The organism is Streptomyces sp. NPDC002513 (assembly GCF_053595355.1).
In genome coordinates, this window is record NZ_JBSFXK010000013.1 from 112,765 (window position 1) to 154,527 (window position 41,763).

Sequence of the window (41,763 nt, forward strand, 5' to 3'; positions counted from 1 at the left end):
CGGCTCGCTCGCCGACCTGCCGTTCGAGAACGCGGCCGAGGCACCCGACCACCGGGTCCTCAGCCGCCGCGACGCGGACGGCGGCTGGACGGACGTGACGGCGGCTCAGTTCGCCGACCAGGTCCAGGCCGTGGCCAAGGGCCTGATCTCCGAGGGCCTGATGCCGGGCGACCGGATCGCCGTCATGGCACGTACGACGTACGAGTGGACGCTCCTCGACTTCGCGGCCTGGGCGGCGGGCCTGGTGACGGTCCCCGTCTATCCCACCTCCTCCGTCTTCCAGACCCGCTGGATCCTCCAGGACGCGGGCGTGGCGGCCCTGGTGACGGAGACGGTCGCCCAGGCGGCGGCCCTCGGCCCGGAACGCCCCCACATACCCGACCTGCGCCATGTGTGGGTGATGGAGAAGGGACACGTCGACAGCCTGGCGGAAGTGGGCCGGCCGCTGCCCGACCAGGAGATCTCCGTACGCCGGGGCGTCCTGGGCCCGGACACCCTGGCCACCCTCGTCTACACCTCCGGCACGACGGGCCGCCCCAAGGGCTGCGCGCTGACGCACGGCAACTTCCTCGCCGAGGTCGACAACGCGACCGAACTCCTCTACCCGATCTTCAGCGCGAAGAGCAGCGACGAGCCGTCCACCCTGCTGTTCCTGCCCCTGTCGCACGTCTTCGGCCGGATGGTGGCGGTCGCCTGCATCCGCGCCCGGGTACGGCTCGGCCACGCGCCGAGCCTGCAGGCGCAGGACCTGCTGGCCGACCTGGCGAGCTTCCGGCCGACCTTCCTGCTGGCCATCCCGTACATGCTGGAGAAGGTCTACAACAACGCGCGGGCCGCCGCCGAGCGCGGCGGCCGGGCGGCGCTGTTCGACCGCGCGGCGGACGTGGCCCGCCGCTACGGCGAGGCGACGGAGGCCCGCCAGCACGGCACCGGCTCCGGCCCGAGCCGCGCCCTGAAGACGGCCCGCGCCTTCTACGACCCCCTCCTCTACCGCCGCATCCGCGCCGCCCTGGGCGGCAGGGTCCGGCACGTCATCTGCGGCGGCTCCCCGCTGGGCCGCCGCCTCGCCGCCTTCTACGCGGGCGCCGGCATAGGGATCTACGAGGGCTACGGCCTGACGGAGACGACCGGCGCCGCCACCGTGACCCCCCCGCTCAAACCCCGGCTGGGCACGGTCGGCTGGCCGCTGCCCGGCACGAGGGTGCGTATCGCGGCCGACGGCGAGGTGCTGCTGTCCGGCGGCCAGGTCTTCCGCGGCTACTGGGACCCCCACGCGGGCGGGGTGGTCCCGGCCGGCCCCGACGGCTGGTTCCCGACGGGTGACATCGGCCGCCTGGACGACGAGGGCTATCTCACGATCACCGGCAGGAAGAAGGAGATCCTGATCACCGCGGGCGGCAAGAACGTGGCCCCGGCCCCGCTGGAGGACTGGCTCCGGTCCCACCCCCTGATCTCCCAGTGCCTGGTCCTCGGCGACGGCCGCCCCTACGTCAGCGCGCTGATCACCCTCGACCCGGAGGGGCTCACCCACTGGCGCCAGATGATCGGCAAGCACCCGGTACCGCCGGAACTCCTGCTCGACGACGAGGAGTTGCACGCGGTCCTGCAACGCGCGGTGGACGAGGCCAACCAACTGGTCTCCCGCCCCGAGTCGATCCGCCGCTTCGCGGTCCTGCCCGTGGACTTCACGGAGGAGGCCGGCCATCTGACCCCGTCGAGGAAACTCCGCCGCGAGGCGATCATGCGGGACTTCGCCCGGGAGGTGGAGGGGCTGTACACGCCCTGAGGGGCCGTAGGCGCCCGGTCGGGGCGCGGCGTTGGTCAGGCGGCGATCACGGCCGCGGTCCACATCGAGGGTGATCGCGTGGACTGGGGAATCGCCCGGCTCCGCGCCGCTGCCCGGGAGTCCTGAGCCGAGGAGCCGCTCCCGGGACTCACGGCGCCCCTGCCCGGGCCGACGCGCGCCGCCCGGTGTCCCGGGGTGTCACCCGGTGTGCCGACGGGCGATTGGGCCACCTGGCCCAGGGCGGCGGCGCTGCTGGCGGGTGCGGGGGGCCCTGCGTGCTTCCATCCCGTCAGGAGGCGCACATGATGGCTGAGCACCGACCGCACGACTCCCGACCGGACACCGGCACGTCACGGCGACGGCTGCTGGCCGCGGCCGCCCTGGCGACGCTGCCGGCCGGAGTGCCCACCGCCGCCCGCGCCCAGTCCGCGACGGCGGCGAAGGAACGGGGCCGGGAGCTGATCCGTCCCGTGCCCACCGCCCTGTCGGACTGGAAGGCCGTCGCCGACACGCTCGGCCGGACCGGCGACATGAAGCGGAACGTGATGTACCACACGGGTTTCGTCCGCCGGGACCTCGCCGTCTTCTCCCGTGGCGTCCACGTCGAACCCGCACTCGCCCTGGCGTCGCACCTGGCCTTCGTCCGCTACGCCGACGGCGGCACGACGGTGATGGGCGACACGGTGGTCACCGAGACCGAACTCCAGGGGTTCTCCGACGTCCTGTACGAGCAGGGCATCGAGCAGACCGCGCTCCACAAGCACCTGCTCTCCCAGAGCCCCGACGTCTGGTGGGTGCACGTCCACGCCCACGGCCGCGACCCGGTGGCCCTCGCCCACGGCCTGCGCACGGCGCTCGACCACACCGGCACCCCGCCCCCGGGCCACCCCCCGCCGCGCCGCCTCGGCCTCGACACGGCCGGCATCGACGCCGCGCTGGGCGTCAAGGGCAGCGTCGACGACGGGATCTACCGGAGCACCTTCGTCCGCCGGGAGACCATCACCGACGGCGAGCGGGTCCTGCCGCCGGGCCTGGGGTCCACGACCGCGCTCAACTGGCAGCCGCTGGGCGGCGGCAGGGCCGCCGTCAGCGGGGACTGCTGCCTGGTCGCCGGGGAGGTCCAGGACGCCCTCGCGGCCCTGCGCCGGGCCGGGACCGAACTCGTCGAACTGCACCACCACGGCCTCAGGGACGAACCCCGCCTGTTCTTCGTCCACTTCTGGGCCGTCGGCGACGCCCTGGAGCTCGCCCGGGGCCTGCGCGCCGCGGTGGCCGCCACCGACGTCAGGCCGGTGACGGAGGACTGACGGACCCGCGGAGCACGGATGGCAGGCGCACCGATGGCAGGAGCACGGAACACGAAGGCCGCTGGAAACGGAGACCGCACGATGACCCCAGGCAACGAACCCCTCATGTGCCCGTTCGACTTCAGCGAGGGCCTGGAGTTCGACCCCTCGCTCACGAAGCTCATGGCCCGCGACTCCCTCACCCGTATCCGGCTGCCGTACGGCGACGGCGACGCCTGGCTGGTCACCGGCTTCGAGGGGGTGCGGCAGGTGACCAGCGACCAACGGTTCAGCCGGGCGGCGATCATCGGCACCGACTACCCCCGGCTGACACCGGAGCCGATCGTCTCCCCGGAGTCCATCAACGTGATGGACCCGCCGCACAGCAGCCGGCTGCGCCACCTCGCCTCCCAGGCCTTCTCCCAGCGGCAGGTGGAGCGGATGCGGCAGCGCATCACCCGGCTCGCGGACACCCTGCTCGACGAGATGGAGGCGCAGGGGCCGCCGGCGGACCTGGTCGAGCATCTGTCGAACCCGCTGCCCCGGCGCACCATCTTCGACGTCCTCGGCATCCCCGAGAACGACTGGGACCGGATGCAGGAGTACGTCCACCAACTGCTCGCCACCGGCCCGGACAGCCGCGAGACGGCCGCGGCCGCCAAGGCGGAGCTACGGGCGTACTTCGGCGAACAGGTCGAACAGCGGCGGCGCGCCCCCGGCCCCGACCTGATCAGCGCGCTGGCCGCCGCGCGGGAGGGCGAGGACGCGCTCGACGACCAGGAACTGGCGGTCATGGCGCTGACGCTGGTGCTCAGCGGGCAGGACACGGCCACCTGCCAGATCAGCGACATCGTCTATCTGCTGCTGACCCGCCCCGCGCTGATGCGGCACCTCCACGACCGGCCGGACACCCTGTCGGCCACGCTGCACGAGATCCTGCGCTACATCCCCTTCCGCAAGGGGGTCGGCATTCCCCGGGTGGCGCTGGAGGACGTGGAGATCGACGGGGTACGGATCCGGGCGGGCGACTACGTCCATGTGTCGTACCTGACCGCGAACCGCGACGCGGAGCGCTACCCGGACCCGGACGTCATCGACCCGGACCGTCCCACCTTGCCCCATATGACCTTCGGCTGGGGCGGCCACCGGTGCATCGCCGTACCGATGGCCATGGCGGAACTGGAAGTGGCCATCGGACGGCTCCTGGAACGCTTCCCGCACCTGCGGCTCGCGGTACCGCCGGAGGAGATCCGCTGGGACACGGAGACGATCCGCCGCTTCCCGCTGGAGCTTCCGGTGGAGTGGTAGCGGGTCACATGGCCGACTCCCGGGCGACGAACCGCATGCGTCCGGTGCGCAACAACTGTTCGAGTTGCTTGGCATGGATCTCGCGTCCGCCGATCGGCCTCTCCGGGACGGACTGCTCCATCACGGGTCGGGTCCGTCCGGGAGCGGGCCTGAAGGACTCGGTGAGGTCGCCGCGCGCCACGCACTGCTCGGCCTCCCGGATCGCACCACGGCGGGCCGTACAACGATCCGCTGAGTAGGGCGTCGGGCTCTGGCGCGCGGGGCCCGTCCGCCGCAGCATGTCTTCCAGCCGTCTTCCGGGCGCCTTTTGCGCATGATGCGGAAACGCGGGGTGATTCCGGGCGGGGCATCGGGGCCGGTTGGGTATATGCGGGCGGCGGCCGCGGTGGTGAACCGGTGGGAAACCGGCGGGAAAGCGCGTGCGCAAAAAAGCAGGAGCCCCTTGCGCCGGATGGCGCGGGGGGCTCCTTGGGTACTGCTGTCCGTTCCGGATCAAAGCATCGGACTCAATGGGCCGGAAGGCCGGTGAGCCGAAGGCCTGGAACCGAAGACCGAAAACTCCGGGTCAGCGACTCAGATGGCCGTGACGTTCTCCGCCTGCGGGCCCTTCGGGCCCTGGGTCACGTCAAAGCTCACCTGCTGGTTCTCCTCGAGCGAGCGGAAGCCGTTCGCATTGATCGCGGAGTAGTGGACGAAGACGTCGGGGCCGCCGCCTTCCTGGGCGATGAAACCAAAGCCCTTTTCGGCGTTGAACCACTTCACGGTTCCGGTAGCCATAAGCCCTCCTTGGGCCCAAAGGGTTGCCCTGCTCCAGAACCTGCAAGTGTGAAAACTGAAGCGCCGCACAACTGCATGTCTCTGAAAACGACGAGAGCCCGCGGTCACATGCTCCGCAGGCTCTGTACTGCAAGGAAACCAAACTGCAACTTGCGGCGAGCCTAGCACGCGGGCAGCCGAAAGCAATAGGGGGCAAGATCACTTCACCCGAATGTTTGAACGGGTATGGGCTGAACTGACGACACGGTGTCGAAGAGTGGACGAAGGGGTTGACACCGGCGAGCCGACAGGTATCCGAGGCCGCTCGCCGCCCCTGAGGCAGGCACCGTACCGCACGGGGTCTAGTCTCGCGATGTGGACAATTCTCGCACCCGGCCGCGCGTCGGCCACATTCAGTTCCTGAACTGCCTGCCCCTGTACTGGGGGCTCGCGAGAACCGGAACGCTCCTGGATCTGGAGCTGACCAAGGACACCCCGGAGAAGCTCAGCCAGCAGCTGGTGCGGGGCGATCTCGACATCGGCCCGATCACCCTGGTCGAGTTCCTCAAGAACGCCGACGACCTGGTGGCCTTCCCCGACATCGCGGTCGGCTGCGACGGCCCCGTGATGTCCTGCGTGATCGTCTCCCAAGTCCCCCTGGACCAGCTCGACGGCGCCCGCGTCGCCCTCGGTTCCACCTCGCGGACCTCGGTGCGCCTCGCCCAACTGCTGCTCGCCGAGCGCTACGGGGTGACACCGGACTACTACACCTGCCCGCCCGACCTCAGCCTCATGATGCAGGAGGCGGAGGCCGCGGTCCTCATCGGCGACGCCGCCCTGCGCGCCAACCTCCACGACGGCCCGCGCTACGGCCTCGCCGTGCACGACCTCGGCACGCTGTGGAAGGAGTGGACGGGCCTGCCGTTCGTCTTCGCGGTGTGGGCCGCCCGCCGCGACTACCTGGAGCGCGAACCGGACGTCACACGACGGGTGCACGAGGCGTTCCTGGCCTCCCGCAACCTGTCCCTGGAGGAGGTCGGCAAGGTCGCCGAACAGGCGGCCCGCTGGGAGGCCTTCGACGCGGCCGTGCTGGAGCGGTACTTCACGACGCTCGACTTCGACTTCCGGGACCCGCAGCTCGCGGCGGTCACCGAGTTCGCCCGGCGGGTCGGGCCGACCACGGGCTTCCCCGCGGACGTGAAGGTGAGGCTCCTGGAGCCCTAGCGGGCTCTCCCTGGGGCACTACCCTGCTGGGAGGCCGTACGGGGGAGGGGGGTGGTGCCATGCAGCCGCTTCAGGCCGGTGAGGTGGACCTCTGGCCGGCCGTCGGCGCCGCGGTGTGGGGTGCGGGCGTCGGCGTGCTGGTGCCCCGGGTCGCGTACCGGCTCTGCGTCGAGCCCGAGCGGCCGTGGCGCGACCGGTGTCCGCACGGGCACCCCATCGACGGGTGGCTCGGCCGGGCCCGGTGCGCCGACGGGCGGGCGTACGGCCCCCGGACCGTCCTGGTGTGCGGGGTCACCGCCCTGGTCTGCGCCGCCCTCGCCCTCGCCACCGGCACCCGGCCCGAGCTGGCCGTCTGGCTGCTGCTCGCCCCCGTCGGCGTACTGCTGACGATCGTGGACTTCCGGGTGCAGCGGCTGCCGGACGTGCTCACCCTGCCGCTCGCGGCCGCCGCCCCGGCCCTGCTCGCCGTCGCGGCGGCCCTGCCCGGACACGCGGGGCACTGGCGCACCGCGCTGCTCGGCGCCCTCGTCCTCGGCGGCGTGTACTACGCGCTCTTCCTCGTCAATCCGAACGGCATGGGCTTCGGTGACGTCAAACTCGCCCTCGGGCTCGGCGCGGTGCTCGGCTGGTACGGCTGGCCGGCCGTGGTCCTCGGCACCTTCACAGGGTTCCTCCTCGGCGGGCTGTACGGGCTCGCGCTCGTGCTCGCGCGCCGGGCCGGGCGGCGCACCGCGATCCCGTTCGGGCCGTTCCTCATCGCCGGCGCCCTGGTGGGGCTGCTGACCGGCGCGGGCGGCAGCGGCTGATCTCCTCGGAGAACGGCGCGATGGCCGCCCCCAGGACCAGGGGCGGCCATCGCAAGATCCCTGCGCCGACTCGGTGGGGGACCGGAAGCCGGTCCTCGCACCCTTCCGGCGGCAGCGGATCGATCCACCGGCGAGCTGTTACCAGTCGTGGCCGGGGGGCGCGGCCTGCGTGGTCTTGTGGCCGGGGTTGTCGGTCACCGAAACCGTGGCCACCGCGCCGAAGGCCAGTGCGGCCGCGACCAGTCCTCCGACGACGGCACCCAGCTTCATCCCGAGAATGCGTCGCTTCATGTCGTCCTCCTTCCGTATGAGATGTCTCTGTGGCAATGAAGAAGTCTGCTTCCGGTTAGGCGCGGGCGGGGGAGCGATCCCCACTTCGGTGCACGAAGAGGCAGCGAACGACGTCATAAGTGCAGCTCCGGAATGCCCCCGGGCGATCGTGGGCAGCCGGTTCCTCCGCCGGGCGGGCGCGGCCTGACGTCGGCCCGGCGAAGCCCCTGGCGTAGGCTGACTTGGTCCGTCCACAACCCTTACGAAAGGGACGCCCCGGTGACCGAGAAGGCCGACCTCACGTCTTTTGATGTCACAGCCGTCCTCGACCGGGCCGCCGCCGGTGGGCGGATCACCCCCGAAGAGGCCCTCGTCCTCTACCGCGACGCCCCGCTGCACGCGCTGGGTGCCGCCGCCGACGCCGTACGCCGCCGCGCGTACGCCGGTATCGAGCACATCGCGACGTACATCATCGAGCGCAACATCAACTACACGAACGTCTGTGTGACGGCGTGCAAGTTCTGCGCCTTCTACGCGGCTCCGAAGGACACCGCCAAGGGCTGGACCCGGGACCTCGACGACATCCTGCGCCGCTGCGCCGAGACCGTCGAACTCGGCGGCACCCAGATCATGTTCCAGGGCGGTCACCACCCGGACTACGGCGTCGAGTACTACGAGAAGCACTTCCGCGCCATCAAGGAAGCCTTCCCGCAGCTGGTCATCCACAGCCTGGGGGCGTCCGAGGTCGAGCACATGGCACGGATCTCGGGCGTCTCGGTGGAGGAGGCCATCACGCGCATCCACGCCGCCGGACTCGACTCCTTCGCCGGGGCCGGCGCCGAACTCCTGCCCGAGCGGCCCCGCAAGGCGATCGCGCCCCTGAAGGAGAGCGGCGAGCGCTGGCTGGAGATCATGGAGACCGCGCACAACCTCGGCGTGGAGTCGACGTCCACCATGCTCATGGGTACCGGCGAGACCAACGCCGAGCGCATCGAGCACCTGCGGATGATCCGTGACGTACAGGACCGCACGGGCGGCTTCCGGGCCTTCATCCCGTACACCTACCAGCCCGAGAACAACCATCTGAAGGGCCGCACCCAGGCGACCCTCTTCGAGTACCTGCGGATGATCGCGATCGCCCGCCTCTTCCTCGACAACGTCCGGCACATCCAGGGCTCGTGGCTGACCACCGGCAAGGAGGTCGGCCAGTTGTCGCTGCACTACGGCGCGGACGACCTCGGCTCGATCATGCTGGAGGAGAACGTCGTCTCCTCGGCCGGTGCCAAGCACCGCTCCAACCGCCAGGAGATCATCGACCTGATCCGGAAGGCCGACCGGGTCCCGGCGCAGCGCTCGACGACGTACGAGCACCTCGTCGTGCACGACGACCCGGCGAACGACCCCGTCGACGAGCGGGTCGTCTCCCACATCTCGTCGACGGCGATCGAGGGCGGCACGGCCCACCCCGAGCTGAAGCTGCTCGCCTCCAACTAGTGCCCCGGCAGGCAACGTTCACCCCGTCGCGACGCCCGGCACGCACTCTCGCCGCACCGCCCGAAAGCCCAAGTACATCCAGTACGAGGACTTCCGGGCGGCACGCCGAGAGCACGCACCGGACGCCGCTCCTTAACGGGCAAACGTTGCCTGCCGCGGCACTAGGACGCGCGTGCTGACGATCCATGCCGCCGATCTCCTGGTCACCGGGGACCGGCGGCCCGCCCTGCCCGGTGGCGCGGTGCTCGTCGACGGCCGGACGTGCGCGGCTGTCGGCCTGTTCGAGGAGCTGGCGGCGGCGAGCCCGACGGCCCGGGTGCGGCGCTGGCCGGGACTGCTCACGCCGGGACTGCTGAATCCGTACGGGCCCGAACTGCTGGAGCGGGCCTACCATCCCGACCCCCGCGAGGCCGGCGAACCGGGCACCGAGCCGCTCACGGGCGAGGACCTCACGGCGACGGCGATGAGTGACGCCCGCTGGGGCGCGAGCGCGCGGCGCGGAGTGCAGCGGATGCTGGCGCACGGCACGGTCGCCGTGGCCGGACGCCTGTCGCGGCCCGCCGTGGTGGACGCCCTGTACCGGGCGGGTCTGACCCAGGAGGAGCGCTTCGAGCGTCCCACGGGCCCGCCGTCCCTCGACCCGCTGGCCGGGCGGAGCCTGGCGGAGGCGATTGCGCTGCCGCTTCCGCCGGACGGTGGGGACGGCTGGGACGCGACGTTCGCCGTCTTCGACGTCCCCGACGAGGCCGCCCTCGTCGAACGCGGGGCCGGGACGTGCGTGGCGACGGTGATCGCGGGCCGTCTGCTCCACCGGCGGCGGTAGTGCTGTGGCCGGAAAGGTTTGCCGGGAAGCCCGCGGCGTCCGGTGCTGGGGGTGCCCCCACGCCTTTCAGGCAGTGGGGGAGCATCGCACGGCGGAGCTGATGCGGCGAGGACCGTACGAGAGCGATCGCATCCCGCTTGAACTCGGCCGTGTACCGCTTGCTCATGTTGTTCTTGCCGCTCACTACGTGGACTGCTTTCTCCGGGACTCAACCGTCCCGACATCAGGCTGTCCAGTTCAGCGGGGGAACCTCAGGGGAACCTCACTCCGCGTCAGGCGAAGGTGCCGTTGTCCTCGCGCGCCTCGGCCGCGGCGCCGGCGAGGTCGTCCAGGAGGTCGCGCAGGGCGGCCACGGTCGGCTCGTCCGTGACCCTGCCGTCCGCGATCTTCCGCGCGGCCTGCGGGATGCGCAGGTCCTGCGGGATCACCTGTGCCCCCATCACGGTGAGGGTCTGCGACAGCCAGGCCCGGGCGTTGTCACCGCCGGTGATCGCGGTGGACGCGCTGACCAGGGCTACCGGCTTGGCTGCGATCTCGCCACCGCCGACCAGCCACTCCAGCGCGTTCTTCAGCACGCCGGAAGTGCCGTGGGCGTACTCAGGGCTCGCGATGAGCACACCGTCGGACGTGCCGACCGCGGAGCGCAGCTCGGCCACGATGCCGGGCAGTGCGGTCTCCTCGACGTCGACGTTGAAGAAGGGGAGGCGGCCCAGGTCCGGCCAGACGACGAGTTCCCGCGGGGCGATGGTCAGGTCCACCGCTGTGCGCAGCACGGACGCGTTGAACGACCCGGATCGCAGACTTCCGCACAGACCGAGGATCTTCATGCCGATCAGCCTACGTTCCTGAACGTCACCGGCAAGGAGAAAAGTGCTCGGGAGACGGTGGAGGGACGGTGGGACGGCTCACCGTCCAGGGCCGGTTCGGGCAGTTTCGCGAACACCAGCGGTACGGCGACGCGCGCCTCCAGGCGGGCCGGCGGCGCCCCCAGGCAGTGGTGGATGCCGTGGGGACCGGTCCGGGGCGCGGTACCCCCTCGTGGGACGGGTCGAGGACCTGGCCGCCCGGCGGAAGCCGAGGCTGCTGCCGTGACGCCGTACCCCCTCCTGCCACAATGGGACGGTGACCCGCGCATCCCTGGACAAGCAGCCGCACGTAGTCGCCTCGATGTTCGACGACGTGGCGGAACGGTACGACCTGACGAACGACCTGTTGTCCCTCGGCCAGGACCGGGTGTGGCGCAAGGAGGTCACGAAGGCGGTCGACGCGCGTCCCGCGCAGAAGGTCCTGGACCTGGCGGCGGGCACGGCGACCTCGTCGCTCCCGTTCACGCGCCGGGGGGCCTATGTGGTGCCCTGCGACTTCTCGCTCGGGATGCTCCAGGTCGGCAAGAGGCGGCACCCCTGGATGCCGTTCACAGCGGGCGACGCCACGCGGCTGCCGTTCCGGGACGACGTCTTCGACGCCGTGACGATCTCCTTCGGGCTGCGCAACGTGCAGGACACCGATGCGGCGCTGCGCGAGCTGTACCGGGTGACCAAGCCGGGCGGGCGGGTCGTGATCTGCGAGTTCTCGCATCCCACGTGGGCGCCCTTCCGCACGGTCTACACCGAGTACCTGATGCGGGCGTTGCCGCCGGTGGCCCGCGCGGTGTCGTCCAACCCGGAGGCGTACGTCTACCTCGCCGAGTCCATCCGCGCCTGGCCCGCCCAGCCGGCCCTCGCCGAGCGGCTGGGCAAGGCGGGCTGGTCGAACGTGGCGTGGCGCAATCTGACGGGCGGCATCGTCGCGCTGCACCGCGGGTTCAAGCACGGCTGACGGAAGCCGCCGACGCCCGGGAGCGGCCCGGGGCCGGGAAGGCTGATGGGGGCCGGGAGCGGCCTGGGGTGGGGAAGCCTGCCGGTGGCCGGGAGCGGCCCGGGGCAGGCAAGGCTGCCGGAGGCCGGGTTCACCTGAGCACCTCGAAGGCGTCTCCGGGTGCGTCGAGTTCGCGGCGCAGCCCGCCCGGGGGCGGGATGGGCAGCCGTGGCTCGCGGACCCCGGCACCTCCGCCGCCCTCGCCCTCACTGAGGTCGAACCACACGGTGACCACGGCACCGCGCGGTACCTCGGTGCCGGGCAGGGGATATTGGCGTACGACGTAGTCGACGACGGTGCGGTGGAAGTCCGGCCGGTCGGGAGCGGCGAGGGCCACGCCCAGCTTCGCGGCGGCCTCGCATGCGTCCATCGCCATCAGACCGACCAGGCGCGGCACGCGAACGTTGGGCGTTTTGGGTGTTATGGGCATAGATGTCACCCCCAGCGGTACGGGAAGGGTAACCGGCCGAGGGTGCCACCCGGAAGAGCTGCGCTTCTTTCTGTAGCAGTTGGCTACTCCACGTCACAACGCCAGTCTGTAGCAGTGTCCTACCTGCTGCGATGCCGGCGTCGTGAAGACCTCGGCAAGGCTCATGCCCAACCGCCGGGTGACCGCGATCGACCTGGCGTTCCGGCCGTTGACCATGGCCACCACGCCGTCCACGCCCGCCGCGCGGACCCGCTCCAGGGTCATCCGCGCGGCCGCCGTGACATACCCCTTGCCCCAGTGCTCCCGCCCGAGCCGCCAGCCGATCTCGATCTCGCCCCGCGGCCCCCAGTCCTGCGGCCAGGGCTGGGCGCCGGTGAAACCGATGACCTGACCGGACTCGTCGAGCATGGTCCACAGACAGAAGCCGCGCTCGGCGTCGTGCCGCCGCTGCCGGGCGGTGAGTTCCTCGTAGACGGACAGCTCGGCCGATCTGCCGCCGTGGAACTCCATCACATCCGGGTGGTCGAAGACCCGGTGCCAGGCGACGGCGTCCTCGTCGGTGGGAACGCGCAACCGTACTACAGGGAGAGCTCGGTTCACGGGGCAGCCCTTCAGCCGGGTGATCAATTCTGCTGAATAGACTGCCCATGTCCAGTGCTCGTCAGCACGCACAATTCGAACCTTGGGGAGATCCCGCCGTGACCGAGCCCCTCTCCGACAACACCGCCGATGTGATCGTCGTGGGCGCGGGGCCAGCCGGCTCCACGACCGCGTACCACCTGGCCAGGGCCGGACTCGACGTCCTCCTGCTGGAGAAGACCGAGTTCCCCAGGGAGAAGGTCTGCGGCGACGGCCTCACCCCGCGCGCCGTCAAGCAGCTCGTGGCGATGGGCGTCGACATCTCCGAGGAGGCCGGCTGGCTGCGCAACAAGGGCCTGAGGATCATCGGCGGCGGTGTCCGCCTCCAGCTCGACTGGCCGGATCTCGCCTCCTTCCCGAACTACGGACTCGTCCGCAAGCGCGACGACTTCGACGAGCAGTTGGCCCGGCAGGCCCAGAAGGCGGGCGCGCGCCTGTACGAGCGCTGCAACGTCAGCGGCCCCGTCGTCGACGACCGCACCGGCCGTATCACCGGCGTCACCGCCAAGCTGGGTGAGGAGAAGCGCGAGGTCACCTTCCACGCGCCGCTCGTCGTCGCCGCGGACGGCAACTCCACCCGGCTCTCCCTGGCGATGGGCCTGCACCGCCGCGAGGACCGTCCGATGGGCGTCGCGGTGCGTACGTACTTCACCTCTCCGCGCCACGAGGACGACTACCTGGAGTCCTGGCTGGAACTGTGGGACCGGCGCGGCGCCCAGGACCGGCTGCTCCCGGGCTACGGCTGGATCTTCGGCATGGGCGACGGCACGAGCAACGTCGGCCTGGGCGTGCTGAACACCTCCGCGTCCTTCAAGGAACTGGACTGGCGCGAGGTGCTCAAGGCCTGGTGCGCCTCGATGCCTCAGGACTGGGGCTACACCCCCGAGAACATGACCGGCCCGATCCGCGGCGCCGCCCTGCCCATGGCCTTCAACCGCCAGCCGCACTACACCAAGGGCCTGCTGCTCGTCGGTGACGCGGGCGGCCTGGTGAACCCCTTCAACGGCGAAGGCATCGCGTATGCCATGGAGTCGGGCCAGATCGCCGCGGACGTCATCGTCCAGGCCGTGGCCCGCGCGACCCCCGCCCAGCGCGAACTGGCCCTGCGCAACTACCCGAAGATCCTCAAGGACACCTACGGCGGCTACTACACGCTGGGCCGCGCCTTCGTGAAGCTGATCGGCAACCCGAAGGTGATGAAGATCGCGGCACAGCGGGGCCTGACGCACCCGATGCTGATGAAGTTCACGCTGAAGCTCCTGGCCAACCTGACGGACCCGACGGGCGGCGACGCGATGGACCGGGTCATCAACGGCCTCTCCAAGGTAGCTCCGAAGGCGTAGCCCTGCGCACGGTTCCGTGCGCGCCCAGGCTGAGGGCGTACGTGCCCCTGCGGGCTGTGGAGGCGTGTGCGCTCTACGGGGTGCTCAGCTCGGCCGCCTTGGCCGCGCGTCGCGCGAACACCTCCTCGCGCCGCTCCGCCATCTGCCGGAGCGCGTCCTTGCGGTCGCGCTTCGAGAGGCGGTCCAGATAGACGTGACCGCTCAGGTGGTCCGTCTCGTGGAGCAGGCAGCGGGCGAAGTAGCCGGTGCCCTCGATGACGAGTGATGCGCCGTCTTTGTCCCGGCCGCGGACGACGGCCCGGTCGGGACGGGGCACCTCCCGCAGGGCGCCGGGTACCGACAGACAGCCCTCGGGCTCGTCGAGGAGGCGCCGGCCGGCGGTTCCGGGCTCGTCCACGACCGGGTTGACGAGGTGGCCGACGTGCCGGTTCCCGTCCTCGTCCGGGCAGTCGTAGACGAAGAGCCTGAGGTCCACGCCGACCTGGTTCGCCGCGAGTCCGCAGCCGTCGGCCACGTACATGGTCAGGAACATGTCGTCGATGAGCGCGGCCAGTTCCGGCGAGCCGAACTCCGCCGCGGTGACCTCGCGGCAGGGCCGGCGCAACACCTCCTCGCCCACCTCTGTGACCCGCCGCACCCTGCCGCGCCCCGCCTCCGGCGCTCGTAGGGGGTACGAGTCGACGCGCTTCCCCGACAGGAACACCCCCGGCATCCGCCGCTCCCTCGCGCACGGGCGGACCGCACCGGTCCGCCGGATCCCCTACCGTTTGCCAACTGCTTTGCAAAGTAGCACACTTTGCAAAGTGACTGAGGAAGAAGTGGCTGAGGAAGAACTCGACCGGCGGTCCGACGAACTGCCGGAACACGACGTGCGCACCGCTCTGTTGGACCTGCTCGCCGAGGTGGGCACCGTGACCGCCACGGAGGCCGCCGCCCGGCTCGGCTACAGCTCCGGCCTGTGCTCCTTCCATTTGCGGCAACTCGCCCGGTACGGACGCATCGAGGAAGTGCCGCAGAGCCGCGGGCGGGCCAGGCCGTGGCGGCTGCGGGGGCGGCCCGCCGAGCCGCGGGGCTTCGGGGAGCTGGCCCGTGGTCTGGAGGACGAGAGCTACCGGCAGTGGCTCGCGCAGAAGGACGGCGTGCCCGAGGAGTGGCAGCGGGACGAGGCGTTCAGCGCGGTCGTCCATCTCACCCCCGAGGAGATGACCGCCGTCGCCGAAGCGGTACGCCGTGAACTCGACCGGTACCGGGACCGGGAACAGCGCCCCACGCTCCGCCCCGCCGGGGCCCGTCCCGTCGCCGTCGTCACGCGGGTGTTCCCTTTGGTGTGAATTCTGCCCGGGGGCGCGCCTGGGTGGGGGCACGTCAGGGCAGCCGGAAGGGCCGCCGTGCCGTGTGGCAGCGGCGGCCCTCAGTCCGTGGAGCCGGTGACGCGCGTAGGCGCCATGGCGTCCGTACGTGGCGGGGTGCGGGTCAGAGCACCCGGACCGCGCCGGTCGGCGGGTCGTACGACAGCGGCTTCTCCACGACACCGGTGGAGGGGTTCTGCGCGCCGACGAACATGCCGTCGCCGACGTACACCGCCACGTGGTACGCGCTGCCCGCGCCGCCCCAGTAGAGGATGTCGCCCGGCTGCAGGTTGCTCAGCGAGACCTGGGTGCCGGCGGTCGACTGGCTCTGCGACACGCGCGGCAGGCTGACGCCGATCTGCTTGAACGCGGTCTGCACGAGGCCCGAGCAGTCCCATGAGTTCGGGCCGGTGCTGCCCATGACGTACGAGTCGCCGATCTGCGCCTTGACGAAGGCGATGACCGCGGCGGCGGACCCGGTGGCCGTGGACGTGCCGGCGGACGTGGGCGTGGCGGCCAGGGTGGCCCGCTCGGCGCTGCGCGAGGCGGCGGCGGCCGCCGCCTTCTTGCGCTCGGCCTCGGCCTTCCGCTGAGCCTCCGCTGCCTTCTTCTTGGCCTCCGCGAGGTCCGCCTTGGCCTGCTGCGCGGCGTGCGCGGCGGCCGAGTCGCGCTCGGCCTGAAGCTGGTAGTCGGCGGCGGCCTGCTGGGTGGCTTCCGCGGACTGGGCGACCTGCGCGGCCAGGTCGGCCGTCAGGGTGGGCAGCTCGAGGGTCTGCGTCACCGGCTCGGCGGCGTTCGCCGAGGCCGACGCACCGGCTACGGCCAGCGTGCCGAGGACGCCGCCCGTCACTCCGGCCCGCATCGCGATCGTCGACGCGCTGCGGTTGCGGGGCTTCCGGTGGCTGCGTATGTGAGCGGTGTGGGACATGAGTACAAGCGGTATCAGGGGCTCCTCCATACCTTCAAGAAACGTGTGCTGCGCCACAGTTGTTCAACCGCGACCCCAAACCCCGGGCGTGTCGCTCTTTATTGACGCCGTAACGGGCATAGCGGACACTCGTCATCAAGCCTTTGATCACGGGTTTTCATTGTTACGTCCGGATTGCGCCGCGCTTATCACTGGTCGCGACGCGTGGCCAAGCCCGCTTTATGGCGACCTCGCACGGATGTGGCACAGGTCACGGAACGGTCACCGCCCCGACGGCGTCTCGCGCACGAGCGACGCCTCTCGCCGCTCGCGGCCGCGCGCACGTTCACGGGTGACCGCATCCGCCTCATTTGTGAATGTGTGCACGCGTCCACATTTCGACCCGCCACTCCCACGCAGGTGTGAACGCGCTCCTTTATCAAGGGATCCTGTGCACCGCGAATTTGCCGTGAGGGGGTGATCTTTGATAATGAAAGACATCGCTGACCAGCGGAGACGAGCGAAAATGTCACCTCTTGGTGATCGCTCGACTGCTTCGCGTATGAAGGTCACCGCTCATCCGGCTTCATGATCCTTCGCCAGGTGGTGGAGATCACAAAGTACGTACTGACCCCCGTGTCGCAGATCACACACCGCCGGGCATAGGATGCGGGGCAGTTGGGCTTGTGACCTGCTTCACATGTCCGCGATCTTCGCCGGGGCGGGCGGGGTTCGTGGGGCTTGTGGGGCTGGCGTGAGCCCAGCACAACCTCCCCCAAGGTCCGGCTCCGCTCGGCCAGGGGGGACCCCCATGCAGTCAGTGCCGACTGAGAGGAGCGAGGAGCGGTGAACGCGTATGCGCCCATCCTCGTACTGGGAGCCCTCGGGGCAGGCTTTGCGATCTTCTCCGTGGTCATGGCCACGCTGATCGGTCCGAAGCGGTACAACCGCGCCAAGCTCGAGGCCTACGAGTGCGGCATCGAGCCGACCCCCACGCCGGTCGGCGGCGGGCGCTTCCCCATCAAGTACTACCTGACGGCGATGCTCTTCATCGTCTTCGACATCGAGATCGTCTTCCTCTACCCCTGGGCCGTCACCTTCGACGCCCTGGGGATCTTCGGGCTCGTGGAGATGCTGCTCTTCGTGCTCACCGTCTTCGTCGCGTACGCGTACGTATGGCGGCGCGGCGGCCTGGAATGGGACTGAGGGGCCTTTAGTCATGGGACTCGAAGAAAAGCTGCCGAGCGGTTTCCTTCTGACGACCGTCGAGCAGGCTGCGGGCTGGGTGCGCAAGGCGTCGGTCTTCCCCGCCACCTTCGGCCTCGCCTGCTGTGCCATCGAGATGATGACCACGGGCGCCGGCCGTTACGACCTGGCGCGCTTCGGCATGGAGGTCTTCCGCGGCTCGCCCCGGCAGGCGGACCTGATGATCGTCGCGGGGCGGGTCAGCCAGAAGATGGCGCCGGTCCTGCGGCAGGTCTACGACCAGATGCCGAACCCCAAGTGGGTGATCTCCATGGGGGTCTGCGCCTCCTCGGGCGGCATGTTCAACAACTACGCGATCGTGCAGGGCGTCGACCACATCGTCCCTGTCGACATCTATCTGCCCGGCTGTCCGCCGCGGCCGGAGATGCTGATGGACGCGATCCTCAAGCTCCACCACAAGATCCAGACCTCGAAGCTCGGCGTCAACGCCGAGGAGGCGGCCCGTGAAGCGGAGGAAGCGGCGCTCAAGGCCCTCCCGACGATCGAGATGAAGGGGCTGCTGCGATGAGCGACGCGAAGAGCAACGGCGCGAACACGCCGGGCGACGGCGCGAGCGGCGCCGCGGCGAACGGCAACGGCGTCAACCCCGAGAAGGACCTCGGTGCCGCCAACCTCCCGGGCATGCGCGGCGACCACGGCGAGGAGATCCGCGTCCAGCGCGGCATGTTCGGCGCCAACAACGGCGGCGACACCTCCGGCTACGGCGGCCTGGTCCGCTCCATCCGGCTCCCCGGCGCCGCCACCCGCCCCTACGGCGGCTGGTTCGACGAGGTCGCCGACGAACTGGAGGGCGCCCTGGAGGAACAGGGACTTGTCCCCGAGAACGCCATCGAGAAGACCGTCGTCGACCGCGGCGAGCTGACCTTCCACATCGAACGCGAGTACCTCGTCGCCGTCGCCCAGACCCTCCGCGACGACCCGGCGCTCCGCTTCGAACTGTGCACGGGCGTGAGCGGAGTGCACTACCTCGGCGACAAGGGGCGAGAGCTGCACGCCGTCTACCACCTGCGGTCGATCACCCACAACCGGTTGATCCGCCTGGAGGTCAGCGCCCCCGACGCCGACCCGCACATCCCGTCGCTCGTCCCCGTCTATCCCACGAACGACTGGCACGAGCGCGAGACGTACGACTTCTTCGGCCTGGTCTTCGACGGCCACCCGGCGCTGACACGGATCATGATGCCCGACGACTGGCAGGGCTTCCCGCAGCGCAAGGACTATCCCCTCGGCGGCATCCCCGTCGAGTACAAGGGCGCCCAGATCCCGGCTCCGGACCAGCGGAGGTCGTACTCATGAGCACGCAGACTCCGTCCTCCGCCTCCTCGCGCGAGACGACCGAGGGCACCGTCTACACGGTCACCGGCGGTGACTGGGACGAGGTCGTCCAGTCCGCGACCCGCGCCGACGACGAACGCCTCATCGTCAACATGGGTCCGCAGCATCCGTCCACGCACGGGGTGCTGAGGCTCATCCTGGAGATCGACGGCGAGACCGTCACCGAGGCCCGCTGCGGCATCGGCTACCTCCACACCGGAATCGAGAAGAACCTCGAGTACCGCACGTGGACCCAGGGCACCACGTTCGTGACGCGGATGGATTACCTGACGCCGTTCTTCAACGAGACGGCGTACTGCCTCGCGGTCGAGAAACTCCTCGGCGTCGAGGACCAGATCCCGGACCGCGCCACGGTCCTGCGCGTGCTCCTGATGGAGCTGAACCGGATCTCCTCCCACCTGGTGTGCATCGCCACCGGAGGCATGGAACTCGGCGCGACCACCATCATGATCTACGGCTTCCGCGACCGGGAGATGATCCTCGACATCTTCGAGCTGATCACCGGCCTGCGGATGAACCACGCCTACGTCCGCCCCGGCGGACTCGCCCAGGACCTGCCGCCGGGCGCGGTGGACCAGATCCGCGAGTTCGTGAAGAAGATGAAGAAGAACCTTCCGGAGTACGACAAGCTCGCCACCGGGAACCCCATCTTCAAGGCCCGTATGCAGGACATCGGCTACCTGGACCTGGCCGGCTGCATGGCCCTCGGCGCCACCGGCCCGATCCTGCGCTCCGCCGGCCTGCCGCACGACCTGCGCAAGGCGCAGCCCTACTGCGGCTACGAGACCTACGACTTCGACGTCCCGACCGCCGACACGTGTGACGCCTACGGCCGCTTCCTCATCCGCCTCGAGGAGATGAGCCAGTCGCTCCGGATCATCGAGCAGTGCCTGGACCGGCTGGAGCCCGGCCCGGTCATGGTCGCCGACAAGAAGATCGCCTGGCCCGCTCAGCTCGCCCTGGGACCGGACGGGCTCGGCAACTCCCTCGATCACATCAAGAACATCATGGGTACCTCCATGGAGGCCCTGATCCACCACTTCAAGCTGGTGACCGAGGGCTTCCGCGTCCCGCCGGGACAGGCGTACGCGGCGGTCGAGTCGCCCAAGGGCGAACTCGGAGTGCACACCGTGTCCGACGGCGGCACCCGCCCCTACCGGGTCCACTTCCGTGACCCGTCCTTCACCAACCTGCAGGCCATGGCGGCGATGTGCGAGGGCGGCCAGGTCGCCGACGTGATCGTCGCCGTCGCGTCCATCGACCCCGTGATGGGAGGCGTCGACCGGTGACCACCAGTTCTTCGGAGCGCGGCGTCAGCCTGGGCATGCCCGAGCTGCCCGCGCCCGCCTACCCGGACGACGTCCGAGCGCGCCTGGAGCAGGACGCGCGCGAGATCATCGGCCGCTACCCGGACTCGCGGTCCGCCCTCCTGCCGTTGCTGCATCTCGTGCAGTCGGAGGAGGGACACGTCACCCGCACCGGGATGCGGTTCTGCGCGGACGTGCTCAGCCTGACCACGGCGGAGGTCTCCGCGGTCGCCACCTTCTACACCATGTACCGGCGGGGTCCCTCCGGTGACTACCAGGTGGGCGTCTGCACCAACACCCTGTGCGCCGTGATGGGCGGAGACGCGATCTTCTCCGCCCTCCGCGAGCACCTCGGCGTCGGCAACGGCGAGACGACCGCCGACGGCAAGGTGACCCTGGAGCACATCGAGTGCAACGCGGCCTGCGACTTCGCGCCGGTGGTGATGGTCAACTGGGAGTTCTTCGACAACCAGACCCCCGAGAGTGCCAAGCGCCTGGTCGACGACCTGAGGGCGGGCCGGGAGGTCGATCCCACCCGCGGTGCCCCCTTGTGCACCTTCAAGGAGACCGCCCGGATGCTGGCCGGCTTCCCCGACGAGAGGGACGGAGCCGTCGAGGCGGCCGGCAGCGCGGGCCCGGCCTCCCTGGTCGGGCTGCGGCTGGCCAAGGGGGAGACCGGCGCCGCGCGCGTGGTGCACCCGCGGGACGGCGGGCCGCACGACGAGCCACGGGACGGGGCACCGCAGGACACATCGGACGCCGGCCCCGCCCACCCGTCATCCACCACCGCCCGTGACGGAGGGGATACGCCCCGCACCACTGATTCCGCCGGACCCGTCGACGAGGAGGGGCAGTGATGACGTTGGCACCCCAGATCAACGAGACCAGCCCCGAGAAGCTGCTGGCACCCGTGCTGTCGGCCTTCTGGGACGAGGAGAAGTCCTGGACGCTGGACGTCTACCAGCGGCACGAGGGGTACGAGGGGCTCCGCAAGGCGCTCGCCATGTCGCCCGACGACGTGATCGCGTACGTCAAGGACTCCGGGCTGCGCGGCCGGGGCGGCGCGGGATTCCCGACGGGAATGAAGTGGCAGTTCATTCCCCAGGGTGATGGCAAGCCTCACTATCTAGTTGTCAACGCCGACGAATCGGAGCCCGGTACCTGCAAGGACATCCCGCTCCTCTTCGCGAACCCGCACAGCCTCATCGAGGGCATCGTCATCGCGTGTTACGCCATCAGGTCGTCGCATGCCTTCATCTATCTGCGGGGCGAAGTCGTCCCCGTACTACGGCGGTTGCACTCGGCCGTACGCGAGGCGTACGCGGCGGGCTACCTCGGCGAGAACATCCTCGGCAGCGGACTCGACCTCGAACTCACCGTGCACGCGGGCGCGGGCGCGTACATCTGCGGTGAGGAGACCGCACTGCTCGACTCGCTCGAAGGCCGCCGTGGCCAACCGCGGCTCCGTCCCCCCTTCCCTGCGGTCGCGGGCTTGTATGCCTGCCCGACTGTGGTGAATAACGTCGAGTCGATCGCGTCGGTTCCCGCGATCCTGCACCGGGGCAAGGAATGGTTCCGGTCGATGGGCAGCGAGAAGTCCCCCGGCTTCACGCTCTACTCGCTCAGCGGCCATGTCGCCAGCCCCGGCCAGTACGAGGCCCCGCTCGGCATCACGCTCCGCCAGCTCCTCGACATGAGCGGCGGCATGCGGCCCGGCCACCGGCTGAAGTTCTGGACGCCCGGCGGCTCCTCGACACCGATGTTCACCGACGAGCACCTCGACGTCCCACTGGACTACGAGGGCGTGGGCGCCGCCGGTTCCATGCTCGGCACCAAGGCCCTGCAGTGCTTCGACGAGACGACGTGCGTGGTGCGGGCCGTCACCCGCTGGACCGAGTTCTACGCCCACGAGTCCTGCGGCAAGTGCACGCCCTGCCGCGAAGGCACGTACTGGCTGGTTCAGCTGCTGCGGGACATCGAGGCCGGCAAGGGCACGACGGCCGATCTCGACAAGCTCGCCGACATCGCCGACAACATCAACGGCAAGTCCTTCTGCGCCCTCGGCGACGGCGCGGCCGCGCCGATCTTCTCCTCCCTCCAGTACTTCCGCGAGGAGTACGAGGAGCACATCACGGGCCGGGGCTGCCCCTTCGACCCGGCCAAGTCCACGGCCTGGGCGGACAAGCCCGCGGAGGTGACCGCATGACTGTGACCACCAGCGCCCCCTCGGGAGGGGGCCAGGCGGCCCTCCCGCCGGAGGACCTCGTCACGCTGACGATCGACGGCATCGAGATCAGCGTGCCCAAGGGCACCCTGGTCATCCGTGCCGCCGAGCAGCTCGGCATCGAGATCCCCCGCTTCTGCGACCACCCCCTCCTGGACCCGGTCGGCGCCTGCCGCCAGTGCATCGTCGAGGTCGAGGGCCAGCGCAAGCCCATGGCGTCCTGCACGATCACGTGCACGGACGGGATGGTCGTGAAGACGCACCTCACCTCGCCCGTCGCCGAGAAGGCCCAGAAGGGTGTGATGGAGCTCCTGCTCATCAACCACCCGCTGGACTGCCCCGTCTGCGACAAGGGCGGCGAGTGCCCGCTGCAGAACCAGGCCATGTCGCACGGCAACGCCGAGTCCCGCTTCGAGGGCAGGAAGCGCACCTACGAGAAGCCCGTCGCGATCTCCACCCAGGTGCTGCTCGACCGCGAACGGTGCGTGCTGTGCGCCCGCTGCACCCGGTTCTCCCAACAGATCGCGGGCGACCCGATGATCGAGCTGCTGGAGCGGGGCGCGCTCCAGCAGGTCGGCACCGGCGAGGGCGACCCCTTCGAGTCCTACTTCTCCGGGAACACCATCCAGATCTGCCCGGTCGGCGCCCTCACGTCGGCGGCGTACCGCTTCCGCTCCCGCCCCTTCGACCTCGTCTCCTCGCCCTCCGTGTGCGAGCACTGCTCCGGTGGCTGCGCGACGCGCACGGACCACCGGCGCGGCAAGGTCATGCGCCGCCTCGCGGCCAACGACCCCGAGGTCAACGAGGAGTGGATCTGCGACAAGGGACGGTTCGCGTTCCGGTACGCGCAGCTGACGGACCGGCTCGACACCCCGCTGGTGCGAGGCGAGTCCGGCGAGCTGGAGCCCGCCTCCTGGCCCGAGGCGCTGCAGGCCGCCGCCGAGGGTCTGCTCAGCGCGCGGGGCCGGGCCGGTGTGCTGACCGGCGGACGGCTCACCGTCGAGGACGCCTACGCGTACAGCAAGTTCGCGCGCGTGGCGCTCGGCACCAACGACATCGACTTCCGCGCACGTGTGCACAGCGGCGAGGAGGCCGACTTCCTGGCCGCCAGGGTCGCCGGACGCGGCCGTGACCTCGACGGCACCGGTGTCACGTACACGGCTCTGGAGAAGGCTCCCGCCGTCCTGCTCGTGGGGGTCGAGGCCGAGGAGGAGGCGCCCGGCGTCTTCCTGCGGTTGCGCAAGGCCTGGCGGGCCCATGGCCAGCAGGTGTTCGCCCTCGCCACGTACGCCACCCGGGGCCTTGAGAAGGCCGGCGGCATCCTGCTGTCCGCCGCGCCCGGCACCGAGACCGAGTGGCTGGACGCGCTGGCCGGCCGGGTCGGCCTGGAGGAGGACGGCGTACGCGCCGCCGATGCCCTGCGCACCGAGGGCGCGGTGATCGTCGTCGGCGAGCGGCTCGCCGGTGTGGCGGGCGGACTCACCGCCGCCGTACGGACCGCGGCCGCCACCGGCGCGCAGCTGGTGTGGATCCCGCGCCGGGCCGGGGAGCGGGGCGCGGTCGAGGTGGGCGCACTGCCCACGCTGCTGCCGGGCGGACGTCCCGCCTTCGACCCGCGCGCGCGGGACGAGGTCGCCGCCGCCTGGGGCGTCGCCGAACTCCCGCAGCGCTACGGCCGGGACACGGACCAGATCGTCGAGGCCGCGGTCTCCGGCGAACTGCGGGCCCTGGTGGTCGCCGGTGTCGAGGTCGCCGACCTGCCCCGTCCGGCACGCGCGCGTGAAGCGCTCTCCACGGTGGGCTTCCTGGTGTCGCTGGAACAGCGCCCCGGTGAGGTCACCGAACACGCCGACGTGGTGCTGCCGGTCGCGGCGGTCGCCGAGAAGGCGGGCACCTTCCTCAACTGGGAGGGGCGGGCCCGCTTCTTCGAGGCGGCGCTCAAGCCCGACCAGATGACCCGGTCCCTGGCGCCCACCGACGCGCGCGTGCTCCACATGCTCGCCGACGCCATGGACGTCCATCTGGGGCTGCCCGATCTGCGGACCGTGCGCACGGAGCTGGACCGGCTCGGCCCCTGGGGCGGACTGCGGGCCGCCGACTCCGTGGAGACCGGGGGGCACCTGCCCCGTCCGGCCGCCGGGGAGGCGGTGCTGGCGGGTCACCGGCTGCTGCTCGACCGGGGACGGCTCCAGGACGGTGACGAGGCGCTCGCCGGCACGCGTCACGCGGCACGCGCGCGGGTGTCGGCCGCCACCGCCGCCGAGGCCGGTGTCAAGGACGGTGACCTGCTGGCCGTGAGCGGCCCGTCGGGGACCGTGGAACTCCCGTTGCAGATCACCGAGATGCCGGACCGGGTGGTCTGGCTCCCGCTGAACTCCACCGGCGGGGGCGTCGCCTCCGACACCGGTGCGCTGCCCGGCAATCTCGTCCGCATCGGCCCGGCGACACCCGCCGCCGCGGCCCCCGAGGAGGTGGAGGCATGAGCCCGTACCTCGCTGCTGAGGACCTCTCCATGTTCGGCCGCGACCCCTGGTGGCTGATCGTGATCAAGGCGGTCTTCTGCTTCGCCTTCCTGATGGTGACCGTGCTGTTCTCCATCGTCTGGGAGCGCAAGGTCGTCGCCTGGATGCAGCTGCGGATCGGCCCGAACCGGCACGGTCCCTGGGGCATGCTCCAGTCGCTCGCCGACGGCGTGAAGCTGATGCTGAAGGAAGACGTCATCGTCAAGCGCGCGGACAAGGTGGTCTACGTCCTCGCGCCGATCGTCGCGGCCATCCCGGCCTTCATGGCGATCGCGGTGATCCCCTTCGGGCCCGCCGGCAACGAGATCTCGATCTTCGGTCACCGGACCGCGATGCAGCTCACCGACCTGCCGATCGCGACGCTCTACATCCTCGCGGTCGCCTCGGTCGGCATCTACGGCATCGTCCTCGCCGGCTGGAGCTCCGGATCCACCTACCCGCTGCTCGGCGGCCTGCGCTCCTGCGCGCAGATGATCTCGTACGAGATCGCCATGGGCGCCGCCTTCGCCTCGGTGTTCCTCTACTCGGGGTCGATGTCGACGTCGAGGATCGTCGAGCAGCAGCACGACCGCTGGTACATCCTGCTGCTGCCGGTCTCGTTCATCATCTACATCGTCACGATGGTCGGCGAGACCAACCGCGCCCCCTTCGACATGCCGGAGTCCGAGGGCGACCTGGTCGGCGGCTTCAACACCGAGTACTCGTCGATCAAGTTCGCGATGTTCATGCTCGCCGAGTACGTGAACATGGTGACGGTCTCGGCCGTGTCGACCACGCTCTTCCTGGGCGGCTGGCGGGCGCCGTGGCCGATCAGCGGCTTGTGGGCGGGCGCGAACCACGGCTGGTGGCCGCTGCTCTGGTTCGTCATCAAGGTCCAGCTCCTGCTGTTCTTCTTCATCTGGCTGCGCGGCACGCTCCCGCGCGTCCGTTACGACCAGCTGATGAAGCTCGGCTGGAAGGTCCTCATCCCGGTCTCCGTGGTCTGGCTGATGCTCGTCGCGACCGTGCGGGCGCTTCGTAACGAACACTATGGATTCGCCGATATCGCCCTCTATGTCGCGGGCGGTGTCCTCGCGCTGCTGCTGCTGTCGTTCCTCGTCGACATGTTCCGCGAGAAGGCCAAGGAGCCCGAGCGGCCCTCGGCGGGGCCCGCCGCCTTCGACCCGATGGCGGGCGGCTTCCCCGTACCGCCGCTGCCGGGACAGACGCTGCCGCCGGTGCCCAGGCGCCGCCCGCGCCGGGAGCGGGAGCTGATTGTCAGTGGTGGATCGGACACTGTCAGTGACGGATCTACGGATGGAAAGGAGGCGTCCGATGGCTGAGGAGCCCAAGGAGGCCGGGCAGACCAAGCCCGGATTCCAGAACCCGGTGGCCGGCTTCGGCGTGACCTTCAGGGCCATGTTCAAGAAGCGGCTGACCGAGCAGTACCCGGAGCAGAAGAAGACCACGGCTCCGCGGTTCCACGGACGGCACCAGCTCAACCGCCATCCGGACGGCCTGGAGAAGTGCGTCGGCTGCGAGCTGTGCGCCTGGGCCTGCCCCGCCGACGCGATCTACGTGGAGGGCGCGGACAACACGGAAGAGGAGCGCTACTCCCCGGGCGAGCGGTACGGGCGGGTGTACCAGATCAACTACGCCCGCTGCATCCTGTGCGGCCTGTGCATCGAGGCGTGCCCCACGCGCGCGCTCACGATGACGAACGAGTTCGAGCTGGCGGACTCCAGCCGCGCCAATCTGATCTACACCAAGGAGCAGCTGCTCGCCGGACTGGAAGAGGGCATGGTCGACACCCCGCATGCCATCTACCCGGGGATGGGCGAGGAGGACTACTACCGGGGCCTGGTGACGGAGGCTGCGCCGGGCACGGTGCGCCAGGCCGCCGTTTCCAAGGGCGAACAGCGTCAATCGGCCGGCTCTTCGGGCGCGGCGGAAGAACAGGGGGCGGACGCATGAGCGCGCAACTCGCCGCCTACACCACCTCCACCGGGGAGGCCTTCCAGTTCTGGGTCCTCGGTGCCGTCGCGGTGATCGGCGCCCTGGGCACCGTCCTCATGAAGAAGGCCGTGCACAGCGCGCTCTCCCTGGCCGGCACGATGATCGTCCTGGCGGTGTTCTACCTCGCCAACGGCGCCTACTTCCTGGGCATCGTGCAGATCGTCGTCTACACCGGCGCGATCATGATGCTGTTCCTGTTCGTGGTGATGCTGGTGGGTGTCACCGCGGCGGACTCCCTCAAGGAGACCATCAAGGGCCAGCGCTGGCTGGCCCTTCTGTGCGGGGTCGGCTTCGGCGTCCTGCTGTTCGCGGGCATCGCCAACGCGTCCCTGAAGGACTTCGCCGGCCTGGGCAAGGCGAACGCGAACGGCAATGTGGAGGGCCTCGCGGCCCTCATCTTCACCAAGTACGTGTTCGCCTTCGAAATCACCGGTGCCCTGCTCATCACGGCCGCGGTCGGCGCCATGGTGCTCACCCACCGCGAGCGCACCGAGCGGGCCAGGACCCAGCGCGAACTGTCCGAGCAGCGCGTACGGGAGGGCACGCACGTTCCGCCGCTGCCGGCCCCCGGCGTCTACGCCCGGCACAACGCGGTGGACATCGCGGGCCTGCTCCCGGACGGCACCCCGTCCGAGCTGACCGTCAACAAGACGCTCCGGGCCCGGGGTCAGATCCGTGATGTGTCCGACGAGGCGATCGGCGATCTGAAGGCACTGGAACAGCGCGCCGCCGAACGCCTGGAGCGGGACGAGGACGAGCGGCCCGCGCTCAAGAGGACCGAGGAGGCGTCGAAGTGAACCCGGTCAACTACCTGTATCTCGCCGCTCTGCTGTTCGTGATCGGCGCCACCGGCGTGCTGATCCGGCGGAACGCGATCGTGGTGTTCATGTGCATCGAGCTGATGCTCAACGCCTGCAACCTCGCGTTCGTCACCTTCTCCCGGATGCACGGCAATCTCGACGGCCAGATCATCGCCTTCTTCACGATGGTCGTCGCCGCCGCGGAGGTCGTGGTCGGGCTCGCGATCATCGTGTCGCTGTTCCGTACCCGCCACTCGGCCTCGGTCGACGACGCCAGCCTGATGAAGCTGTAAGGGGTCGGAAGAATCGTGGAGAACCTGATTGCGCTGCTGATCGCGGCGCCCGTGCTCGGAGCGGCCGTCCTGCTGTGCGGCGGCAGAAGGCTGGACGCGGTCGGCCACTGGATCGGCACGGTGCTCGCCGCCGCCTCCTTCGTCCTCGGCGTCGTCCTCTTCGCCGACATGCTGGGCAAGGCGGCCGACCACCGGGCCGTGACGCAGCATCTGTACAGCTGGATCCCGGTGGCCGGCTTCCAGGCCGACGTCTCCTTCCGGCTCGACCAGCTGTCGATGACGTTCGTCCTGCTGATCACCGGGGTCGGCTCGCTCATCCATCTGTACTCGGTGGGGTACATGGAGCACGACGAGCGCCGGCGCCGCTTCTTCGGCTATCTGAACCTGTTCCTCGCGGCGATGCTGCTGCTCGTCCTCGCCGACAACTACCTGCTGCTGTACGTCGGCTGGGAGGGCGTCGGTCTCGCCTCCTACCTGCTGATCGGCTTCTGGCAGCACAAGCCCAGCGCGGCGACCGCCGCGAAGAAGGCGTTCCTCGTCAACCGCGTCGGCGACATGGGCCTGTCGATCGCGATCATGCTGATGTTCACGACGTTCGGGACCTTCGCCTTCGGGCCGGTCTTCGCGGATGTGCACCGGACGGGCGAGGGCAAGCTCACCGCCATCGGCCTGATGCTGCTGCTCGCCGCCTGCGGCAAGTCCGCCCAGGTGCCGCTGCAGTCCTGGCTCGGTGACGCGATGGAGGGCCCGACACCGGTCTCGGCCCTCATCCACGCCGCGACCATGGTGACCGCGGGCGTGTACCTGATCGTCCGCTCCGGTGCGATCTTCAACGCCGCACCGGACGCGCAACTGGCCGTCACCGTGGTCGGCGCCGTCACGCTCCTGTTCGGTGCGATCGTCGGTTGCGCGAAGGACGACATCAAGAAGGCGCTGGCCGGGTCGACCATGTCGCAGATCGGCTACATGGTGCTGGCGGCCGGCCTCGGCCCCATCGGCTATGTCTTCGCGATCATGCACCTGGTGACGCACGGCTTCTTCAAGGCCGGGCTGTTCCTCGGCGCCGGCTCGGTCATGCACGGCATGAACGACGAGGTCGACATGCGCAGGTACGGCGGCCTCAGGAAGTACATGCCGGTCACGTTCGTCACCTTCGGCCTCGGCTACCTCGCCATCATCGGCTTCCCGGGCCTGTCCGGCTTCTTCTCCAAGGACAAGATCATCGAGGCGGCGTTCGCCAAGGGCGGCACCGAGGGCTGGGTCCTGGGCGGCGCGGCCCTGCTGGGCGCGGCCATCACCGCGTACTACATGACACGCGTGATGATCATGACCTTCTTCGGTGAGAAGCGCTGGCAGCCGGACGAGCACGGCCACGAGCCGCACCCGCACGAGTCGCCCAGGGTGATGACGATCCCGATGATCGTGCTGGCGGTCGGGTCGGTGTTCGCGGGCGGGCTCTTCTCCATCGGCGACCGTTTCCTGCACTGGCTGGAGCCCATCACCGGACACGCGGAGGGCCACTCGCCCGTCAGCGCCGGGACGGTCACGGCCGCGACCCTGGTGCTGCTGCTCGTGGGCGTCGGCATCGCCTACGCCCAGTACGGCCGCCGTCCGGTCCCGGCCGTCGCCCCGCGCGGGTCGCTGCTCACTCGGGCCGCCCGGCGCGATCTGCTCCAGGACGACTTCAACCATGTCGTCCTCGTCCGCGGCGGAGCGCACCTCACCCGCTCCCTGGTGTACGTGGACCACACCCTGGTCGACGGCGTCGTCAACGGCACGGCCGCTTCGGTCGGCGGCCTGTCCGGTCGGCTCCGCCGACTGCAGAACGGCTACGCGCGGTCGTACGCGGTCTCGATGTTCGGCGGTGCGGCGGTGCTCGTCGCCCTGACCCTGCTGATGAGGGCGGTCTGATAGCGATGTCCTTTCCCCTGCTGACAGCGACGGCGGTGCTCCCGGCCGTGGGGGCGGTCGCCACGGCCGCGGTCCCCGCCGCCCGGCGGACCACCGCCAAGTGGCTGGCGCTGGTCGTCTCACTCGCCACGCTCGCGCTCGCCGCGGTGATCGGGTTCCGCTTCGATCCGGGCGGCGCCCGCTACCAGTTCACCGAATCGCACGCCTGGATCAAGGACTTCGGGGTGCGGTACGAACTGGGCGTGGACGGCATCGCGGTGGCGCTCATCGCGCTCACCGCGCTGCTGATCCCGTTCGTGATCCTGGCGGGCTGGCACGACGCCGACCCTTCCCCAAACTCTCAACTTCGTTCGAGCAGGGGAGGCCCCGAGGAGACCGGCCACCCATATCACTGGCGGCCGACGCAGGGCTTCTTCGCCCTGATCCTGGCGGTCGAGGCGATGGTGATCCTCTCCTTCGAGGCCACCGACGTCTTCCTCTTCTACATCTTCTTCGAAGCCATGCTCATCCCGATGTACTTCCTCATCGGCGGCTTCGGGGACCACGCCCACGAGCACGGCGAGCAGACGGCGTCCACGCAACGCTCGTACGCCGCCGTGAAGTTCCTCCTCTACAACCTCGTCGGCGGCCTGATCATGCTGGCCGCGGTGATCGGTCTCTATGTGCAGGCGGGCAACTTCTCGCTCCCGGAGATCGTGCAGGCGCGGGCGAACGGCTCGCTGCACATGGCGACCAGCACCGAACGCTGGCTGTTCCTCGGCTTCTTCTTCGCCTTCGCGGTGAAGGCGCCACTGTGGCCGCTGCACACCTGGCTGCCCAACGCCATGGGGGAGGCCACCGCCCCGGTGGCCGTCCTCATCACGGCGGTCGTCGACAAGGTGGGCACCTTCGCGATGCTGCGGTTCTGCCTCCAGCTGTTCCCGGAGGCGAGCAAGTGGGCCACACCCGTCATCCTCGTCCTGGCGCTCATCAGCATCATCTACGGGGCGCTGCTCGCGGTCGGCCAGCGGGACATCAAGCGGCTGGTGGCGTACGCCTCGATCTCGCACTTCGGCTTCATCATCCTGGGCATCTTCGCGATGACCAGCCAGGGCCAGTCCGGCGCGACGCTCTACATGGTGAACCACGGGATCTCGACCGCGGCCCTGATGCTGGTGGCGGGCTTCCTGATCTCGCGCCGCGGCTCGCGTCTGATCGCGGACTACGGAGGCGTCCAGAAGGTCGCGCCGGTGCTCGCCGGCACCTTCCTGATCGGCGGTCTGGCCACACTGTCCCTGCCGGGACTCGCGCCGTTCGTGAGTGAGTTCCTGGTCCTGGTCGGCACGTTCACACGCCATCCGGCGATCGGTGTCATCGCCACCTTCGGCATCGTCCTCGCCGCGCTCTACACCCTGGTCCTCTACCAGCGGACGATGACGGGCCCGGTGAAGGCGGAGGTCGCCGCGATGCCGGACCTGCGCGTGCGTGAGCTGCTCGTCGTCGCCCCGCTGATCGTCCTGCTGATCTTCCTCGGCGTCTATCCGAAGCCCGTCGCCGACATCGTGAACCCGGCGGTCAAACAGACCATGTCCGACGTACATCAGACCGATCCCAAGCCCGAGGCGGAGGCGGCCAAGTGAGCACAGCAGCCGTCCACAGCCTGTGGACAACCGCGGCCGAGCCGATCTCGAAGATCCCGGCGCCGAAGATCGAGTACGGGCAATTGTCGCCGACGTTGATCGTCATCGGCGCGGCGCTCATCGGGGTGCTGATCGAGGCGTTCGTCCCGCGCGCATCTCGCTACTACGCACAGGTGTTCGTCTCGATCGTCGCGCTCGCCGCCGCGTTCGCCGCGGTCGTGGCCCTCGCGGCCGACGGCTACGGCACCACCAGGGCACACATCGCGGCCATGGGAGCCATCGCGGTCGACGGGCCGTCCCTGTTCCTGCAGGGCACGATCCTGCTGGCCGGTCTGCTCGGCGTGTTCACCTTCGCCGAGCGGCGCCTCGACCCGGCCGCGCACGGCAACCGGGTCGACTCGTTCGCCGCGCAGGCCGCCTCCGTACCGGGCAGCGAGGGCGAGAAGGCCGCCGTGAAGGCCGGCTTCACGACCACCGAGGCCTTCCCGCTGCTGCTGTTCGCGGTCGGCGGCATGCTCGTCTTCCCCTCGGCCAACGATCTGCTGACCCTTTTCGTGGCCCTGGAGGTCTTCTCCCTGCCGCTGTACCTGCTGTGCGCCCTGGCCCGCCGCAAGCGGCTCCTGTCGCAGGAGGCCGCGGTCAAGTACTTCCTGCTCGGCGCGTTCGCCTCCGCGTTCACCCTGTTCGGCATCGCGCTGCTGTACGGGTACGCGGGCTCGGTGTCGTACGCGACGATCGCCCGGGTCGTCGACGGCACGGTCACGAACGTCGACCCGGCGCTCGCGAACACCATGGGCAATGACGCGCTGCTGCTGGTCGGTGGCGCGCTGATCGCGATGGGCCTGCTGTTCAAGGTGGCCGCGGTGCCGTTCCACATGTGGACGCCGGATGTGTACCAGGGCGCGCCGACCCCGGTGACCGGCTTCATGGCGGCGGCGACGAAGGTGGCGGCGTTCGGTGCGCTGCTGCGGCTGCTGTACGTCGTCCTGCCGGGTATGCGCTGGGACTGGCGGCCGGTGATGTGGGCGGTCGCGATCGTCACCATGCTGGGCGGCGCGATCGTCGCGATCACCCAGACCGACATCAAGCGGCTGCTGGCGTACTCGTCGATCGCGCACGCGGGCTTCATCCTCGCGGGTGTCATCGCGACGACCCCCGACGGTGTCTCCTCCGTCCTCTTCTACCTGGCCGCGTACTCGTTCGTGACGATCGGCGCCTTCGCCGTCGTGACGCTGGTCCGCGACGCGGGCGGCGAGGCGACACACCTGTCCAACTGGGCCGGGCTCGGGCGCAGGTCACCGCTGGTGGCGGCCGTGTTCGCGGTGTTTCTGCTGGCCTTCGCGGGCATCCCGCTGACCTCCGGCTTCGCCGGGAAGTTCGCGGTGTTCAAGGCGGCCGCGGAGGGCGGGGCGATCCCGCTGGTCGTGATCGGTGTGATCTCGTCGGCGGTCGCGGCGTTCTTCTACATCCGTGTGATCGTCCTGATGTTTTTCAGCGAACCGCGCCCCGAGGGCCCGACGGTCGCGGTCCCCTCACCGCTGACCATGACGGCGATCGGGGTGGGCGTGGCGGTCACGCTGGTGCTGGGGGTGGCGCCCCAGTACTTCCTGGATCTGGCGAGCCAGGCGGGCGTCTTCGTGCGCTGAGGAGCGCCCGCCGCACACGACGGCCCGGTGCCCGCTCGGGGGGTGCCGGGCCGTTCTGCGCGCAGGTCTACCGTCTCGGCGCGCGGCGCGCCTTGATCTGGGTGAGGTCGAGGTCCACGGGGAACGGGACGTCCACCTTCAGGCGCTCCCGGAAGATACCCACGCTGGTGTACGTCCCGGTCGTGGGCTCCAGTTCGAAGACGTGCACCGCGGCATGGCCCTTCTCGTTCTCGACCCGCCAGTAGTGGGGGATCCCGGCTCGGGCGTACTTCACGGGCTTGGTCTCGCGGTCTCGCGAGACGGAGTCCTCCGAGACGACCTCGATGGTCAGGACGACGGCGGTCGAGGGGAACCGGGTCTGCTCCGGGTCCTCCACCACATCCGCGCGCACGACCACCACATCCGGCTCGGGCCTGTTCTGGCGGTCGATGCCGATGGTGAACTCGCGGAAGACCTCAAGGTCCGCAGGTGCCAGAGACTGAAGCTGCCATTTGAAGAAATCGATGGCACGCTCGTGAAAGATGGTCTGCGGACTCACGAAGACAAGGCTTCCGTCGATCAGTTCCGTGTGCGGAGGCAGATTCGGAAGCCGGTCCAGGTCGTCGGCGGTCCAGCCGCCCTCCGGCGGGATCGGCCAGTCGGATGCGGACGCCTTCGGTGCGACGCTCATCAGTGCTCCCATGGGACGGAGTCTCGCCGGTCCATTCAGACTATCGGCCGGAAACGGGCAGGTCTCCCGCAAACGTGTGAACGAGTGTCGTGTCCTTGACCAGGGGCGGTGAGGGGAGCCTGTGGATAAATCCGGAGCTGTCGGCGCGGCCCCCTATCGTGGATGGCGTGGTCGAGGGACGACATACGGGGGACGGGCGATGGACGGGACGGCTGTGATGACCGAGGCGGGCGTGATGCCGGCGCCGAGTGACGGGAGCGAGGCGCGGGCCACGCTGCACCGGATCTTCGGGTACGAGCGCTTCCGTGGTGAGCAGGAAGCGATCATCGAGCATGTGGTGGCCGGCGGCGACGCCGTGGTCCTCATGCCGACCGGCGGTGGCAAGTCGCTGTGCTACCAGATCCCGGCCCTGGTCAGACCCGGCACCGGCGTGGTGGTCTCACCGCTCATCGCGCTGATGCAGGACCAGGTGGACGCGTTGCGGGCGCTCGGCGTGCGGGCCGGGTTCGTCAACTCCACGCAGGACTTCGACGAGCGGCGCATGGTGGAAGCGGAGTTCCTGGCCGGCGAGCTGGACCTGCTGTATCTGGCCCCGGAGCGGCTGCGTCTGGAGTCCACCCGCGATCTGCTCTCGCGGGGCAAGATCTCGGTGTTCGCCATCGACGAGGCGCACTGTGTGTCCCAGTGGGGCCACGACTTCCGTCCCGACTATCTGGCCCTGTCCCTGCTCGGCGAGCGCTGGCCGGAGGTCCCCCGGATCGCGCTCACGGCGACGGCGACGCACGCCACGCACCAGGAGATCATCCAGCGGCTGGACATGCCGACGGCCCGCCACTTCGTCGCGAGCTTCGACCGGCCCAACATCCAGTACCGGATCGTCTCGAAGGCCGACCCCAAGAAGCAGCTGCTGTCGTTCCTGCGTGAGGAGCATCCGGGCGAGGCGGGCATCGTCTACTGCCTCTCACGCAATTCGGTGGAGAAGACGGCGGAGTTCCTGTCCCGCAACGGCGTCGACGCGGTGCCCTACCACGCGGGCCTGGACGCGGGCACGCGAGCGGCGCACCAGTCCCGGTTCCTGCGCGAGGACGGCCTGGTCGTGGTCGCGACCATCGCGTTCGGGATGGGTATCGACAAGCCGGATGTGCGGTTCGTCGCACACCTGGACCTGCCGAAGTCGGTCGAGGGCTACTACCAGGAGACCGGCCGGGCGGGCCGCGACGGCCTGCCGTCCACGGCCTGGATGGCGTACGGGCTCAATGACGTCATACAGCAGCGCAAGCTCATCCAGTCCGGAGAGGGCGACGAGGGGTTCCGCCGCCGGGCCCAGGCGCATCTGGACGCGATGCTGGCGCTGTGCGAGACCGCCCGGTGCCGCCGTGGCCAGTTGCTCGCCTACTTCGGGCAGGACCCGGAATCGGGCGGCTGCGGCAACTGCGACACGTGTCTGGTGCCGCCGGAGACCTGGGACGGGACGATCGCGGCGCAGAAGGTGCTGTCCACGGTCTGGCGGCTGGACCGGGAGCGGCGGCAGAAGTTCGGCGCGGTGCAGATCGTGGACATCCTGCTGGGGCGGCGCACGGCCAAGGTCATCCAGTTCGACCACGACCAGCTGTCCGTCTTCGGCATCGGCGAGGAGCTGACCGAGGCCGAATGGCGGGGTGTCGTCCGGCAGTTGCTGGCCCAGGGCCTGCTCGCGGTCGAGGGCGAGTACGGGACGCTGGTGCTGACCGAGCCGAGCGGGGCGGTGCTGCGGCGTGAGCGCGAGGTGCCGCTGCGCAAGGAGCCGTCGAAGCCCGCGGCTGCCCGTACCTCGTCGCCGAAGGGCGAACGCAGACCGAAGGCCGCCGCCGAGCTGCCGCCGGAACTGCTGCCCGTCTTCGAGACGTTGCGCTCCTGGCGTGCGGCCCAGGCGAAGGAACAGGGCGTCCCGGCATACGTGATCTTCCACGACGCGACGCTCCGGGAGATCGCCACCGTCCGTCCCACGACGGTGGCGGAGCTGGGCATCATCGGCGGGGTCGGCGAGAAGAAGCTGGCCACCTATGGCGAGGGAGTGCTCGAAGTGCTCGCATCGCTGGACGGACCGTCCGTGGACGGCGCGGCCTCGGTGGCCCCGGCGGCCGGGGAGGTCCGGGCCGGCGGCGGGACGGGGGCCGACGACTGGCCGGAGACGGAGACGGAGACGGACCTGGAGCCGGAGACGGACCTGGAGCCGGAGCCCGACGACTGGATATGAGTGACGGGACGGGCCGCGGGAGGGGAAGGCCACGGCGCCATTGAGCTGAGGTTCCGTCGGGTGCGGGCAGGATCCGCTCCTGTCGGCCGTGGCGGGGGTGCCCGGTGCCGGGGACGTCGGCGCGGGGGGTCGTCCGTCCGCGCCGACGGCCCGCGAGCCCCCGGCCGGGACACCTGGGGCCGGGGGTACGGCACCAGGCGCCGTGGGGCCTGGGGCGGGGTGCGGCTCAGGTGCTGTGGGGCCTTGGGGCCGGCTCAGGTGCCGGGCACCACCCGGCCCGTCACCTCTCCGAGACCCACGCGTGTGCCGTGCGGCCCCGGGGCCCAGGCGGTCAGGGTCACCACGTCCCCGTCCTCCAGGAACGTCCGCTTGCCGTCCGGGAGTTCGAGCGGGTCCCGCCCGTTCCAGGTCAGTTCGAGCAGCGAGCCGCGCTCGCGCTCGGTCGGGCCGCTCACGGTGCCCGAGCCGTAGAGGTCGCCCGTCCGCAGCGACGCCCCGTTCACCGTCATGTGCGCCAGCTGCTGGGCCGCCGTCCAGTACATGGTCGAGAACGGCGGTTCGGAGACCACATGGCCGTTGATCGCGACGGAGATGCGCAGGTCGTAGCCCCCGGGTTCCTCGTGTGCGTCGTCCAGGTACGGCAGCAGCGGGTGCGTGCGGCCGGGGGGTGCCACCCGCGCCTCCTCCAGGGCGTCCAGCGGGGTGATCCAGGCCGAGACGGAGGTGGCGAACGACTTGCCGAGGAACGGACCGAGCGGCACGTACTCCCAGGCCTGGATGTCCCGCGCCGACCAGTCGTTGAGAAGACAGAGCCCGAACACATGGTCGCGGAAGGCCGGCAGCGGCACCGGCCGCCCCAGCTGTGACGGCACGCCCACCACGAATCCCACCTCCGCCTCGATGTCCAGGCGGACCGAGGGCCCGAAGACCGGCTCCGGGTCCGCGGGCGCCTTGCGCTGCCCCTGGGGGCGTACGACGTCCGTGCCGGTCACCACGACGGTTCCCGCCCGGCCGTGATAACCGATCGGCAGATGCTTCCAGTTGGGGGTCAGGGAGTCCGCCGCGTCCGGGCGGAAGATCTGCCCGACGTTGCGGGAGTGGTTCTCGGACGAGTAGAAGTCGACGTAGTCCGCGACCTCGAAGGGCAGGTGCAGGGTCACCTCGGAGAGCGGGTGCATCAGGGGCTCGATGGTCTCCCGGTGCGCGGGCACCGTCACCCACGCCGTCAGCGCCCGGCGCACGTCCGACCAGGCGGTGCGACCGGCGGCCAGCAGGAGGCCCAGCGAGGGCCGGGCCAGAAGGGAGGCGTACGGGGAGCCGAGCGCCTGCGCGGCGGCGCCCGCGTCGAGCACGTGATCGCCCAGGCGGACGCCGACCCTCCGCTCGACGGAGCCGACCGGCGAGAACACGCCGTAGGGGAGGTTGTGCGGACCGAAGGGGTCGCCCTCGGGGACGTCGAAGGGGGGCATGGGATGCTGCCTCGCTTTCGTGCACGTCAGGTGTGCCGTGTATGGGGGTGCGTTCCATGTGGTCGCCGCACACGTTACGGGTGGGTTGCCTGTCTCGGGCAGTGTCTAAAGCATTCGCAATGTCCGAATAGGCCTTGTCGGAGCACCCAATTCCGGCTTAGCGTCCTTTGGGGACATGGGCGGGGTGGGTCCGGTCCGTAGGGGGGACACGTGGGGGGACCCGTGGCCAGGAGCACCGGCGTGCCGTTCGATGCGGACCGTGGGGTGCCGGGGCTCATCGTGAAATTCGGCGACTATCCACTGCACCACGGCGGCGTGGGGGCCATCCGCAGTCTGGGCCGGCTGGGCGTACCCATGTACGCGATCACCGAGGACCGTTACACGCCGGCCGCGGCCTCCCGCTATCTGCGGCGCGCCTTCGTCTGGCCGACCACCGGCACGGAGGAGCCGGAACGGCTTGTGGAGGGCCTGCTGCGCATCGGGCGCCGTATCGGACGGCCGACCGTGCTCATTCCCACCGACGAGGAGGCCGCCGTCCTGATCGCCGAGCACCAGGACATGCTCGGCGGCTCCTTTCTCTTCCCGAAAGTGGATGCCAAGCTTCCGCGCCGCCTCGCCAGCAAGCAGGGGCTGCACGAGCTGTGCGTGGAACACGGCATCCCGAGCCCGCAGGCCGCCTTCCCGCAGTCGTACGACGACATCGTGCGTTTCGCCGAGAAGGCCCGCTTTCCGCTCGTGGCCAAGAACCGCGAGGCGTTCGTACGCCGTGAACGGCCCGCCGTGAACGGCACGACCAGGATCACCACTCCGGAGGGGCTGCTCACACTCGCCCGCGACTGGGGCGAACGCCCGGGGGTGATCCTCCAGGAGTACCTGCCGAGAGAGGAGGCCGAGGACTGGATCGTGCACGCGTACTTCGGCCGGGACTTCGCCCCGCTCGCCCTGTTCACCGGCGTCAAGGTCCGCTCCTGGCCGCCGCACGCGGGCATGACGGCGAACGCGTACGCCGTCGACAACCCGGAACTCGCCGACCTCGCCGCACGTTTCATCAAGCAGATCGGCTTCACCGGCATCGTCGATCTGGACCTGCGCTTCGACCGCCGCGACGGCCGGTACAAACTGCTGGACTTCAACCCGCGCATGGGCGCCCAGTTCCGCCTCTTCGAGAACGAGGCGGGGGTGGACGTGGTCCGCGCCATGCACCTGGACCTGACCGGCCGTACGGTCCCGGAGGGGGAGCAGCGCGCCGGTCACCGGTACATCGTGGAGAACATCGACCTGCCGGCCCTGCTCGCCTACCGGCGCAGTGGCTACACCACACCGCACGCACCGGCCCGCGCGAGCGGCACGGAGCTGGCCTGGTTCGCGGGTGACGACCCGCGGCCGTTCTTCACGATGCTCGCGCGCTCCGTGCGGCCGGGTGCGAAGCACCTCTATCAGCTGTGGCGGACCAACCGCCGCGGTTCCACCAGCGGTACGCGTTAGGGCGTACCGCTCCATCATCGGTACGCCCTGGTGCGTACGGATCCACCACGAAGTAGGCACGTCGCGTCCTGGGGAGGGACTTCGTGATTCAACCGGTTGCAGTCATCGGTGCCGGGCCGTTCGGCCTGTCCACCGCTGCCCATCTGCGGGCGCGCGGTATCCCGGTACGCGTCTTCGGCGACCCCATGGTGAGCTGGCGCGACCACATGCCCGAGGGCATGCGCCTGAAGTCGACCCCGGCCGCCTCGAACATCGACGCCCCCCAGAGCGGCCACGCGCTGGCCGACTACTGCGACGCGGCGGGCATTCCCCGGCTGGTGACCGACGAGGACATCATCCCGGTCGAGACGTTCATCGCCTACGGCGAGTGGTTCCAGCAGAAGCTGGTGCCCGAGCTGGAGCGGGTCAGGGTCGTCGCCGTGGACCGCCGTCAGGGCGGCGGCTTCGAGCTGAAGCTGGACTCGGGCGAGCAGTTCGCGGCGCGGGCGGTCGTGGTGGCCACCGGCCTGTCGGGTCTCGCCCACCTGCCGCCGGAGCTGGCCGCCGCCGCGGCGGACGGTCCCACTCCCACGGGACCGGTCTCCCACAGCTCCCAGCACCATGACCTGACCCGGTTCTCCGGCAAGGAACTCCTTGTCCTCGGCGCGGGGCAGTCCGCACTGGAGACAGCCGCGCTGGCGGCCGAGGCGGGCGCACGGGTGCGGGTGATCGCGCGCGGCGAGGGCAAGGTGGCCTTCGGCGCGGCTCCCTGGGACCAGCCGAAGTTCCGCCCCGAATCGCCGTTCGGGCGCGCCTGGTCGCTGTGGGCGCTGAGCTACTATCCGCAGCCGTACCGGTTCCTCCCCGCGCAGACCCGTCACTATCTGGTCCGCCGGGTCCTCGGCCCGCTCGGCGCGTGGTGGCTGCGCGACCGCTTCCAGAGCGCGGTGCAGGTGCGCGAGGTCGCCCGTGTGGTCGGCGCGTCCGCACCCGACGGCAGCCCCGTCCTGACGGTCCGGACGCATACGGGCGCCACGGAGGAACTCGCCGCGGACCATGTGATCGCCGCCACCGGCTACCGCGTGGACATCTCCGCGATGGACTTCCTCGGCCACGAGCTGCGCACGGAACTGGCGGTGAGCCGGGGCACGCCGAGGCTCGGCGCGGGGTATGTGTCCTCCACGCCGGGCCTGTACTTCACGGGCCTGCCCGCGGCGGCCTCGTACGGCCCGGTGATGCGCTTCGTGTGCGGCACGGAGTTCGCCTCGCCCCGACTGGCCAAGCACGTGGCGGCGGCGCACGGCTGAGGTGCCGAGTCGGGGGTTCGCGCGGGGTTCGCGACGCGGGCCCCACGCGCCTGGTCGCCCCTCTCGACGAGCCCGAGTGGTACGCGGAGGCAACTTCCGCGCTCAAGGCGCCGTTCCGCAGCCTGCGGTCGCGCGAACTCGGGAGGCCGCCCGTGCGCGGGGGCGCCGCCTGCTGGAAGCGGGCGCCCGAGCGCCCGATGCGTGCACCGGCCGCGCGAGGTGCCGTCGCGCGCCGGGCGGGGCATCGCAGGCGGTACCGGCGCCGAACGGGGGCGCCGGTGCGAGGGCCGTGCCGGGGGCGGGGCGTACCGGGGCCGGGCGCTGTCGCGTTCCGGGCGGCGCGAGGCAACTTGAGGTTCTGTGCTGCGGGAGTTCGGTGGCCGCGGGATACCGGACGTCGTCCGGGTTCGCGGCGAGTCGCGGGGGGCGTTCCATCCGTATTCTCTGATCATGGCCGCACCCTTCGCGTATTCACTCATCGCCACTGACCTGGACGGAACGCTTCTGCGTGACGACGACACGCTCTCCGACCGGTCAAGGGCCGCGCTGGCGCGGGCCTTGGCGGCAGGCGCACAGCACCTCGTCGTGACGGGGCGCCCGGCGCCCAGGGTGCGGCCGCTGCTCGACGACCTCGGCAGTAGGGGGCTCGCGGTGTGCGGGCAGGGCGCGCAGGTGTACGACGCCGGCGCGAACCGCCTGCTGTTCTCCGTCACTCTGGACCGGGAGTTGGCCGAGACCGCGCTCGGCAAGATCGAGGCCGAGGTGGGGCAGGTGTACGCGGCCGTCGACCAGGACGGGGTGGACGGGCTCACGCTCATCGAACCTGGCTACCGGATGCCGCACCCCACCCTGCCCGCCGTACGGGTCGAGCGGCGCGACGATCTGTGGTGCGAGCCGATCAGCAAGGTGTTGCTCCGCCACCATGCCCTGTCGGACGACGAGTTGGCGGCGGCGGCCCGCGCGGCGGTCGGTTCCCTGGCGACGGTCACCATGTCGGGGCCCGGCACCGTGGAACTCCAGCCGTCCGGCATCACCAAGGCGACGGGGCTCGCGCTGGCCGCCGACCACCTGGGCCTCGGCCCGTCGGAGACCATCGCCTTCGGCGACATGCCCAATGACATCCCGATGTTCGACTGGGCGGCGTACGGGGTGGCCATGGCCAACGCCCACCCCGAACTCAAGGCCGTGGCGGACGAGATCACCACGTCGAACGAGGACGACGGCATCGCCCTCGTCCTCGAACGGCTCCTCGGGGACCACCGCCGACGATCGAACACGTCCTGACACCTCCGGGCAGGGAGGCCGGGAATTGGCCGGGGAGCGGCCGGGCGAGCAGGCGGCTCGCTCGCCGCACCCGGCACCAGCGCGAGACCTGTGTGGGCAAGTGGCTTCCGGAGCCCATCCTCACCGGCGGGGACGCC

At 70.3% G+C, this 41,763-nt stretch carries 37 protein-coding genes (1 of these 37 only partly in view); 28 read left to right on the forward strand and 9 right to left on the reverse strand.

Annotation, left to right across the window (positions count from 1 at the left end; all coding sequences use genetic code 11):
* From ACWD5Q_RS12275 to ACWD5Q_RS12285, 3 genes are all read left to right on the forward strand, one after another.
* Positions 1-1,786, forward strand: partial view of an AMP-dependent synthetase/ligase gene (locus ACWD5Q_RS12275; protein ID WP_451426924.1) — the 3' portion only. Its footprint begins 152 nt before the window's first position; 1,786 of the gene's 1,938 nt are visible here — the last part of the coding sequence; its start codon lies beyond the left edge, outside the window; its stop codon occupies positions 1,784-1,786.
* A 302-nt stretch (positions 1,787-2,088) separates the two neighbouring features.
* On the forward strand, positions 2,089-3,093 hold the full coding sequence (locus ACWD5Q_RS12280; RefSeq protein WP_451426925.1) for a DUF1259 domain-containing protein: 1,005 nt from the start codon (positions 2,089-2,091) through the stop codon (positions 3,091-3,093).
* A gap of 81 nt (positions 3,094-3,174) precedes the next feature.
* On the forward strand, positions 3,175-4,380 hold the full coding sequence (locus tag ACWD5Q_RS12285; protein ID WP_451426926.1) for a cytochrome P450: 1,206 nt from the start codon (positions 3,175-3,177) through the stop codon (positions 4,378-4,380).
* 573 nt (positions 4,381-4,953) lie between these two features.
* On the opposite strand, the gene ACWD5Q_RS12290 is transcribed toward ACWD5Q_RS12285, so the two are convergent.
* Positions 4,954-5,157: a cold-shock protein gene (locus ACWD5Q_RS12290; protein ID WP_043442843.1), complete on the reverse strand. Its 204-nt coding sequence runs from the start codon at positions 5,155-5,157 to the stop codon at positions 4,954-4,956.
* A gap of 354 nt (positions 5,158-5,511) precedes the next feature.
* Between ACWD5Q_RS12290 and ACWD5Q_RS12295 the strand changes: the two genes are divergently transcribed.
* The gene (locus ACWD5Q_RS12295) at positions 5,512-6,360 is read left to right on the forward strand and encodes a menaquinone biosynthetic enzyme MqnA/MqnD family protein (RefSeq protein ID WP_451426927.1); all 849 of its coding nucleotides are present in this window, start codon (positions 5,512-5,514) and stop codon (positions 6,358-6,360) included.
* A 59-nt stretch (positions 6,361-6,419) separates the two neighbouring features.
* On the forward strand, positions 6,420-7,166 hold the full coding sequence (locus ACWD5Q_RS12300) for a prepilin peptidase (RefSeq protein ID WP_451426928.1): 747 nt from the start codon (positions 6,420-6,422) through the stop codon (positions 7,164-7,166).
* A gap of 138 nt (positions 7,167-7,304) precedes the next feature.
* Here the strand turns inward: ACWD5Q_RS12300 and ACWD5Q_RS12305 are convergent, their stop codons facing one another.
* Positions 7,305-7,457 (reverse strand): hypothetical protein, encoded by a 153-nt coding sequence (locus ACWD5Q_RS12305; protein WP_451426929.1) that lies wholly within the window; start codon positions 7,455-7,457, stop codon positions 7,305-7,307.
* A gap of 258 nt (positions 7,458-7,715) precedes the next feature.
* Here ACWD5Q_RS12305 and mqnC point away from each other — a divergent pair, with 258 nt between their 5' ends.
* Both mqnC and ACWD5Q_RS12315 read left to right on the forward strand, forming a co-directional pair.
* Positions 7,716-8,930 carry a cyclic dehypoxanthinyl futalosine synthase gene (gene mqnC, locus ACWD5Q_RS12310; protein WP_451426930.1) on the forward strand — a complete coding sequence of 405 codons (1,215 nt, stop codon included), beginning with the start codon at positions 7,716-7,718 and terminating at the stop codon, positions 8,928-8,930.
* 172 nt (positions 8,931-9,102) lie between these two features.
* Positions 9,103-9,753: a hypothetical protein gene (locus ACWD5Q_RS12315; RefSeq protein ID WP_451426931.1), complete on the forward strand. Its 651-nt coding sequence runs from the start codon at positions 9,103-9,105 to the stop codon at positions 9,751-9,753.
* A 272-nt stretch (positions 9,754-10,025) separates the two neighbouring features.
* On the opposite strand, the gene ACWD5Q_RS12320 is transcribed toward ACWD5Q_RS12315, so the two are convergent.
* Positions 10,026-10,580: an NADPH-dependent FMN reductase gene (locus ACWD5Q_RS12320; RefSeq protein WP_451426932.1), complete on the reverse strand. Its 555-nt coding sequence runs from the start codon at positions 10,578-10,580 to the stop codon at positions 10,026-10,028.
* A 295-nt stretch (positions 10,581-10,875) separates the two neighbouring features.
* Between ACWD5Q_RS12320 and ACWD5Q_RS12325 the strand changes: the two genes are divergently transcribed.
* A complete protein-coding gene (locus ACWD5Q_RS12325) occupies positions 10,876-11,571 on the forward strand; it encodes a demethylmenaquinone methyltransferase (protein ID WP_451426933.1) in 696 nt (231 codons plus the stop codon).
* Positions 11,572-11,701: 130 nt separating this feature from the next.
* Here the strand turns inward: ACWD5Q_RS12325 and ACWD5Q_RS12330 are convergent, their stop codons facing one another.
* Together ACWD5Q_RS12330 and ACWD5Q_RS12335 are read right to left on the reverse strand one after the other, a co-directional pair.
* A complete protein-coding gene (locus ACWD5Q_RS12330; protein WP_451426934.1) occupies positions 11,702-12,040 on the reverse strand; it encodes a PASTA domain-containing protein in 339 nt (112 codons plus the stop codon).
* A gap of 93 nt (positions 12,041-12,133) precedes the next feature.
* Positions 12,134-12,640 (reverse strand): GNAT family N-acetyltransferase, encoded by a 507-nt coding sequence (locus ACWD5Q_RS12335; RefSeq protein WP_451426935.1) that lies wholly within the window; start codon positions 12,638-12,640, stop codon positions 12,134-12,136.
* Between the two features lie 47 nt (positions 12,641-12,687).
* Between ACWD5Q_RS12335 and ACWD5Q_RS12340 the strand changes: the two genes are divergently transcribed.
* Positions 12,688-14,022: a geranylgeranyl reductase family protein gene (locus ACWD5Q_RS12340; RefSeq protein ID WP_451426936.1), complete on the forward strand. Its 1,335-nt coding sequence runs from the start codon at positions 12,688-12,690 to the stop codon at positions 14,020-14,022.
* 73 nt (positions 14,023-14,095) lie between these two features.
* Here the strand turns inward: ACWD5Q_RS12340 and def are convergent, their stop codons facing one another.
* Positions 14,096-14,734: a peptide deformylase gene (def, locus tag ACWD5Q_RS12345; protein ID WP_451426937.1), complete on the reverse strand. Its 639-nt coding sequence runs from the start codon at positions 14,732-14,734 to the stop codon at positions 14,096-14,098.
* Between the two features lie 91 nt (positions 14,735-14,825).
* On the opposite strand from def, the gene ACWD5Q_RS12350 reads away from it, so the two are divergent.
* Positions 14,826-15,353 (forward strand): ArsR family transcriptional regulator, encoded by a 528-nt coding sequence (locus ACWD5Q_RS12350; protein ID WP_451426938.1) that lies wholly within the window; start codon positions 14,826-14,828, stop codon positions 15,351-15,353.
* 142 nt (positions 15,354-15,495) lie between these two features.
* Here the strand turns inward: ACWD5Q_RS12350 and ACWD5Q_RS12355 are convergent, their stop codons facing one another.
* The gene (locus ACWD5Q_RS12355) at positions 15,496-16,299 is read right to left on the reverse strand and encodes a C40 family peptidase (RefSeq protein ID WP_451426939.1); all 804 of its coding nucleotides are present in this window, start codon (positions 16,297-16,299) and stop codon (positions 15,496-15,498) included.
* An 825-nt stretch (positions 16,300-17,124) separates the two neighbouring features.
* Between ACWD5Q_RS12355 and ACWD5Q_RS12360 the strand changes: the two genes are divergently transcribed.
* The 14 genes from ACWD5Q_RS12360 to nuoN are packed head-to-tail and all read left to right on the forward strand — an operon-like array spanning position 17,125 to position 33,196.
* Positions 17,125-17,484 carry an NADH-quinone oxidoreductase subunit A gene (locus ACWD5Q_RS12360; RefSeq protein WP_359887413.1) on the forward strand — a complete coding sequence of 120 codons (360 nt, stop codon included), beginning with the start codon at positions 17,125-17,127 and terminating at the stop codon, positions 17,482-17,484.
* Between the two features lie 13 nt (positions 17,485-17,497).
* Positions 17,498-18,052: a NuoB/complex I 20 kDa subunit family protein gene (locus ACWD5Q_RS12365; protein WP_023547484.1), complete on the forward strand. Its 555-nt coding sequence runs from the start codon at positions 17,498-17,500 to the stop codon at positions 18,050-18,052.
* Complete coding sequence (locus ACWD5Q_RS12370) at positions 18,049-18,840, forward strand: NADH-quinone oxidoreductase subunit C (RefSeq protein WP_451426940.1); 792 nt, start codon at positions 18,049-18,051, stop codon at positions 18,838-18,840. Before ACWD5Q_RS12365 ends, ACWD5Q_RS12370 begins: the two co-directional genes overlap by 4 nt.
* On the forward strand, positions 18,837-20,168 hold the full coding sequence (locus tag ACWD5Q_RS12375; protein ID WP_451426941.1) for an NADH-quinone oxidoreductase subunit D: 1,332 nt from the start codon (positions 18,837-18,839) through the stop codon (positions 20,166-20,168). Before ACWD5Q_RS12370 ends, ACWD5Q_RS12375 begins: the two co-directional genes overlap by 4 nt.
* Positions 20,165-21,043, forward strand: a complete 879-nt coding sequence (nuoE, locus tag ACWD5Q_RS12380) for an NADH-quinone oxidoreductase subunit NuoE (protein WP_451426942.1) — start codon at positions 20,165-20,167, stop codon at positions 21,041-21,043. Before ACWD5Q_RS12375 ends, nuoE begins: the two co-directional genes overlap by 4 nt.
* Positions 21,043-22,392 (forward strand): NADH-quinone oxidoreductase subunit NuoF, encoded by a 1,350-nt coding sequence (gene nuoF / locus ACWD5Q_RS12385; RefSeq protein ID WP_451426943.1) that lies wholly within the window; start codon positions 21,043-21,045, stop codon positions 22,390-22,392. The genes nuoE and nuoF overlap by 1 nt, the downstream gene beginning before the upstream one ends.
* The gene (locus tag ACWD5Q_RS12390) at positions 22,389-24,893 is read left to right on the forward strand and encodes an NADH-quinone oxidoreductase subunit G (protein WP_451426944.1); all 2,505 of its coding nucleotides are present in this window, start codon (positions 22,389-22,391) and stop codon (positions 24,891-24,893) included. Before nuoF ends, ACWD5Q_RS12390 begins: the two co-directional genes overlap by 4 nt.
* On the forward strand, positions 24,890-26,254 hold the full coding sequence (gene nuoH / locus ACWD5Q_RS12395; RefSeq protein WP_451426945.1) for an NADH-quinone oxidoreductase subunit NuoH: 1,365 nt from the start codon (positions 24,890-24,892) through the stop codon (positions 26,252-26,254). Before ACWD5Q_RS12390 ends, nuoH begins: the two co-directional genes overlap by 4 nt.
* Positions 26,247-26,885 carry an NADH-quinone oxidoreductase subunit NuoI gene (gene nuoI / locus ACWD5Q_RS12400; RefSeq protein ID WP_451426946.1) on the forward strand — a complete coding sequence of 213 codons (639 nt, stop codon included), beginning with the start codon at positions 26,247-26,249 and terminating at the stop codon, positions 26,883-26,885. Before nuoH ends, nuoI begins: the two co-directional genes overlap by 8 nt.
* Positions 26,882-27,724 carry an NADH-quinone oxidoreductase subunit J gene (locus tag ACWD5Q_RS12405; protein WP_451426947.1) on the forward strand — a complete coding sequence of 281 codons (843 nt, stop codon included), beginning with the start codon at positions 26,882-26,884 and terminating at the stop codon, positions 27,722-27,724. The genes nuoI and ACWD5Q_RS12405 overlap by 4 nt, the downstream gene beginning before the upstream one ends.
* Entirely contained in the window at positions 27,721-28,020 is a 300-nt protein-coding gene (gene nuoK / locus ACWD5Q_RS12410; RefSeq protein ID WP_451426948.1) for an NADH-quinone oxidoreductase subunit NuoK, read from the forward strand. Before ACWD5Q_RS12405 ends, nuoK begins: the two co-directional genes overlap by 4 nt.
* Before the next feature lie 15 nt (positions 28,021-28,035).
* On the forward strand, positions 28,036-29,931 hold the full coding sequence (gene nuoL / locus ACWD5Q_RS12415) for an NADH-quinone oxidoreductase subunit L (RefSeq protein WP_451426949.1): 1,896 nt from the start codon (positions 28,036-28,038) through the stop codon (positions 29,929-29,931).
* Between the two features lie 5 nt (positions 29,932-29,936).
* Positions 29,937-31,550 (forward strand): NADH-quinone oxidoreductase subunit M, encoded by a 1,614-nt coding sequence (locus ACWD5Q_RS12420; RefSeq protein WP_451426950.1) that lies wholly within the window; start codon positions 29,937-29,939, stop codon positions 31,548-31,550.
* Positions 31,547-33,196 (forward strand): NADH-quinone oxidoreductase subunit NuoN, encoded by a 1,650-nt coding sequence (gene nuoN / locus ACWD5Q_RS12425; RefSeq protein ID WP_451426951.1) that lies wholly within the window; start codon positions 31,547-31,549, stop codon positions 33,194-33,196. Before ACWD5Q_RS12420 ends, nuoN begins: the two co-directional genes overlap by 4 nt.
* Positions 33,197-33,263: 67 nt before the next feature.
* Here the strand turns inward: nuoN and ACWD5Q_RS12430 are convergent, their stop codons facing one another.
* Positions 33,264-33,866 carry a Uma2 family endonuclease gene (locus ACWD5Q_RS12430; protein ID WP_451426952.1) on the reverse strand — a complete coding sequence of 201 codons (603 nt, stop codon included), beginning with the start codon at positions 33,864-33,866 and terminating at the stop codon, positions 33,264-33,266.
* Positions 33,867-34,065: 199 nt separating this feature from the next.
* On the opposite strand from ACWD5Q_RS12430, the gene recQ reads away from it, so the two are divergent.
* Complete coding sequence (gene recQ, locus ACWD5Q_RS12435; RefSeq protein ID WP_451426953.1) at positions 34,066-36,102, forward strand: DNA helicase RecQ; 2,037 nt, start codon at positions 34,066-34,068, stop codon at positions 36,100-36,102.
* Positions 36,103-36,356: 254 nt separating this feature from the next.
* Here recQ and fahA read toward each other — a convergent pair whose 3' ends face one another.
* Positions 36,357-37,571, reverse strand: a complete 1,215-nt coding sequence (gene fahA / locus ACWD5Q_RS12440; protein ID WP_451426954.1) for a fumarylacetoacetase — start codon at positions 37,569-37,571, stop codon at positions 36,357-36,359.
* 240 nt (positions 37,572-37,811) lie between these two features.
* Here fahA and ACWD5Q_RS12445 point away from each other — a divergent pair, with 240 nt between their 5' ends.
* The 3 genes from ACWD5Q_RS12445 (at position 37,812) to ACWD5Q_RS12455 (ending at position 41,626) form a co-directional block, all read left to right on the forward strand.
* The gene (locus ACWD5Q_RS12445; RefSeq protein WP_451426955.1) at positions 37,812-39,056 is read left to right on the forward strand and encodes a carboxylate--amine ligase; all 1,245 of its coding nucleotides are present in this window, start codon (positions 37,812-37,814) and stop codon (positions 39,054-39,056) included.
* A gap of 83 nt (positions 39,057-39,139) precedes the next feature.
* The gene (locus ACWD5Q_RS12450; RefSeq protein WP_451426956.1) at positions 39,140-40,342 is read left to right on the forward strand and encodes an FAD-dependent oxidoreductase; all 1,203 of its coding nucleotides are present in this window, start codon (positions 39,140-39,142) and stop codon (positions 40,340-40,342) included.
* A 450-nt stretch (positions 40,343-40,792) separates the two neighbouring features.
* Complete coding sequence (locus tag ACWD5Q_RS12455; RefSeq protein WP_451426957.1) at positions 40,793-41,626, forward strand: HAD family hydrolase; 834 nt, start codon at positions 40,793-40,795, stop codon at positions 41,624-41,626.
* Positions 41,627-41,763: the final 137 nt, after the last annotated feature.

Bases quoted from the DNA above. Each gene is read 5' to 3' on its own strand.
- nuoI (WP_451426946.1), top strand. From the start codon at position 26,247: ATGGCTGAGGAGCCCAAGGAGGCCGGGCAGACCAAGCCCGGATTCCAG.
- ACWD5Q_RS12330 (WP_451426934.1), bottom strand. From the start codon at position 12,040: ATGCCCATAACACCCAAAACGCCCAACGTTCGCGTGCCGCGCCTGGTC.
- ACWD5Q_RS12320 (WP_451426932.1), bottom strand. From the start codon at position 10,580: ATGAAGATCCTCGGTCTGTGCGGAAGTCTGCGATCCGGGTCGTTCAAC.
- ACWD5Q_RS12375 (WP_451426941.1), top strand. From the start codon at position 18,837: ATGAGCACGCAGACTCCGTCCTCCGCCTCCTCGCGCGAGACGACCGAG.
- ACWD5Q_RS12305 (WP_451426929.1), bottom strand. From the start codon at position 7,457: ATGAAGCGACGCATTCTCGGGATGAAGCTGGGTGCCGTCGTCGGAGGA.
- fahA (WP_451426954.1), bottom strand. From the start codon at position 37,571: ATGCCCCCCTTCGACGTCCCCGAGGGCGACCCCTTCGGTCCGCACAAC.
- ACWD5Q_RS12300 (WP_451426928.1), top strand. From the start codon at position 6,420: ATGCAGCCGCTTCAGGCCGGTGAGGTGGACCTCTGGCCGGCCGTCGGC.
- ACWD5Q_RS12405 (WP_451426947.1), top strand. From the start codon at position 26,882: ATGAGCGCGCAACTCGCCGCCTACACCACCTCCACCGGGGAGGCCTTC.
- ACWD5Q_RS12390 (WP_451426944.1), top strand. From the start codon at position 22,389: ATGACTGTGACCACCAGCGCCCCCTCGGGAGGGGGCCAGGCGGCCCTC.
- ACWD5Q_RS12430 (WP_451426952.1), bottom strand. From the start codon at position 33,866: ATGAGCGTCGCACCGAAGGCGTCCGCATCCGACTGGCCGATCCCGCCG.
- ACWD5Q_RS12355 (WP_451426939.1), bottom strand. From the start codon at position 16,299: ATGTCCCACACCGCTCACATACGCAGCCACCGGAAGCCCCGCAACCGC.
- def (WP_451426937.1), bottom strand. From the start codon at position 14,734: ATGCCGGGGGTGTTCCTGTCGGGGAAGCGCGTCGACTCGTACCCCCTA.
- ACWD5Q_RS12420 (WP_451426950.1), top strand. From the start codon at position 29,937: ATGTCCTTTCCCCTGCTGACAGCGACGGCGGTGCTCCCGGCCGTGGGG.
- nuoF (WP_451426943.1), top strand. From the start codon at position 21,043: ATGACGTTGGCACCCCAGATCAACGAGACCAGCCCCGAGAAGCTGCTG.
- ACWD5Q_RS12280 (WP_451426925.1), top strand. From the start codon at position 2,089: ATGATGGCTGAGCACCGACCGCACGACTCCCGACCGGACACCGGCACG.
- ACWD5Q_RS12370 (WP_451426940.1), top strand. From the start codon at position 18,049: ATGAGCGACGCGAAGAGCAACGGCGCGAACACGCCGGGCGACGGCGCG.
- ACWD5Q_RS12290 (WP_043442843.1), bottom strand. From the start codon at position 5,157: ATGGCTACCGGAACCGTGAAGTGGTTCAACGCCGAAAAGGGCTTTGGT.
- ACWD5Q_RS12285 (WP_451426926.1), top strand. From the start codon at position 3,175: ATGACCCCAGGCAACGAACCCCTCATGTGCCCGTTCGACTTCAGCGAG.
- nuoH (WP_451426945.1), top strand. From the start codon at position 24,890: ATGAGCCCGTACCTCGCTGCTGAGGACCTCTCCATGTTCGGCCGCGAC.
- ACWD5Q_RS12340 (WP_451426936.1), top strand. From the start codon at position 12,688: ATGTCCAGTGCTCGTCAGCACGCACAATTCGAACCTTGGGGAGATCCC.
- ACWD5Q_RS12365 (WP_023547484.1), top strand. From the start codon at position 17,498: ATGGGACTCGAAGAAAAGCTGCCGAGCGGTTTCCTTCTGACGACCGTC.
- ACWD5Q_RS12455 (WP_451426957.1), top strand. From the start codon at position 40,793: ATGGCCGCACCCTTCGCGTATTCACTCATCGCCACTGACCTGGACGGA.
- recQ (WP_451426953.1), top strand. From the start codon at position 34,066: ATGGACGGGACGGCTGTGATGACCGAGGCGGGCGTGATGCCGGCGCCG.